This is a genomic window from Botrimarina mediterranea (assembly GCF_007753265.1).
GTDB classification, from domain to species: Bacteria; Planctomycetota; Planctomycetia; order Pirellulales; family Lacipirellulaceae; genus Botrimarina; species Botrimarina mediterranea.
In genome coordinates this window covers 3,384,472-3,442,142 of record NZ_CP036349.1, presented here as the reverse complement: position 1 = coordinate 3,442,142, position 57,671 = coordinate 3,384,472, and the positions used below count along the sequence as shown (strand labels likewise).

Sequence of the window (57,671 nt, the reverse complement as noted above, 5' to 3'; positions counted from 1 at the left end):
CGGACCCGCGATGTTGAAGAGCGCGTCATTGAACTCGGGGCTGGTCCACGTTGCGTCGTAGACGCTGCTCGTGGGGACCCAGGCGCGGCCTTGTGCCCCCCCGCCGACGAGCACCGTCGAAGCGCCCGTCGGTTCCATCGATAGTCCAAACGAAACGTCGTCGGTCTGTTCGGGAAAGCCCGGGAAGATCTCGTCAACGACCGTGACGCCGTCATCGTCGAACAGGCCGATGTACTCACCGTCAGCCGACAATGCGAAGCTGGCGTGTAGTTCCCCGTTCGGGGCGAGGAGGTCTTTGTCCGAAGCGAAGACGACGAGGTAGCCACCCGCCGCGACCGATGCGTCCTCGGGGAACTCCCACTTCGTCGGGTTGTTCTTGCGGTCGCTGAGATAGAAACCAGAGAGATCGACCGTCGCAGCGGAGGGGTTGTAGATCTCGACCCAGTCGGAGGCGTCGCCCTCGAAGTCGTAGAGCGTCTCGTCGTTCGCCGCCATCACCTCAGTGATGCGGAGCATCGACGCGTCCAGCGCGATGCGCGGCTCAAGCCGTTGGCAGAGGAGACGACGCGATTGGAAGGCCTTGGTCTTTCGGCGCATAGCGGTCTTTGGTCCGTCCCTGCAATCGGTCGCTGCTGAATCGATGAGATGGCGTGCGCAGACGGGCGACTGTCATCGCTCGCCGTGAGAGGCTCCACAGAGGCGCCTCATGCACGAGTAGTGCTGTGATCTTAATCAAAAATTAACGCAACGGCCACATCGCGGCGGCAGAAATGCCGCGAGTCAAATACAGAGAGAGGGTGAGGGGCGTTCCCAGAAGCCGACGACGCGCGCCACACCGACACGGAATTCAGGCCGTCATCGGCGACATCGTCGCCTCCCGCATTAGGGTCGGTCGAAGCTGATTTAACGCCTCGTCGAACGCACTCCCGCAGTCGATGCGAGAGCGACTGCCATAATCAGCACGCTGGCCGGTTCAGGGATGCGTGCGCCGATGATCTCGATGTTGTCAAACTCGACCTCGCCATTGCCGCCTTCGGCGAAGTCGTTGAGGATGATCTCGATGTTCGAGGCGCCGTTGAGTAGAGGCGATAACGCGATCAAGCCGCTGTCGGCGATCTGATTCTCGGGGTCGGCCGGGACATAGTCCATGAACGTAAGGCCGAGGTTGTTCTGCGCGGGGTCACGGAACCACGTGCCGGACGGGCCGTCGACGCGGTAGAAGATGTCGAAGGTGCTAGGCAAGTCGTCTGGATTGCCTTCGATGTCGAAACGGATCTGGAAGTCGCTGAAGCCGGCGCCATTGAAAGTGAGGTACATCATCGCGTCATTGCTGAAGTCGTCGCTGAGCGCGCCGGCGCCGTCGTTCTTGTCGACGAGGAACGTCGAGACACCATCAATGTCAAAGTCATCACCTCCGCCGCGGGCGTCGTCGAACTTCAGCGATCGAGTCGGCCCGTAGCTAAGGCCGCTAGTGGCTGAGGTGTAAGCAAAGCCGTTGCCGCCGTTGTTGTCGAGCTCGTCGGCGACGCCGAGATAGGCTTGGAGGTTGGCGTCGCCCGAGGCAGTTGCATCGACGTCGGCGGCGAAGTCTTGCTTGTTGGGATTCGTGTCGAAGTCAAAGTCATCCGCGAAGCCCCAGAAAGCCACAACCTCGGCTGCAGGGGCGACATTGACGTTCGCGCAAGCGAGGATCAGGAGTGGCATGAAGGCTACGCGGGCACGAATCATCGGTGCTGGCCTCGGGGGTTGTGGGGAATCCGCATTGACGAGACGCCGCCAGCGGAAGGCAACGGCAGCGGATCGGTAGCAGTTTAGTTTGATCCAACGGACAGGTGAGGTCCACCGTTTGGATGCCAGGAAGGGCTCTCTTCGGGGCGTCGTTTCCTCCCGAAGTGAGGCCGCCGGCGGACGTAGAATTTTCCCCATTTGGTCTCCGCTTCGGCGTTTCGTAGCCAGGATGAGACCTAGAGAGCCCTAGCGGAACGAGATAAATCCCCCGGGGGGATTATGTGAGAATTTGGTTAAGTTTTAACGGTTGGCGTTCCATCTACCTACGGCGGACTGCCCCATCTTTTCGGGATTGTCTTATCAAAAACGGTCCAGGCGTACAGGCTCCCAGCGGGCCTAGTTCGCCGCTGGAACAAGGCCCGCGGCCGCAATTGGTCGCCGTAGAGAGCACGTAGAGAACAGGCACGGCATGGCGTCTTTTCGGAATCGGCAGTGGGGTTTTCGTACGCTCACCAAGGCCCCGCGGGCGAAGGTCGGGAATCAACGGGCGCGGCGGCGGATGCGTGTCGAGGGGCTCGAAGACCGGCGGATGATGGCCGTCGTCATCAACGAGATCCATTACAACTCGGCCGACAACACGAGCCTGGAGGAGTTCGTTGAGCTCCACAACACGGCGGCGACACCGGTCGACCTGTCGGGCTGGCGCTTCAGTGACGGGGTCGAGTACACGTTCGCCCCTGGGCAGACGATTCCCGCCGGCGGTTACGTCGTGATCGCGGAGGACCCGGCCGGTTTGTACGAGGCGTTCGGCGTCACAGCGATCGGGCAGTTTTCGGGCGGGCTGAACAATGACGGCGAACGCATCGCCCTCTCCGATGCTCAGGGTGACCTCGTCGATGAGGTCGAGTACGGCGCGACGTTCCCCTGGCCGATCGCTGCGGACGGTGGCGGCGGCTCGATGGAACTGATCAACCCGCTGCTGGACAACAACCTCGGCAGCAACTGGCGGCCATCTTACCTCGTGCCGCTCTTCGGTGAGACGAATGAGCAAGAGCCCGCCAGCGCCGGTGCGCTTAACGACCTCGTGCACCGCTGGAGTTTCTCAGGGAACCTCGACGACAGTGTCGGCAACGCCGACGGCGCACTCGTTGACCCGCAAGACCTTGCGTCCTTCGGTAGCGGCGTGCTCGACGTCAGCGCCAACAGCGGGCAAGGGTCCAATCAGTTCCCATTCAACTCGGGCGCCTATGTCGACCTGCCGAATGGCATTGTTTCAGACCTGGGCAATGACGCCACCTTCGAGTGGTGGGGGACGATCACCCGCAATCGGACCTGGGCGGAAATCTTCTCTTTCGGCACGAGCGACGCCGGCGAGGACCGTTCGCCCAGCGCCAGCAACCAAGATTACATCACGCTGATCCCGCAATCGGGGAACGGCACGCTGCGGGTCACCCACCGCTTTGGCGCGTCGGGGTCAGAGAGCTCGGCGGACTGGAGCGAGGCGCCGGAGCTGAACGTCGAGCACCACTTCGCCGTCACGTGGAACAGCGAGACTGAGTTGCAAACGTTGTACGTCAACGGCCAGCCGATCGCGAGCAGTCCGACCCTCATCGACCTGGCGGACATCAACGACAACAACAACTGGCTCGGTCGCTCGCAGTGGAACGACCCGCTCTTCGACGGCTACCACAACGAGTTCCGTATCTACGACCGCGCCCTGTCGACGGCCGAGGTCGCCACCAGCTACACAGCGGGCCCCGACGCGCTGGCGCTCGGCCCGCAGATCAATTCGTTCACCGCCAGCAGCGACGAAATCCTGGCCGGCCAGTCGGTGACGCTGTCATGGGACGTCGACGACGAGACGTCGCTGTCGATCGATCGCGGCGTCGGCACGGTGACCGGCCAGACGCAGATCGTCGTCTCGCCCACGCAGACGACCACCTACACGCTCTCCGCCACGAACGCCGAAGGGACGACGACGCGCACGGTGCGGGTCGTCGTCGAGTACCCGCGGGCGACCCCGGGTTCGCAGAACAACTCCTTCGCTGTCAACGCGGCGCCGGCGATTACTGAGGTGACCGTTGATGGCGGCGCTACGTCGGCCAACTCGGGCGTTGTCACGGCGGCGGTGAGCGATCCCAATGGTGTGGCCTCGGTCATCTTGCAGTACCAAATCGTCGCCCCTGGCGAGTACCTCCCCGCGCGACTGCCGGCTTCCTACGGCGAACTGCTGACCAATCCCGACGCCCGTCCAACCGCCAACCCCGAGTACTTCGACCCGGACAACTGGGTCAGCGTTGCGATGGTCGATAACGGTACCGGATCGGACGCGGTAGCGGACGATGGCATCTATACCGCGGTGATTCCTGCGCAGTCGCACCGCACCCTGGTGCGGTATCGGATGCAGGTGAGCGATTTGCTCGGCGCCTCGGCCGTGGCGCCCTACGCCGACGACGCGTCGTTCAACTTCGCCTACTTTGTTTACGACGGCATCCCCGAGTACACCGATGGCGACGGTCAGGTGCTTGCCGACTACGACGACCTGGCGTCGTTGCCGACCTACCATCTGTTGACGCGCAACCAAGACATCGAAGATGCGGTCGCCTACGACTTCTCCGATCAGGTGCCGCAGGGATCGGACGGGCGATTCGTATACAACTGGACCGGGGCGATCGTCTACAATGGCAAGGTCTACGACAACATCACCTACCGCCTCCGCGGCGCCAACGGGCGTTATTACGGCGAGGGCAAGCGGAGCATGCGTTTTCGCTTCAACGACGGCCATTGGTTCGAGCCGCTCGACCAAGAGGGCGTGCCTTACCCCGAGCAATGGAAGACGCTGACTACCGGCAAGGGCTTCGACAACCATTCGACGCTCACTTATTCGCTAAATGAAGCGATGACGATGATGCTGTCGAACATGATGGGCGTGCCGGCCGTGGACACGCATTGGTTCCAATTCCGCGTGATCGATGACGCCGCCGAGGCGCCGGACCAATGGAACGGCGACTTCTGGGGGATCAACTTCGCCCTCGAGGACTATGACAAACGGTTCCTCGACGCGCACGACCTCGAGGCGGGCAACCTCTACAAGCTCATCAACCAATCGCAAGACGCCCTACGCCAGCAGGATTACCAATCGTCCGACGCGGTGTCGGACGGTTCGGACCATGATTACATCGAGTACGTCCTGTCGCGCGCAAGCACGGACATCGAGTACCGGGTCAACCTCGAGAAGTACTTCATTTTCCACGCGCTCGTCGAAGCGGTCCGTCACTATGACTATTGGCCCGACTCCAATAAGAACATGGTGTACTACTTCGAGCCCGATTACCTGGCGGAGAACGACAACCTCGGCAAGCTTTGGCTGATGCTGTGGGACACCGACGCTACCTGGGGGCCGACGTGGAACGAGGGCAAAGACGTCGTCTACGACGCCCTGTTTGAGAATAACAACGATGCCTATCGCGACAGCCTGCTAAAGCCAGAGTACTACAATACACTCCGCGAATTGCGCGACCTAATCTGGCAGCCCGACCAGATCGTGGGGATGATCACCGAGCTTGCCTCGACCATACTGCCGCTCGAAGCGGCGGACCGGGCGCGGTGGCAGAACGTTAGTGAGAACGAGTCTGGTAGCTACGCGGGTCTCGGCGGCGCTGGAGCGACGTCGATCACAAACCTCGTGCAGGACATGCTCGACTTCGCCTTTACGGGCGGCAACTGGCCCGGCGGCGGCGCGGGACCGGGCGGCGGGGTAGGCCCCGGCGGGCGGGCGGCTTACCTGGACGGTTTGCTCAACGCCTCGGGTGAAGAAGCGCTGATCCCCAACAAGCCGACGATCAGCTACGTCGGTGATCAAGGGATGGCGGCGAACGAACTATCGTTCCAGACAACGGCCTTTACCGATCCCCAAGGGAACAACACTTTCGGCGCCATTGAATGGCGGGTCTCCGAGGTCACGCCTTCGTCTGCCGGCTACGACACGAGCGTCAAGTTCCTCGACGAATGGACCGCGAGTTGGGAGTCGGGCCCGCTGTCGACCTTCGATGCGACGATCGATCCACCGGCATCGGCCGTTAAGCCGGGAGAGCTGCACCGCGCGCGGGTGCGGTTCCAGGACTCGACTGGCCGCTGGAGCCACTGGTCCGATCCGATCGAGTTCACCCCTTCGGTCGCAAACAACCTGGAGCTGACGAAGGACCACCTGCGTATCACCGAGCTGCACTACAACCCCACGGCAGGCATGCCGCAGCTCGGTGAAGACGTGGTTGATGGCGAGGAGTTCGAGTTCATCGAGTTCATCAACACGAGCACGACCGACGAGATCGACCTCAGCAACGTGCAGATCGCCGGCGGCGTGACGTTCGTCTTCCCCAACGGCACGATCTTGGCGCCGGGACAGCGGGTCCTGGTACTCGAAGACCAGGGCAACTTCGAGTCACGCTACGGCGACGGGCTACCGATCGCTGGCGAGTGGTCCGGCGCGTTGAGCAACGGCGGCGAAGAGCTGATCGTGCTGGCGAGCGACCTGACGGTGATCCAGCAGTTCGAGTACAGCGACGATTGGTACAAGCGCACCGATGGCGACGGCTCGTCGCTTGAGGTGATCGACACCGAAGGAGATTACGAAGACGCCCGCAACTGGCGTGCGAGCCGCTCCGTCAACGGTACACCGGCGGCGGCGCCGGTCACGACCATCGACGTCGTGGTGAACGAGGTGCTCGCCAACCCGGTAGCGTCCAACGGCGATGCGATCGAGCTGATCAACACGACGGGCGCCGCGATCGACATCTCGGGCTGGTGGCTGTCGGATCAAGGGACCAACTTGCTGAAGTACCAGATCCCTTCCGGGACGATCCTGGCTGCCGGCGGGCTGATTGTCTTTAACGAATCGCACTTCAACGCGGGCGGCGGTGCGAACGCCAGCGACTTTGCGATCGGCGCCGGCGGAGACGACGTTTACCTCGTGGCGTCGGCGCCCGACGGCAAGCCGATCCGCTTTGCTGACGACGTGTCGTTCGACGCGACGCTAACCGGCGTGTCGCTCGGTCGTGCGCCCGATGGCGAGACGAACTACGGCCTCTTCCCGCTGGCGACGCCTTCGATCGGCAGCCCCAATGGTGCGCCGATGCAGGCCGGGGTCGTCATCAGTGAAGTCCAGTACCACCCCACGGGCTCCGGCGCAGGGATCAGCGAGTCGCAACTTGAGTTCATTGAGCTGCACAACTCGACGGCGGCGGCGCTCAACCTTGCCGGATGGCGGTTGAGCGGCGGCGTCGATTTTGTGTTCCCCTCGGCGACGAGCATCGCTGCGGGCGAGACGGTTGTCGTTGTCAGTTTCAATCCGACCAATGCCACGCTCGCCAACGCCTTCCGCGTCTACTACGGCATCGACTCCGGCGTGCGATTGGTGGGGGCGTTTTCGGGCGGCCTCGACGACCGTGGAGAAGAGATCGAACTGCAGGCGCCGACCGCTCCGCCGTCCGGTGAGACCGAGCCGGGCTACTACCTGGTCGATCGTGTGACGTACACGGCGACGGTCCCATGGCCGACCGGCGCCGATGGCGGTGGGGCGTCTCTGACACGCGGCGAAGCGGTGGCGTTCGGCGACGCCGTCGCTTCATGGACGGCCAAGACGCCAAATCCCGGCAGCGCTTTTGTGCCCTACCACACCGCTGACTTCAACGAAGACGGCTTCGTCAATCAGTCGGACTACGACATCTGGCGCGCTCACTACGGAAAGGCAAGCGGCGTCACGAAGGCCGACGGCGACGCCAACAGCGACGGCTTGGTGAACGCCGCCGACTACACGGTCTGGCGCGACAACCTTGGCCATCAGTCGCCGGCGCCCGTAGTGGTTGCCCGCGACTTCCCCGAGTCAGCAATTGAACCGTCGCGCGAGCTCGTCTGGGAGTCCGCTGCCGAGTCGCCTATCGATTTAGCGGAGATGTCGTCGGCAGAGGCGTCGGCAACCAATCAGGACGTGGCCCCCTCCCCTGCTCCGCAGTTGATCCAGGCGTCAACAGTGGTCGCGTCGTCGGCGCCTGTCCGCCGTGCCGTGCCACGGCAGGCATCGATCGCGCACGACTACGATCGGGCGCTCGAGCTGCTTTATGCCGTGGCGCCGGTCGTTGACGCGCAACAGGCGGAAGGCACGGGATCGGCGTCGATGCTTATTGATACCACGGACGAGGAACTTTCCGGCAAGGAATCGCTTGCGATCAACCTTCGGGTTTGGTGACAGGCGCGCCCGAGCGGCTCAGCTCTGCCAGGGCCATTTCAGGAAGTTCCCTTGGCTGTTGAGCGCCGGACCATCGGGCTTGAGCAAGGAGCCGGTTTCCTGTGGCGTCGCATCCGATGACGGCGTCGGCGCGGCGTCCAAGCCATCGCGGATCGCGTCGGGGTATGGCAGGAGGTCCGTGGCGGGAGCGTCGCCGTCCGATGTTGGCAACGGTTGGCTCTGCGGCGTTGTGCTGTCGGGTTGCGTAAGGGGTTCGTTCGCCGCCGGGAAGTTCTCTGGTGGGGCGATGAGTTCGGTCCCTCCCATGGGGTTCGTTGCGTCCGCCAAGAAGCTATAGCCGCCATAAGCCCCACCGCCGAGCGCCTGGTACGCGTTGACGACCGCCGACAGTTGCTCTTGCTTGGTCTCGATCAGCACCATCCGGGCCTCAATGAGGTCGCGTTGCGCGAGCAGCACCTCCATGTACTCGGCGCGGGCGTTCTGGAAGAGCTTGGTGGCGTTATCGACCGAGGATTCCAGCGCTGCGAGCTGTTGCTTCTTGATCGCGATGCTCTGGCTGTAGTTCTCAACCTTGTTCATCAGGTTGATGACCTCGGTGTAGGCGTCGAGAACGGTGAGCTGGTAGTCGTAGACGGCCTGGATCTGAGCGGCGTTCGCGCTGAGGTAATCGGCCTTGATCGCCTTGCGGTTGATGAGCGGCCCGACGAGTTCTCCGGCCGCGTTGTAGATGAGCGACTCAGGGCTGATGAACAGGTACTTGGTGTTGAAGGCTTGATAGCCAACGCCGGCTGTGAGACTGAGCGAGGGGTAGAACCGTGCCCGTGCGACGCGGACGTCGAGCCCCCGTGCGGCGAGCTCGCGCTCGGCCTGGCGGATGTCGGCGCGGTTCTGTAGCAACTGCGACGGCAAGCCGGTGCTTAAGGCGTGCAGCTGGAGGTCGATGTAACTCGCCGATTGCCGCGGAACCGGCTGCGGATAGCGGCCCAACAGGAAATTGATGCGGTTCTCGGCCTCGGTGATCTGCTGCTGGACGATCAGCTTCTCGCTCTGGTTCTTGCGGACCTCGGCCTCGAACCGCTGGACGGCGAGCTCGGTCTCGCGGGCGGCCTCCTTCTTGGCGATCGAGAAGTCGAGGCTCTGCTGCTGGATCTCGATCGTCTTGTCGAGGGCCATCATGCGATTGTCGAGTGCAAGCAGCTCGTAGTAGTTCTCGGCGACCTCGGCCACGAGCCGCGTGACGACGTAGTTCTGGCCATCGCGCGTCGCGAAGTAGCGGAGCGCCGCGGCGTCTTTGGCGTTCCGCAACTTGCGCCAGATGTCGATTTCCCAAGAGACATTCGCCGCCACGAGGAACTCGGGGAGCGGGTCGGGGAACGCCTTGCCGTTGGCGAGCAGGTTCTCCTCGACGGCGCCTTCGCGCGAGTAGACGCTCGACTTCTCGAGGCCGGCGCGGGCGCCGAGATTGACGAACGGCAGGTACTCGCCCTGCCGCGCCATGATCTCGAAGTTGGCGATGCGGATATCCTGAGCGAGGATCTTGAGCTCTTGGTTGCCGACGAGCGCTTGATCGATCAGGCCGCTGAGCGTTGGGTCGTCGAAGAACTCGCGCCAGCCAAGCTGTGCCGAGCTATCCAGGCTGACCTCGCCGTTGAACGAGTCGGGCAGCGGCTCGCCCTTCTGCGCACAGCACAGCTTAGGGAGTCGGCACGCCGGCAGTGACAGCACGAGGCCGCAGGCCAGAATCACGGCCAGTGGCCGCGTGGAGCGAAATCTTGCCGGTTGGTTCATACGTCGATCCCTGACGTGAAGACCCGGGACGCTCCGACCCCGGGCGCCGACAGCCAAGCGGCCTGTCGGCGCCGAGCCATCGGAAGGTTGCTAGCTCGCCCTCGTCCTTGAGGGCGGCTTGTGTCTCGGTAGCACGCATGCTCCAGGCGGTTGGGGCGATCCCTGTGGCCTGGATGCTGTCGCTTGGCGGGTAGTGGAGGTTGGTAGGAGGCTGAAGTCGTGGCGAGTGAAGGCGGGCGCCGCGGCGGTTCTTCCAGCCTCTCACTGGTTCGTCCGCCCGCGCGATAACCCTTCATGGATTGTGCCGACGGTTCGGCGAAATCGGCTCTTGTGTGTTAAGCAAGGACGGGCACGCGAAATAGAATGACTTATTTGCGCTAGTCCCTTGGCAATGTGTAACGGCGCGCGTCATCGGCTCTAGGGAGTCAGTGGCGTTCGAACTCGAAGCGTTCGCTCAATGGCTGGTGGGTTTCATCCTTCAGCAACTTCTTGCCGTCGGCCATCCTTGCGAAGATGTAATAAAGGCCGGGGATCAAGAGGACGCCAACCACGGTGCCCACCAGCATGCCGCCGACCGCCGTGGCGCCGATGGTGCGGTTGCCGATCGCGCCCGGGCCCGTCGCGCGGATCAGCGGCGCCATACCGGCGATAAACGCGAACGAGGTCATCAGGATCGGACGGAAGCGGAGCTTGCCGCCCTCGATCGCGGCGTCCACGAGACTCACGCCTTCGTCGCGCCTCTGCACGGCGAACTCGACGATCAGGATCGCGTTCTTGCCCAAGAGGCCAACCAGCATCACGAGGCCGATCTGTGCGTAGACGTCGTTCGAGAGGCCCATCGCCTTGAGCAGCAGGAACGAGCCGAACAAGCCGACCGGTAGCGAGATAATCACCGCGAGCGGGAGCAGGAAGCTCTCGTACTGACCGACGAGAACGAGATACACAAACACCACGACGATCAAGAAGATGTAGATCGCCGTGTTGCCGCTCTTCGCTTCGTCGTACGAGAGGCCTTGCCAGTCGATGTCGTAGCCGCGCGGGAGGGTTTCCTTTGCGACCTCCTTAATCGCAGCGATCGCTTGTCCCGTGCTGAACCCCGCGGCCGGGGCGCCCTGGATCGCAGCGGTTGTGTAAAGGTTGTAGCGGCTGATTTCGTTCATGCCCTGCATCTTCACGAGCTTGGCGAAGGCGGAGTATGGCACCATCTCGCCGCGGTCGTTCTTGATGAACAGGTTCTCGAAGTCTTCGGGGTAGCGTCGGAACTCCGGCGCCGCCTGGACGTAGACCTTGTAGAACTGCCCGAAGCGGACAAAGCCCTGCTCCCAGGTGCTGCCCACGACGATGGAGAGGTTGCTCATGGCCTCGCCGATCGAGACACCTTTTTGCATCGCCACGTCGTTATCGATGATGATTTCATACTGCGGGTAGTCGCTGGCGAAGAACGTGAAGAGGCCCTTCAGTTCCTCTCGCTCCTCAAGGGCCGCGAGGAATCGATCGGTCACTTCGCCCATTCGCGAGTAGTCGCCGCTGTTGGTCTTGTCGAGCAAGTTGAGCGAGAAGCCGCCCGCCGCGCCGAAGCCCGGCACCGCCGGGGGCTCGTAGAACTCGAGCTTGACGTTCGAGATCTCTTGTCCGCGTTCCTCAAGCACCTCAATGATCTGCTTCGAGGTGCGTTCGCGCTCTTCCCAGGGCTTGAGGTTGATGAGGCACGTGCCGGCGTTCGAGCCACGGCCCTGGGTCAGGATCTCGTAGCCGGCGATCGACGAGACGGAAGAGATCTCTTCGAGCTCCTCGCAGATCGATTGCAACTCATGCGACTTGGCGTTGGTGTACTCGAGCGTCGAGCCGGGCGGCGTTTGGATGATGCCGTAGATGATCCCCTGGTCTTCCAGAGGGATGAATCCCGAGGGGAGCACCGTGTTCACGAAGACGATGCCGGCGCCGAAGGCGGCGACCACCAGCAATGTCAGCAGCCGCTGCTTGACGATCTTACCGACGAACCAGCCGTAGGCATTGGTGGTGCGCACGACGCCGCCGTCAAAGCCACGCAGGAAGAGCGTTAGGGGGTTGTAGCTGGTCTTCTGTTGGGGGTCGATCGGCCTCAAGATCATTGCGCACAGCACCGGCGTCAGCGTGAGGGCGACGATGCCTGAGAGCACGATCGACATCGCCATCGTTAAGCCGAACTGACGGTAGAAAACACCGACCGGGCCAGGCATGAAGGTCACCGGCACGAAGACCGCCGTCATCGTCATGGTGATGGCGATGATCGCACCGCTGATCTCGTGCATGACCTCTTGGGTCGCGCGGTAAGGCGACAAGTGCTTCGTGTGCATCTTCTCGTGCACGGCTTCGACGACGACGATCGCGTCGTCCACCACGACGCCGATCGCTAGGACCAGCGCGAAGAGTGTGATCAGGTTGATCGACAGGCCGAACAACAGCATGAAGAAGAATGCGCCGATCAGCGACACCGGCACCGCGAGCGTCGGGATCAAGGTGCTGCGGGCGTCGCCGAGGAAGAGGTAGACCACCAGCGAGACGAGTACGAAGGCTTCAAGCAATGTGTGCAGCACCTTCTCGATCGAGGCGTCGAGGAAGCTCGACACGTCGTAGCTGATCTCGAAGTCCATGCCGGGCGGAAAGGTCTCTGCTTTGATTTGCTCGATCTTCTCTTTGACCTCCTCGATGACCTCCGTTGCGTTGCTGCCGGGGGTCTGCTTAAGGACGATCGCCGCGGACGGGTACCCGTCGATGTCGGAGTAGAGGTCGTAGAACGACGATCCGAGCGAGACCTTCGCCACGTCGCGGACCCGCAGGATCTCGCCGTCGGACTTGGCTCGCAGGATGATGTTCTCGTACTGCTCGGGCTTGTCGTAGCGTCCGACCCAGGTGAGGACATACTCGATCGTCTGCGAGGTCGTCCCGGTCGCCTGCCCGAGACGGCCCGGCGAGCCGATCATGCTCTGCTCCGCCAAGGCCTCCATCACGTCGTCGGCGGAAACGCTATAGGCGCGCATGCGTTCGAGGTCGAGCTCGACCCGCATCGCGTAGGCGCGATTGCCAAGGATCGTGGGTTTGGCGACGCCTCGGATGCGCGCAATCTCAGGCAGGATGTTGACGTTGGCGAAGTTGTAGAGAAAGTTCTGATCGACGTTCTTGTCCGTGCTGAAGACGTTCACGTACATCAGCATGCTCGCCATGTTCTGCATGACGATGATGCCTTCGCGATCGACGATCGGCGGCAGGTTGTTCTTCACGGCTTGAACGCGGTTATTGACGTTCATCACCGCGACGTTCGGGTCCGTGCCGGGCTCGAAGACGACCTGGATCGTCGCTTCTCCGGCGCTAGTGGCGTCGGAGATCATGTAGCGCATGTCCTGCACGCCGTTGATCGACTGCTCGAGGATGACAAGCACCGAGTCGATCAGCACCTTAGCGCTGGCGCCGGGGAACGAGACCGAGACCACGACGCTGGGCGGCGCCACGGACGGGAATTGCGAGATCGGCAGCGTGACGATCGCAAGTCCTCCGAGGAAGAGGATGATCAGCGAGATCACGATGGCCAGCGCGGGCCGGTGAAGGATGCGTGCGAACATGGAGGGCGCGCCTACTCTGCCTTGAACTTGAGGTTTTGCAGCACGACCTCGGGAGCACGGTACTCGTACTCGATCGTGTCGCCGTCGCGGACCTGACGGACTCCCTCAAAGACGATCTTGTCGCCGGCGTTCAGCCCTTTCTTGATCAGGAAGATGTCGTCCTGCTCGCTATCGATGACGATTTCGCGTTGGCGAACCACACCTTGTGCGAGGTGACGGGAATCGTGGCTCTTGTGGCTGTGTCGTTCCTCATCGTCGTCATCGTCGTCATCATCATCGTCGTCATCGTCGTCATCGTCGTCATCATCGTCATCGTCGTCGTCGTCGTCGTCGTCGTCGTCGTCGTCGTACGTCGATACATGGGCGTCGGCTTGGCGATCATGATCGGCGCCGACACTGTCTTCGACGACGTAGACATAATTCTTCGCCAGGACCTCAAAGGTGGCTCGCTGCGGAATCACCACGGCGCCAGGCGTCGATCGGCTGACGAGCACCGTGCCCGTTTGGCCGTGCCTCAGTAGTTGTTCGGGGTTGGCGAAGTCGGCGCGGAAGGCGATGTTGCCGGTCTCGTTGTCGAAGTCGGCCTCGATCGCGCCGATGGCGCCGGCTTGCTCGAACCGCTTCCCGTTCGCCAGCACCAACCCGATCTGTAGTTTGTCGGGCTGGGTCTTGAGATTGGCCATATACTCGAGGTAACGCGACTCGGGCACGTTGAAGTAAGCCCACATCACTCTGTTGTCGGAAAGCGTTGTGAGGACATCGCCTTCTTCGACGAGGCTTCCCTGCTGACGCATCAAGCGGTCGATGATGCCGTTGAAGGGCGCCCTGACGTCGGTGAAGTTCAGCTCGGCTTGCGCCAAGCCCATCTGAGCGACCGCCTTCGCCAGCCGCGCTTGGGAGAGGGCTAGCTCGTTCTGCGAGACGACGTTGTCCTCGTAGAGCTTCTTGGTGTTGTTGAACTCGAGCTGCGCCACCTGCGCCTCGGCTACCTCGGACTCGTACCGGGCCTGATAGAGCGTGGGCAGAATCTTGAAGAGCAGGTCGCCCTTCTGCACGGTCTGGCCTTCGCGGACATGGATCGGTTCGATGTAGCCGCTCTCTAGAGCACAGACCTCGATGTGTCGGCAGGAGTGGATCTGGCAGACGTACTGCTGCGTGCTGATGACGTCGCGAAGTGCGGGGCTGGTGACGACCAGGGCGTGCGTCGGGTGGTGATGTCCCTCCGCATGGGCGTGCTCGCCAGCGGGTTTATGGCACCCGTGAGTAGCGAGGAGCGTCAGCGCAGCAGCTAGGGCGCGCATCGCGGTGGGTGACATTGTCCTAGCGTTGTGGGGCTTCACGAGATACCGGCAGCGGTGCGTGCTGCGTGGGGCCGCAAAATCGGAGGTGGGACAGACGCTTGCGCGTGGTTGCGATTGGTCAGTTGAACTCTCGCAACGCGCCGCGTCTTGTGTTTAGGGAGGGATGTTTGACCGACGGGAGGTGTAGGTCACTCTCATGCCGATTGGGGCAAGGAATCCCTGTCACAGCGCAGGATTTCATCGCCCGATAACTCTACGGCAGTTTCGGCAGGATAGGTTGCGGGCAACAGGGCGAGTTGCCTTACAAATTCTTAAGGTAAGGCGCCTTTAGTCCGCACATGTCGTTTTGTCGGGGCAAAAGAGGCCGTGGGCGTCAGAGGGACGCCGAGAAGGTTTCAATCGCGGCTAAGCGAACGCGCTAGCGGCGGGGAGGGAGGGCGTCACCGGAGGGGATCTCACCCCGCAAGAGCCGCCGACCCTGCCCAACCAGCCATAGGTAATGGTCGCTTGGGAGGCCCTCGTAGTCGATGAACGTCGATTCTCCGACCGGCGGCGCATTGGTGCACTTGAAGATCGCGGTCGCCTCGTCGACTTCGTCGAACATCGCGACGTAAGTCATCTTTGCGCCGGCGTTGGCGGCTTCGTTGAACTGCTTCCAGAGGAACTTGCCGCCTCGGCGTGGGATCTGGTTGCTGGGCGATTTGGGGTTCATGTTGTGCCAACTGAAGCCCGGGAAGACAACCGGAAGATAGTCGATCCCGTTGTCGTCGCACCACTCGAGGTCGGGCCGGGTGACTTCGTTGGCGTAGGTTTCGGCCCCTTCGAGATCGCCGAAACGCCCGACGGCCCAGGGGCTGACAATGTCGGCTTGTTGGATCACGTCGTGCAGCCGGGGGTCGTTGACGCAATCGCGCTCCATCTCTCGCCAGTACGACGGCACGCCGATCATCACGGCGAAGCCGCCGTACTCGGGGTCGTTCTGCAGGAAGTCAATGAGCTTTACGCACTCGTCGAGCGTGTAGCGACGGCCATCGTTGAAGCCGATGCCCCACACCGCGACGAGTGGCTTGCCGATGTGGTGTAAGTAAGCCTTGTCCTTGGTGTCGCGCCCGACTCGCATGCGGCCGATGAGCGCCTTCCAGTCTTCGATGACGACGCTCGTCTCGCCTTCGCCTAGACCGGATAGGTCGTACATCACCGCCCAAGCGCGGCCGTGGCGGTTGGCGCTTGCGCGGCAGTTGTTGAGAACCGTGTTGAAGTGGTAAAGGCCGTGGGCGCCACGCACCTCGCCGGCGAAGCGTTGGCAGAAGACGCCGTCGATGCCGTGCTCTTTCATCCATGCGAAGTGACGGTCGATGGTCGTGGCGTTGAGTGAGCTATAGACTTCTGCGGGCGAACCGTCGGCGTTGTGGAAGGCTGTCGGGTAGCGCTCGGCTTCGCTGAGCTCGCTGACGTCCGGCCAGAGGTCGATGGTGCAGGCGCCAGGCCTAAAATCCCCGCCTTTGCCCCAGTGATGCCAGCCGCGATCCGATCCGTCGCCCGGGCACGTGAACCATCCTTGATAGCCGCACGTCACGCTGCCGAGCAGTTGAGGATTTTCGCGACGCGCGCTCCGCCCACGGTAAGCGGAGAGTGTATGGTCTAGGATCTCTTCGCGCGTCGCGGCGCCGCTCATCTTGAAAGCGGGCGTCGTCTGAGCAACTGCTGACGCCGCCACAAGGGCGGCGGCGAACATCGAGGAGGCTACGAGCCGAATCATGTACGTGCCCATGTGATGTACGGCCATTGCGCAGGGTGAGCGTTACCGCAGGGAGTTCTACGGTTCGTAAGGATTGATGACGCCGTGACTGCGATCGGCCTTTAGACCCGAGGGACTTCGTAGCCCTTTCGCTGCTCGCGCGATGCTAGGCCGGCGGCAGTGTCGTCGCCCACGATGCGCTCGCTCTTGGGGTCCCAAGTAATCTTGCGACCCAGCCTCGAAGCGATCGCACACAGATGGCAGGTGTTCATGACCTGTAGGTGCGAGTACAAGTCGGAGACAGGCAGGCCCCCTTCACGCAGGGTGCGGTAGAAGTTCTCCCAGTGTCCCTCGTGGGGCTTGCCCTTGTACAACTCGGTGAGTTCTTCACGTCCGTACATGCCGGCGTCCCAGTCTTCTTCGACGGGAACGCCCGTGATCTTCTCCCGATTGACGAACAGCCGGCCGCGCGAGCCCTCGAAGAGGATGCCATTGCGCTCACGGCTGGTGACGTCGAATTCAATGCCGTTCTCAAAACGACACTTCACGGAGAAGTCGTGCGACGTGTTGTAACTGTCATCAACGGCGGGCATGCCATCGACGAACTCGACGGGGTGTTTCGCGCTCGAGCCATCGATCTCGACGGGGCCCTGCCCTTCGCTCGTTTGGCCGATGGCCCAGCTGGCGATGTCGATATGGTGCGCGCCCCAGTCGGTAAACTTGCCGCCCGAGTACTCGTACCACCAGCGAAACTCGTAGTGGCAACGCCGCGCGCGGTAGTCAACCAGCGGCGCCTGGCCCAGCCACATCTCCCAGTCGAGTTCCTTCGGGACCTCTTCGACGGGGAACGGCCCGCCGGTGGGAGAACCATCGATGCCGATCGTCACCTTCTTGATGGCGCCGAGCAGCCCCTTCTGCACCATGTTGACGGCGCGGAGGAAGCGACGTGAGTCGGCTCGCTGCTGCGTGCCGATGAAGAAGACGCGATCGGGATGCCTCTTCGCCGCTGCGCGTACGAGCTGGTTCTCCTCGAGCGTCAGCGTCAGCGGCTTTTGACAGAATACGTGCTTGCCGGCTTCGAGCGCCTCGATCGCGATCTTCACGTGCCAGTGGTCGGGCGTGACGATGCTCACCACGTCGACGTCGGAGCGGTCGAGAACCTTGCGATAATCGCTGTAGGCCTTCGCCTTGCCGCGGCCGATGTTCTCGGCGACACGGGCGCGTTCGGCGTGGTTCGCGTCTACGTCACACACGGCCACGATGTCGGCGAAGCGGGCGTGCTGACCCGAGTCGTGCATGCCCTGGCTGCCGACGCCGATGCACGCCATCCGCGGGCGGTCGTTCGCCGACGCATTCGCGAAGGCGGGCTGGCTGCTCAGGAAGTAGGGGACGACAGAAGCCGCGGCGGCGGATTGCTTTAAGAACTGCCGGCGTGAGTCGTTCATCGGGGGCTCGGTTCTCTGGCGTTGATGAGTAGCTGAAGGACGAGGCGACGCAGCGACACGCTGCTGGCTGACATGATAGTCACTTTCTTGGGGTGGTGGGCAAGCGTCCGCGTGGGGCTGAAGCGGTGGCTTATCTCACGCCGGGTGGCTAATCGTTGCCTCCGAGTTGCGGATTTTCGTCACGCAACGGCCCGTCCGTCGCGCCGGCGCCTGCCTTCGCCGCCAGATGCCGTTTCTCTGGCCAGGGTCCCATTTCGAGCTCCAGGACGCCGCCTTCCACGATCGCAGCGTGTCTGAAAAACGGGGCGGATAGGCCGTCGCCGTTTAGCTTCACCGATTGGACGTAACGGTTCTCCGGCGAATTGTTGATGGCGCGGAGGGTGAAGGTCTTGCCATTCTCTTGTTGGATCGTGACTTCATCGAACAAGGGCCGGCCGATCGAGTAAGTCGGGTCACCCGGTGAAACTTGATAGAAGCCCATCGCATTGAGCAAGTACCACGCCGACATCTGGCCGCAGTCTTCGTTGCCGGAGAGCCCGTCGGGGTCGTTGTGGTAGAGCGTCGTCAGGATCTGATCCACCAGCCGCTGCGTCTTCCACGGCTGGCCGACATAGTTGTAGAGGTAGGCGATGTGGTGGCTCGGCTCGTTGCCATGGGCGTACTGCCCGATGAGGCCGGAGATATCGACCGAGCTGTTGGCGCCATCGATCGTCGAGTCTTCGGTGAAGAGCTGGTCGAGCTTCTTGATAAACGGCGCCGGACCTCCCATGAGATCAACCAGACCCGGCACGTCATGCGGCGCGAACCATGTCCATTGCCAGGCGTTGCCTTCGGTGTAGTTGTCGCGGCGGTGCTCGGAGAATCTTGGGTTGAAGGGCGTGGACCACGTGCGGTCGGTGTTGAGTCCACGCATGAAGCCGGTCTCGGTGTCGAAGTACTGGCGGTAGCGACGAGCCCGCTCGAAGTACTTCTCGGTGTCGTCCGATTTGCCGAGCGCCGTCGCGAACTGGGCGATGCACCAATCGTTGTAGGCGAACTCGAGCGCCTGGGAGACCGACTCGTTCTCTTGGTCGCTGGGGATGAAGCCGAGCTCGTCATTGAATCTCTTGGCGGCCGGGACGAGCGCCGTGCGTACGGCGTCAGACGCCTGCGGGGCCACGTCACGGTCGTAGTGCGCCGAAGCGACAACAGCCCGGTACGCCTTCTCGACATCGAAGTCGCGGCGCCCTTTCACGTAGGCGTCGACGATCACCGGGACGGCGTGGTAGCCGATCATCGTGCCGGTGTAGTTGCCCGCCAGTTCCCACTTCGGCAGGACGCCGCCTTGGTCGTAGTGCGTCAGCAATGTGCGAATAAACGCGGCGTTGCGATCGGGGTCGGTGATCGTCAGCAGCGGGTGGAACGCCCGGAAGGTATCCCACAGCGAGAAGACCGTGTAGACCGGCTCGTCGGTCGCCGTGTGGATCTCTTGATCGACGCCGCGGTAGCGTCCGTCGGCGTCGGAGAATAGGTAGGGGCTGATCGCCGTGTGGTAGAGGGCCGTGTAGAAGATGACGCGCTGGTCCGGCGCGCCGCCCTTAACGTTGATTTTGTCGAGTTGCTTCTGCCAAGCCAGCTTGGCGTCGCTACGGACCTTCTCGAAATCCCAATCGGCGATCTCGGCCTCGAGGTTCTTCCGCGCGCCGTCATAATCGACCGCCGAGATGCCGACCTTCGCTAACACGACATCATCGCCTGCTTCGAAAGTCAGCACGGCTTGCGCGCCGCCTTCGGCCGAGACGCTGTCGCCCTGCTTCTCCTGCGTGTTCGCGTAGAGCTTCGCGGTGAAGGGCCGATTAAACTTGGCGTGGAAGTAGACGTAGTGGTGCTCGGCCCAGCCTCGCGACTGCTTGAGCCCGACGATCTCGCGGTCGTTGATAACCTTCAGTTCGGTGCGCGGGTTATGGTGCCCGTGGATCGTGTGGGCGAGGTCGATCACCAGCTGCGCGGGCTTGCTTGCGGGGTAGTGGTAGCGATGGAAGCCGGCGCGGGGCGTGGCGGTGAGCTCGGCGTCGATGTCCTCGTCGGCTAGATGAACGCGGTAGTAGCCGGGCTCGGCGCGCTCGTTGTCATGGATGAAGCGGCTGCGGTAGCCGGCGTCGGGGTCATCCTCGGGCCCGGGGACGACTTGGGCATCGCCCGCCGCCGGCATGAAGAGAACATCGCCCAGGTCGCCGATGCCCGTGCCGCTGAGATGCGTGTGGCTGAAGCCGAGGATCGAGCTATCCGAATGGTGATAACCCGCGCACGCGTCCCAGCCGAGCGTCCGCGTATCGGGGCTGAGCTGCACCATGCCGTAGGGCGTCGTGGCGCCGGGGAAGGTGTGCCCGTGGCCCCCCGTACCGATGAACGGATTGACGTAGTGGGTGTTGTCAGCGATAGCCGCCGAAGCCATCAGCGTAAAGACGGCGACGAGCGATACGACTTGTCGAGCGTTTCGGCGTGTGCAGGGTTCATCGTGAAGCATCGAGGTGTCGCTCATCATCGTTGTTCGTCTTCAGTAGCCGATACGGCGGTACTGTTTGGCTTGGCTTTCGAGTGAGAAATCAGCAGAGGTCGAACCGCCCGGAGGAACGTCGAACGTCAGCGGCGAGAGTCGGTAGTTGGTGTAGACGGCGGGGATAACTTCCGGTGCGTCGATAATTTCTACGTCCAGCTTGGTGGGATGGCGATGCGCCCGCTTCGTGCTGATGACAATGCGGTGAGGTCCGACAACGGCGCCGAGACGGGATTCTTCGTCAGTGGACGTAAGGGTGTATCGTCCATCGGCGTCCGTCTTGCCGCCTGAATACGGTCCTGTTTCGCCGTCCTCATTGCGGGACTGTGGCATAAATACAACACGCGCTTTGGCGACGGGCTGGCCGTCCAGCAGCACGCGGCCTTCGACCGGCGCAAACTTGAACTTGCTGTCGCCGCAGCCGGTCGTGACGCCAAGCAGAGTGAGCATCGCGCTAGCGAGAACGCTGTATTGATTGAATCGATACATCAGATGCCATCCTCCCCGGCGATGGTGGCCATCGCTTCGTAGAGTAGGCCATCGAGCGAAGTCGTGATGAACGCCACGGAACCATCGACTCGTAGCCAGTTGCCGCCGTCGCCAGCGTGCATTGAGCCGTAGGTGCGGTCGCACGCCCAGGACTCAGGCGCCGTGACGATGTTCCTTCTACAGTGATCCAGGTTGCCTGAACGCAAGAGTGGGTCGGCAAACGCCTCTCCTTTATTGAAGTTTCGATGGGTCACGGCCCACCATACTGGTTCAGGGTCGCCGTCACCTTCCCAGTGGTACTCACCGATCATTAACGACTTGCTGGCGCCATCGATCACGTTCTTCATCTTCTCGGGCTTGACGTTGTAGGCGCCGACAGCGTGTAGCAGCCCGCGATAGCGGTAGTTTTGCTTAATGACGGCCATCGCTGGATTGCTGGGAGGCCCCTTGGGGCTCGACCAATTGATCCACGCTCCGCCTGGTAGTTGTGTGATGACGCCTGCCATCGCTTTGTAGGAACCAGGCGCGGGCACTTGGTCGAGGTTGTTTGCCGCGAAGTCGGAGGGGCACTTCATCATTGCGAATTCGATGTCACGCACACGCTGGTTGTAGAGGCCGTCGCCGTCGGGATCGCCTTCTTCGAAATTGTGCTCAGTTTGGTCGTACCAGTCGTAGATCTGCTGCTGCTCAAGGAACGGCAATAGTTCGATCGCCCAGTTAGTGCCGTTGCAGTCTTCGTTGGGGCACAGAAAAGGGACTTGAGGCCGGTTGGCAGGGAGAACTCCCCATGTGCCGTAGGCCATCGCACCGGGGGGAAACTCCCCCTTCGTGGATTCATAGTTCAGCGCCCCGAGGCCGATCTGCTTCATCTGGTTGACGCACTGCGTACGCCGCGCCGCTTCACGGGCCGCTTGCACCGCCGGCAGCAGCAGGGCCACCAGGATGCCGATGATGGCGATCACCACCAGCAGCTCGACGAGCGTAAAGCCTCCGAGTCGGTATCCGCCGCTGTCGGAGCGGCTAACATCCTTCGTTGCGTTCGATAACGTCTTCATTCTTGCCTCTCCCCTGGGGGGCAGTGCCGGCCGTCGCGTTGGACGACGACCATGGTTCGCCACGAATCACGTTCAATTACGCTGCGCGTCGATAGTCTCATCGCAGCCGTCACGATCAGGACGCCGATGAGCAAGCCGGCGTCGGGTTCGGGAACCTCGAGCAACGCCAGCAGGTCCGCCGACGCGGCGTCGGGGACGTTGGCGCGGACGTAAAACCAGTCCACGAAATCGACGACGCCGTCGTAGTTGAAATCAGGCATCGAGGTGCGGCTGGCGTACCCGCCGACGCGGACGCCTTCGTGCAGGTATTCGGCGCCCCACGCCTCGACAAAAGCGACGACATCGTCGCTGTCGAGGTCGCCGTCGAAGTCGGCGTCGCCGTCGATGAGGACCGGTCCGCCTTCGGTGGTGTGGGTGCGGAGCAGGTCGAGGTACTTGTAGCCGTAGCCCTCGTAGGTCACGCCGGTGGTCAGGTCTGTGCCCGTCTGTGAGTTGTCGGTGGAGCTCGGTGGAGCGACGACCGTCGGCTCAATCTGGGTGTCTTCGTGCCACTCATTGAACGAGTTGACCATCAGCAAGTTGCCTGTCGACGCGTCAAGGTTAGGCCCGGCGGCGTCGTCGATCAGCGCCGTGAACACGCTCCCGGCCTGCTCGATGGTTTCTCCCGTGAAGTAGCGTCCCGTCGCACGGTTGCCGTCGCGGACGGCCTTGTCGTTGTAGCCGGGGGTGATGGCGGGGATGACCGTGGCGCCCGCCGCGGCGGCAGCGGCGTACTTCGAGTTGGCCTGCTGGATGTCTCCTTGCGACACCGTACCCGAGCTGAACCCCGACATGGCGAAGACGTCGTAGGTTGTCATCGCATCGAACTCGGCGGCCCGACCGCTGTTGAAGCCTGCGTCAAAGACCTCGTCGCCCACCACGTAGGGGTCGTACCCGTGCGTGGTGATCAACGCCTGGCGGGCGTCGTCGAGGGCTTGGCGTGCTTCGGGGTTATTGAAGTAGGCCCGGCTGACGTACATAAAGACCACCGGCCGGCCGTCGATGCGGTGGTAGTTGGGGTCAGAGAAGACGTTCTCGGCTAGGTACTCGAAGTCGGTGACGAGGTTCGAGAAGTCGGGCGTTTCAAAGCCGTTGAACCTGCCGGTCGATTCATAGTGAATCGCGTAGGTCAACTCGCTCGCACGGGGATGCGTGAGGATGTTCTGCTGGAGGACCACGTCCTCGATCGTGCCGGGACCCCACCAGCTGGTCGCCCACAGCGAGATGTTGCCCCGATGGCTTTGATTGATGTGCTCGGCGATCAAGTCGGCGTCCGAGCTCGGCGTGTAGCCCGCGAGCGGCGCGTGGTCCTCAGGGAGCATCCGTGCGCGGAGCGAGTCGTCCCAGTCGTGAGTGTCCCACCAAGGGTAGTAGTAGACGCCGACGGTCGCTTCGACGGCGTCAGCTTCACGGGGGGCGCCTAGCATCAATGTCGCCAGCAGGAGGGCGCCAATCCCCGTGGCACGGCTGAGCCGACTGAGCCGAATCCCACACGCCATGATGGCGGGCAAGACCAACATCGAGACGGCAACGGGCTCCGGAACCGCAACGGCTAGCTGGGCAGGTGCTGCTGTTGATCCGTAGGCGTCGCGCCAAGTCAGGTAGTCATCGTTGCTGATTCGTCCGTTCGAAACCACTTCGTTTGGTAGAGAGACCTCGGCGCAGAGGTTGTCACGCCAGACGGTGTAGTCCGCGGCGTTGACGGACCCGTCGTTGTTGAAGTCGCCGGGCAGCAGGTCGGCGGGCGCTGCGTTGGCGTATCGCACGTGAACGTGCTTGGCTTTCTGGGTGAGGGGGTCGGCGTACTCGGCTTCGATGTCCTCGTTGGCGCCCAACCGGAACACTGAACCAAGCTCCAGGACCTCGCCCGGCTGAACCGTGCCGACGCCGAAGGTCGCCTCGCTCAGGTCCGTCGCCTTCTGGCTGAGTTTGAGCCACGGGCTCACGGCGTCGAAATCGCCGCCGTTGTTCGCGTCGTAGTGGTCGGTGATCGAGAGCCAGTCGCTGGGGTCGAGCGATCCCGTCTCACTTCTGAGCCGCAGCCCTGCTAGGTCGATGCTCGTCGAACCGTAGGTGCGTAGCGTCGCGGCGCCGGTCGCGCGGTCGATGACCAGATCGAGTCGGCCATCGGGGCTGGCGTTCCACTTGCGGTCAAGGGCCGTTATCCCGGAGGCGAACTCTTGTGACGTCAATGCGGCGTCGTAAAGCTTGACTTCGCCGATGTTGCCGACGAATAGCCGGCCGATCGTATCGAAGGCCTTGCCGAGGGTGAGCGGGTCGTTGTTCGAGAAATCGCGCGAGGCCTGACTGCTGAGGTTGAAGGTTTGGCTATAGCCGTTGAGCGAGCTCGCCAGCGTGATCTCGCCATTTGGTTGGGACGGATCGTAGTTGAAGGCAAGAACCGTGGCCGCGCCGCTGTAGTTGTTCTGTCCCTGGTAATTGTTCTGCACTGTCAGGCCGCCCAACGCGCCCTGAAAGACGCCGTTGCCGGCGTTGTAGCGCATCAAGAAGGCGCCATCGCCGACGTCGGTGGTATTGCCGAGCAGATCGTTCCAGTCCGACGCCGCGGCGCCCGCGTCGCCTTTCGCGACGACCAACATGCTGAAGCCCGTCGGGTTCGGGCCCGCCTGGTTGAGCACGGCGTCCGATGCAGAGGGACTGAGCAATTGAAGCCGACCGTAGTTGTTCCAGCCGGCGCCGTTGAAACGCACACTCGGGAGGCCGGTGGGGAAGATGGAGTCGTCGTACGACAGCGACACCGATCCCGACCCTGCGGAGGTGTCGATGGCGTTGTGACCGTTGCCTGACAGGTCGATCCAGGTGAGCTGTCCGCCCAGGTCGACGAGTGAGCCCGGCGCGGAGGCGTCCAGGTGTTGAAACAACGAAGCGACAGCAGGTGAGCAAGCCATCGCCAGCGCCGCGACTAGCAACCGACAGCCCCGGGCGGCGTATCGCCAGCGTTTGCCTCTCGTTGCTTTGCGATGGAAGTTCATACTTCTCGGTATCTACGAGGCCTCGGTTGGCGGCACGGCTTGGCGCTGGAAGACGCCAGCGCCAAGCCTGCGGCGCCTCGCCTTTGGCGGGAGTTCACCCCACTCTCTCCTCACACTAAGGCCCTGTTCGATCGACGCATGCTGGCAACCAACGCCGCGCCGACGGCCATCGCCAGCGCGGCTGGTTCAGGAACGGCCGCGTAATAGACGGCGATCTGGCGGCCGGGATCGTCGCCGGCATTGGGCGTCGCGATAGCGTTCCACCAACTCAGGCCGCCGCCGGGATTCGACGCCGAGTAGGCGGCGCCATTGACAGTGATCTGGCTGAGCAGCGTGGGGTCGTTGAAGCCGAGGCCGTTGCCGTACTGGCCGAACTCGAGCGTATCGATTCCGGCCTCGAAGTTGACGACGTCGTACGCGCCGTCGCTATTGAAGGACGCGTCCCATACCAGGGTGTTGGCGCCCGGCGTTGCGCCGAAGTCGATAACCATGTTCGAGCCCGCGTTCGTCGCGAGGAACTCGACGCCTTGGCTGTAGCCGTTGAGGTCGAGTGTCGAGTTGGCGTGCCGGCCCCAGAGGTCGGTGGCGCCGGTGAGGACGTTGTCCGCGTCGGTGCGGACCGTCGCCTGATCGAACAGGTTGAAGATGCCCAAGTTGACCGTCGAGCCGGCGCCGATAACGAAGGCGCCCCCGCCGCCGTTGTAGCCCTTCTCGCCGGCGAAGTTCCAATTGAGGGTGTTGTTGATCACGATCTCCGCGTCGGCGCCGATCGTGACGAAGCTGTCCGTAAGCGTGAGTGAGTTGTTGTAGCTGGCGACTGCTGTGCCGAAGGATTCGACCTTGGCCGCGGTAACAGGGCCGTTGAAGGCGACGTTGTGCTCGCCATTCGTCTGAATCTTTCCGGTGACATTGAGCGCCGGTGCGATCGTCGAACTGTGGGCGCCTCCGGAGAACAGCGCGATGTCCGCGCTAGCCAAGTTGAGGATCGCCCCGCCGAGGCTGTCGGCGATGTCCGTGGCGCCGTTGAGCGTCAACTTGCCCCAAGTGACCGAACTACCCAGCAAATCGGGAGCGTTCGGCGCGGTCACGACGATCGCTTCGTCGGCAGCGCCGGGGACGCCGGCGCTCCAGTTCGTTGGGTCGCTGACGTCGCCCGACGTGACGCCGAGCCATGTCGTCGTCACGGCCTGGGACGGACTAGCGACAAGTCCTAAAGCCACGACCAAAGAGCATTTGCACCAGAAGCCAATCATGAGACCTTCTACCTCGGACAAGGCAAGCGAAAGCGAGGACAAGACAAGCAGCAGCATCAAGAGGACGGATCACACGGAGGTTCGACGGCGCGAGCGTCCGCACCACGCCACGCCCGTAATAGCGAGGAGCATCGCGCCGGGCTCGGGGATCGCAACGGACGAGCCGCTCGTCCGGCCGTAGTTCTGCGTCCAGAGCTGGTAGTCGGCGGGACCGACTGTGGCGGCGCCCGATCCGTTGCCATTCAGCGCTGCAGAGTTGCCGTCCAGGTTGTCACGGAAGACGGTGTAGTCAGCCGCGTTCACTTCGCCGTCGTCGTTGAAGTCGCCGAAGAGCGGGGCGTTGAAGACCTCGATTGCACGGCTAACGGTGGGATCGACGAGCGTCCAGTAGGCGTCGGTCTTCAGCGGGTCGTAGGCCGCGTAGGGGAGGCCGTTGATCGTGATCTGCGACTTCTTGACCTCGATGTCGGGCGAGCCGCCGCCTTCGGTCGTCGTGTCCTCGGCGGTCCAGAAGAACGATCCCAGCTCGCCGAGTTCGAGCGTATCGACGCCGACCTCGAAGTTCGTGATCTTGTAGTTGCCCGGCATCCAGTGCGACGCGAGCCAGCGAAAGGTATTTGCGCCGGCTTGTTCGCCGAAATCGACGACAAAACTGGTGGGGCCGGCGTCGGGCACCGTGGCGATGAACTCGACCGTCGTGCTGAAGCCGTTGAGATCAAGCGTATTCTCACCAACGCCGCCGCCGTCACGAGAGAAGAGGTCGGTGTTGGCGTCGAGCGCGTTGTCGCCGTCGAGGCGGATGGTGGACTGGTTGTAGAGGTTCACTGTTCCGAGGCCGGGTGTTGTCTCGAAGGGCCCGGTCTTGGTGAGCACGACATCGGGGCCGAAGGCGACGGTGAGGCCGTTGCGGATGCCGAGGTCGCCGTAGAACGCGGGACGGTCGAGATTGAGGCCGCCGTTGAAGACGATCGAACTCCCCTCGTGGTTGCCGGTGAAGAACTCGCTGCCGTCGTAGGCCGTTTGGGTGTAGTTGCCGTTAAACGTGAAGACCGAGTTGTTGTACGAGTGCAGCGTGTAGGAAGTGACGTCCCCTTCGAAGACAACGTTGTGGCCGTTGCGGGCTTCCATCACGCCGTTGGCGATGATGTTCGGGTGGATCACCGAGAGACGTTCGCCGCCCTGAGTCTCGAAGCTCTTGACGCCGATATCGACCCCGGCGCCGGGCGTGTTCAAGGTGATCGTGCCGGCGCCGGTTAGTGTCGTACCAACGTCGGCGTGATTCATGAGCATGTGGGCCCACTCCACGTCCGCGGCGCCGAAGTCCGCCAGCGGATTCGAATCGCCACCGTTGCGGAAGACGACGCTATCACTGACGCCGGGAAGGACGCCGCCGTCCCAGTTGGTCCCGTCCAGGGCATCGTCGCTGTTGGCGCCGATCCATTCGATCTGCGCTTGTGCCGGCGAAAGGCCGATGAGCATCAGGGCGATCAACGCTACCGACGTAGTTGCGCTACGCATCAGAACCCTCCTTCAAGAGTCGAGTGACAATGAGGCCGCAGATAAGGGACGCAGATTAGAAAGCCGCCAAGACCTGGACGGCCTGAACAGCACAGCGTGAACAGAGGAGTGAAGAGCGTGTCGGACGTTCCTTACCGGGCGGTCAGCAACGGGTGACCCCCCTTGAGCAACGCCACTCTTGTCGGCGGAAACGATCCAACAACTACGAACATACCAAAATTGGTCTACATTGCAACAGGTGTGGACCAATATTGGTAAAAAAGACGTATCGCTCTGAGGCGGTTGGTAGGCGGCTAGATCGCCCGAAGGCGAGTTCTGAAAGGCGATCGCGGCGGGCCTCGCGATGATTAGGCTGAAAGGCCGGCGCCGACACGGAACGTCATCGGCGGGCGTCGTCGCCTTGATTGGTGGTGGGTGGGTCCGTACTCTTCGCTTTGCGAATCCGCACCCCGGGCGGCCTCGCGGCTTGGCTGTAACGGTGACGCTGGCATGAAATGGGCCGATCGAAACTCGTACAACTGACCGACTTCCTCGAACGACGGATCGCCAACGGCGAATACGCGCGCACTGGCCTGCCCGCCGAGCGCGACCTTGCCGAAGAGTGCGGCGTGAGCCGCGCGACGTTGCGTAAGGCGCTCGGTGAACTTGAGCGCAAGGGGCTCGTTGAACGGGCGTCAAATCGGCGCCCCAAACCCAAGTCACAGGAGGGCGACAGCGCCGCGGGCCGTGAGATTGCGTTCTTGACGCCGTCGCTCGCGCCCGATTCGTTCTCGCCGGACCTTCAGCAATGGCTGTTTGTATCGGAGCACGTTGCGCGGGCGCACGACGCGCGGATCCGGGTGCAGAATTACTTGCATTGGGACGATCCGGTCATCACCGAGTCGTTGCGGCAGTTCGACGGCGTGTTCCTCGTCACGAACTCCGAGCCGATCCCGCAGTGGATCGCCAACCTGCTCGCCAACGCCAACGGGGTGGTCGCGTTGTCGGAGGACCTGACGGAGCTTGGCATCCCGTCGGTGGTCTTGTTCCCGCCGCGGCATACGAGCAAGTTACTCGATCACTTGGTGGGCCTGGGCCACGAGCGCATCGATTGCCTCAACGTGCAGGGGCACAACGCCATTACGATGGCCCGGATCGACGCCTGGCGGGAATGGATTGGGAAGCAGCCTGAGATAACCGGCACGGTTTACGACGATCCCTGCACGACCGACGGCAATATCTTTGAGTCGGCGATCGCCTCGGCGCGGCAGTGGCTGGCGACCGAAGGGCGTGGCGCCACGTCGGTGCTGTGCATCACGCTGCCCGCTGCGCTGGGAGTCGTCCGGGCGGCGCGGGAGCAATGCGTCGAGATCGGCCGGGACTTGTCGGTCTGCACGATCGACAACGAAGGGATCGGTCGGTTTATCAGCCCCTCGATCACGTCGTTCGAACGCCCACGTGCCGAGAAGTTCATCGCCAAGTGTCTCGAGTGGATCATCGCCGGCGGCGATCGCCAGAGCTGGGACCAAGAGCTGCTGCACGAACCCCGGAAGCTAGTGCTCTTTGAAGGCGAGTCGACTGGGCCGATTGGGGGCGCTGCTGGTTAACCACGGAGGGCGCGGAGAGATGGCGCCGGTTTGAGCTCTTTCATTTTATTTGCCAACGGCAGCAAGAGCCTAGAAGAACCGGACGCTAAGGCGTGCCGGCTGATTTTGTTGGCGAAGATTTATCAGCCGCGGGGCCTTAGCCACCGGTTTGTAGGAGGCGTCTGGAGACGCCGATTACGCGCACCGTGCCGATAGATAATGGTGCGCGTAATCGGCGTCGGAGACGCCTCCTACAGAAGGTCTTCTTGCGGCGTCGTCTGCTCCATCGGCGCGAGCCAGGCGTAATACAGAATCGCGAAGGCAGCTAGCGCAACGGCGAAACAGACGCCTGCGTGGGTCCATTTCTGGACGACGAGCAGCATCGGCGCCAAGAAGATCGCCACTTGGTAGGTCAGCGCGACTGGCAGCGCTAGAAGGTCACGTAGGTTTTCGGCGTTGATCGCTGCTTGTTGTGCCCGTGGCAAAAACTCGCGCTCGCGCCTCCACCATCCGAACGGTCTCGTCCGATTAAAGAAGTCTTGGAGCACGGCGGCGGGTGTCGGCGACGTTAGGCAGGAACCCGTGACCGCCGCGATCAACGAGACGACACTGATCACCAGCAGCATGCACCACTCTTCGTTCAGCACTTCGTAGACGGGTGGGAGCATTGAGGCGGCGGTTCGCTGCGCGAGCGCAGCTGTTAGGCCCGCGATCATGCCGGCCGCGTACCCAAAGCCGTTGAAGCGGCGCCAGTAGAGCGGCAGCATTTGGGGAAAGATCATCCCGCCGCCGAGCCCCATGATGATCCACGACCAGATGTCGTTGATGTTCGTTGCCGAGTAAGCAAAGGTGAGTCCCGCGGTGACGATGGCGAGGATGAACGCCCACGTGACGTTGATCTGCTCGCGCACCGGCGCCGCGGGACGCACGTGCTTCAGATAAAAATCGTTCGTGAAGAGTCCGGCCGCTTGATTGATCCAGGCGCCGAAGCCCGCCATTGCCGCCGCCATCAGCGAAACGATGACGAGGCTACGCAACCCCGGCGGGATAGCGTAGAGCAACACGGCGGGGACGACCCGTTCGGGGTTCACCGTCCCTTGGCGCGTGGTGAGTTGCAGGCGAGTTGGCCAGTCGTCGCCCAATGCCTGCCGGAGATCGTTGGTGAGTTCGGTAGGCGCCGTCGCACGAGAAGCGGCGATGCGAGCCGTGATCTGGTCCCAATCCCCATCGGGATAGGCGGCGTTGACGGCTGCGACCGCTTCACGCACCGCTGCGGGGTCGGGCAATGCGGCGCCCACTGCGACGACGCCCAGAACCGCGATCGCCATCATCGTCGGCCAGCGCACGGCGATCAGCGTGATCCACAGCAGGCTCAGCTTTGCACAATCGACGTCGCTCTTTGCGGCGAAGTACTTGGGGTCGTCGCCGGCGCCCATGCCGAACAGCACGTTACGCAGCAAATACAAGCCGGCGAGCAGCAGCAGCGGCTCATACGCTTCGTAGCCCGCCGGCATGGCGACGCGCACCGCGGGGAGCGTTGCTCCCCAATCCGGGTTGCCGGTCACCTGTGCCGCCACGTCCTGCAGGGCGGCGAAGTCGGGCGTCTGACTCACACACAAGTAGATGATCGCCGCAGCGGCTATGAGCACGATCAAGAACTGCAGCGCGTGGATGATCACCACGCCGTAGAAGCCCGAGAACATCGAGTAAATGGTCGCCGTGCCGATGAGCAGCATCGCGCATTGCGCCGGCGTTAGCGGCAGGAACATTGAAAGGAACAGTCCGGCGCTCTTCGCTAGGTAAGCGATCAGCCCCGTCGTGATGGCGATTCCGGCGACGACGCGCGCCAGCTGTGCGGCCCGCCCTGCCCTGTTGTCGCCGAAGCGAAAGAGCATCCACTCGGCGCTGGTGATACAGCCCGAACGCCGCCGCCATTTGCCGGTCCACAGCATCGTTACCGCAAGCACCAGCACGGCGCCGCCGCGGAACTCGACGAACAACCCCTGCGGCCCCAAGAGGAAGAGGAACGAGACGATGACCATCGAGCCGGCTAGGTCCCAGAAGTCCATCACCCCCGAGACGCCAAGCATCCACCATGGCATCGAGCGGTCGCCCACCAGGTAGTGCCGCAAGCCGGCGCTGGCGCGTCCTTGGAGATACACGCCGAGGATCAAGAGCACGCCCAGGTAGAGCGCGATAACGACGCCGTCTAGCGCGTTGAGGTAGGCGCCCGCCATCCCGATTTGCTCGTACGGTTCCCTAACGATGAGGGAAGGCGTCGCAGCACAGCCGCACGATCCCCGACACGGATCCCCAGACGCGGAACCCAGACGCGAATGATAGTTCGCTGACGCGGCCCGGTCGATCGGTTCTGGGGTCGGAACCGACGCCTTGAAACGCGCGAAATGTGGTTAGGTATTGCAACTGCTTTTAGCCACTTTTTGCCTGAAAATGCAGCGAAGGCCGGTGTTTCCTTGCGAGCCTCCAGGCGCTCGTTTACCGCGATTTCTGGGTTGGTTGAGGGATTTTCGAGTGGGGCCTCAAGACGCGTTCTAGGGCCATCCTCGTGCGTTCTAGAGGGGTCTGAGGGGGGTCGTCTTTCCGACGCGGGCAGAGCCGCCCTCGGCGGGTCGAATTTGGGAATCCGGCCAAGATTTTTTTACGGCGTGATGCGGAAGCCGACGGCGTGCTGGAGGCCCGTAGCGTTAGGGTAGATGATCGTCATTGCGTCTTCGTCTCTCGACCATTCAACCTCGGCGTCGGCGCCGAGCAACTCGACGCGCGCGGGTTCTTCCTCGAGCAGGGCCGCCGCCTTGCCGAGCGACGCGACGCGGACCTCGGCGCCGGGCTCGGGCGTGGTCAGCACCCAGACGTAGAGCGCGCTGTCCTTGCCGACGGTGAAGCGGAGGTCTTCAGTCGTGAACTCGAAGTCGGCTTGCTTCTTGCCGAGCGCGCCGCGCGGCAGCGTGCGGTCGCCTTCACGGAAGACCTTCCACGCCTTCGATCCGTAGATGCCCTCGCCGTTGACGCGCATCCACTCGCCGATCGAGGCGAGCATCTCCGGCGCGCCGGGATCGAGTCCCCCTTCGGGCGTCAGCGGTACGGAGACGGCGAAGTTGCCGTCGCGCGAGGCGAACTCTAATAGCGCGCGAACGACCGACCCGGCGTCGTAGTAGAAGCCGGGTTCGTAGAACCAACCGCCGATCGCCAGCTCACCCATCCAGGCGCGGTCGGCGCGCATCTCGGCGGGGACGCGGCTTTCTGAGGTCGAGGCGAGGCCGGTGCGGGGTTCGCTGAACTTGATGATTGCCAGCGTGTCGATTTTTCCACGTCGTTCGAGCGTGCGGTTGAAGTAGTCGGCGACCACGCGCTGCGCCGCGTCGCAGCGATAGCCCGAGCCGCTCTTCTTGCCGCTGAACGGTTGCGACGAGTTGCCGTCGGTGTAAATGAAGTCGGGGTCGTGCTGCTCGACCGCGTCCTGGATGCGTTGGGCCCACTGCGTGGCGTACTGCTCCGCATAAGGGAGGTGCTTCTCGAAGATGCCTTCGCGGCCGTGGGCGATGAGGTGGACGGGTTCGTACTCGGGGTAGCCTTCGAGCGGCCTGCCGTAGAGCTGCCGCGGATCGAGGCCGTCCCACCACTGGCCTTTGCCATCGGCGGCGGTGAGCAGGCCGTCGTAGGGGACGCCCTTTTTGTCGCCCTTGCTGTCGGCGCCGAACGCGGGCTGCCACCACCACCAAGTGTACTCGTGGTGGAACGAGACGCCGTAACGGATGCCGACCTCGCGCGCCGCCTTCGCCCACGCGCCGAGGAGGTCTTGCTTGGGCCCGACGTTCACCGAGTTCCACGGCTGATGCTTCGAGTCCCAGAGATCAAAGTTGTCGTGGTGCACGCCCATGACGACGGCGTAGCGGAAGCCGGCGTCGTGGAACATCTGCATGTAACGCTGCGCGTCGAATTTCGGCGTGCGCCACTGGTTGAGCACGTCCTTGTAGCCGAACTCCGAGGGGTGCCCGAAGTTCTTGCGATGGTTCGCGGCGGCTGGGTGGTCCTCCAGGTACATGTGCTTGGCGTACCAGTCGTTCGAGCGGCCGGCGGCCTGCGGGCCCCAGTGGATCCAGACGCCGAACTTCGCCTCGCGGAACCACTCGGGCGTGCCGGGATGGTTGGCGGAGATCGACTCCCAGTTGGGATCGAACGGGCCATCGGCGATCGGGAAGTCGAGCCTGGCGACCGAATCGACGCCGGGTTGCGCGGAGACCACGGGTAGCAACGCGGCCGTCGCGATGAGCGCGATCGTCCGTGAGCCAACAGCGGTGGCAGACTTAGCGCGTGCGCGGGCGGAATTGCAAATCATCGATGCAAGCTCGCAATAATGAGGAGGAGGTATTCAAGGTTAGGCTACGCCATCCCCCCAACGCCAAGGCGTCGAATCGGGCCGTCGTTGAAGCGGCAATGGTGTGCCATCCAGCTGCGGTGCGACACCGCGTGTCGCAAAAGAAGGCGGCTTCTCGACGTGCGATTATTCGCCAAGCAATTGCAAACTAAGCGACTTGCTTCAAGACGCGGGGTGAGTGACAACTGGACGCAAGTCGAAGGCGATTGCCGGACTCCCTTTTCGCGTTCTACTCACCAACGACCTCCTTTGAGATGGCGTTCGAGTCTGCTCTGCGTGAGTAGATGAATGAACTAATAGCAGCTTGGATTTCCTGAGGACGCACGAACGCTCGCTCGCTGGCGTGCGGTTCCGTTTCGCAAACCCAACTGAGTTTCGCTGCCTAAGCACAGCGGCGCCGAACTGTTCTTGCTATCGCATCGACGTTTGTTGACGACGCAGGGCTCTTCGATTTGCCCGACTACCTGATCTGGACCGCTCTCACCGCAGCAGCCGTTGCCCTGCGGTGGTCGCTGCTCCGTCACGTTGAACGACCAAGAGACACCATGAAGTGCAGCACGCTAGCAATCCTTGCGTCGGCCTTTTTGTTAGGCGGCGTCTTGATCTCCGATGTCGAGGCGCAGGTCTACCTGACCGCGACCGACGACGCCAACACGTCGAACGACACCAGCCGTGGTCCCTCGACGACCAACGACCGCGGTGACTTCCTTGAGATCCGGAACTTCGCCAACGACGCTTCCGGTTCCACCACCCGTAAGAAGGTCGGCGTCTTCAAGTACGACATCTCGTCGATCGATACGCGGCTCTTTCCGTTCGCCACATTGACAGGAACCTTCGCCAACGGCCGTGACGGCAACGGAACGTTCAACGTCTACGGCCTGAACGACGGCGAACAGAACCTCGACAACGTCCCCGACGGCTCGGTCGGAGAAGCCAACTGGTCGGAGAGTTCGCTGCGGTACGAACACGGCCTTGGTTTCGACCCCACGGTAGCGACGACCGCCGCTGGCGATCTCGGCATCGACCTGACGGAGGTGATGCTGCTCGGCACGATTACTCTGATCGACGGCGAACCGCTGCAATCGAACACAACCGACCTCAATCTTGACGCGTTCTTGGATGCGGACACCAACGGCGTCGTCAGTTTCTTTCTCGCCGATGAACGGGTCAACGAAGAGACCGGTTTGCCGATCGGGACCGAGTGGCGTCTGACGGCCCGTGAGGCGTCGGCGGAGAACAGCCTGCGACTGGCCTTCACCCCAATCCCCGGCGACACCGACCTGAGCGGCGTCGTCGATCTGGCGGACCTCGACCCGATCCGGACGAACTACAGCCTCGGCGGCCTTGCGTATACCGACGGTGACCTCAACGGAGACGGCGACGTCACGTTCGCCGACTTCCGTCTCTGGAAGACGGGTTTCCTCGATGCCGGCGGCTCGCTCGAGGGCGCCAATCTCGGCTTCTTGTCCGTCCCCGAGCCGACCTCCGCTGCCCTGCTGATGATCGCCGCCGCCGCGTTTGCCGGTAGCCGCCAGCGTCGCGTTTGATACGAGCCACTTCGCCTAACTTCAACTAATCGGCGGACCGTTCGCGCTGTCGGACACCGCTTGCGACACCGCCCTGAGGAACTTCTGGATGCACACGTCGCCTACACGCCGTCAGGTTACCACTCCGAAGCTGCTGGTCGCGGCCGCTGGGTTGCTGGCCCTCCCTCTGCTGTGCCTGTCCGCCAACGCGGCGGTGGTCGCCACCGCCGACCCGGCCGACGGGTTCGGTGAGAGCCCGGCGATTTTCACCGTCGATCCGTATGACACGGAGCAGTACTCCGGGAACGCGCAACGCGGTGTCGCCGGAGACCGCAGGTTGCGGCAGACCTTCCAAAACCCGGCGACGTTCAACGTCGGCGACATCACGCTGGCCTTCAACGGCGAGTCCGGTGGCGTCACCGGGATGACGGTCCGCATCTATGAGGTCGACGACGTGCTCGCCGGGGGCGATGACCAGTTCTCGCCGGCGAACCTGTTCCGCGAACTAACCTACGACGGCGTTGTGCCCGATTCGGCGACGCATCTGCGGCTATCGCTGACCGGCGCCACGGTCTTCTCGCTGCTGGCGCGTGGCTCGGAGTCGGATAGCTTGGGCTACGCCATCGAACTGTCGACGCGTTTCTCTTCGCCGTCGGACCCCTCGATCGGGCTGCTGACCTTCACCAATGACTCCGAAGGAAACGATGGCTACGCCAACGGGCGCTACTACACCGAGTCCGGCGCGTCGAATTCGGCGCGTGATGTCGGGTTGTCTTTCCTCGTCAGCACGCAGCCGACTTTCCTCCCTGGCGACACCAACGGCGACAACATCGTCGATATCGAGACCGACCTTCAAGCGATCGCAACGAACTTCCGCCAGACGGTCGTCGATATCGCCAGCGGCGACCTTAACGGCGACACACTCGTTGATTTCGACGACTTCCAGATTTGGAAGGACAACTACACCGGGCCGGTCCCGGCGGGCGCGCTGGCGTTCCTAACGGTCCCCGAACCGACCGCCGCGGCGGTTGCCGCGTTTGGCGTCATCGGTTGCGCGGCCCGCCGGCGTCGTGACAGCAGACGCTAGAAAGCCCTCTGCGACCGAGTTCAACGGATCCGACCGCTACGAGTTGACACCACTCCCAAACGCCAGTCCGGCGTCTCACAGCCGATGATCGAGCGACCTATGACCAGCGTCGAGAGGCGATTGAAAATGACTCAACGTGCTAAAGCTCCTGCCCTGCTCGCCGCCTGCATTGCAGCGGCCCTCGGGGTGACTCACCAAGCCGCGGCGCAGACGAACTATCAGTTCCGCGGCGACGGCATCCAGAACTTGCCGACGACGGCAGAGCCCGCGCCCAACGGCGATTGGAACCTCGACACCAACGGCGCTGGAACCGACGGCGAGTCGTACTGGTGGAGTTCGGGCTTGCAACTTAACTTCATCCCAGACCACGCGATCGGTGATGGCGAAAACGCTTACATCGAGAACGGCGGCTTGGCTTATGTGACGAGTGATGGTGGGATCTATCCGGGCCGGATCGTGATTGGCGAGGCCAGTGGGACATCCGGCGCCGTCGAGGTGCGCAGCGGCGGGGTGATGCGCGCCTTGGTCGGCGGGGCCGTCAACGGCAACATCACGGTGGGTAGCGCCAGCGGAACCGGCACGCTCACCGTGCTGCCGGGCGGGACGATGTCGGCCGAATCGAGCCTCGTCTCCGGCAACAACGCGGCGAACTCGATCGTCGTCGGCGGCGCCGGCGCCGGGACCGCGTCGCTTACGGCCGGCAGCGCCCAGCTGAACGCCGTAACGCACGTCTACTCGAACGCCAATTTCGCCGTCGGTGGCGCCCTGGCCTTCGGCTCGCAGGGCAATTCGAACTACATCGTTCAAGCGACCGGCAACAACGCCAGCGGCAAGATCACCGCCGGCGGCACGGCGAACCTCAATGGCTCACTGACGTTGGACATCGGTTACACGCCCGCCCTGGGCGACTCCTGGACGGTGTTGCAAGCCGACTCGTTCAACGGCAGCTTCTCCAGCATCAACTCGAATCTGTCGCTGGCGTACAACCAGAACCTCGTTGCGACCAAGGTCGCCTCGGGCGGCCAGATGGATTACAAGATCGGCCTGGAAGAGGTTCTCGTGCTCGAAGTCAATCGAGACACGGGCGTCGCTACGCTCACCCACCCGGGCTCGTCAACCGTTCAACTCGACGGTTATTTCATCGGCTCCGAAGGCGGCCTGTTGAACGCCTCGCCGAGCGCCTGGACCAGCCTGAGCGAAGGGGGCCAACTCGGCGCCGACTGGATCGAGACAGATCAGCGGGCTGACAACATCGGCGAATTGAAGATCGGCGCCGACGCCACCTTTGGCGCGGACGTCTCGCTGGGCGCGATCTACAACCCGCTGGCCGGCGAGTTCGGCGCCAATGTCGATGACCTCCAGTTCACCTTCCGTCGCTCCTCGGACGGCGCCCAAATCCCCGGCGTCGTTCAATACACCGGCTCGAAGGCCAATACCTTGGTGCTGCAGGTCGATCCGTCTGGCTCGGGCGACACGTTGCTCCGCAACACGTCGGCGACGACGGTCGAGATCGACGGCTACGAGATCCTCTCGGCCGCGGGGTCGCTCGACACGGCGGGCTGGACCGGCATCGACGGGGCGGGGACCGACTGGGTCGAAGCCATCAACAACAGCGCGAATCAACTTGTCGAGTTCAACACCACCGGGTTCACAACGTTGGCGCCCGGCGCCACGCTCAACCTCGGCGAACTCTTCGATGGCAGCGCCCAAGACCTCGACTTCAACTTCCTGCTGATGGGCGAAGAGGAAGCGACCGCGGGCGTGGTGGTTTACGAAGCCTATGTCCCGCCGGCGGGAGACTTTAACAACGACGGCATCGTCAACGCCGCGGACTACACGGTCTATCGGGACAACTTGGGCGCCGCCGGCCTGCCGAACGACAACGGTCTGGGGACCGTTGGAGAGGCTCACTACGAGCTGTGGCGGGACAATTACGGCGCCACCTCCGGCGCGGCCTCGTCGGTCGCTAGTGCGGTCCCCGAGCCGTCATCGGTTGCGATGGTCGTCGTGATGCTCGGACTGGCTGCTCGACGCCGATGAGAGTCGGAATACTGTCGCCAAGGCCGCTCGCAACGGTTGGCGCAAGCGTGGAATACTACGGAGAAGGCAAGATGCAAGTGGAAGGTAGATCGCAACGCCGCAACGCGTTTACCCTGGTCGAACTGTTGGTGGTGATCGCGATCATCGGCATCCTCGTGGCGCTCCTGCTGCCGGCCGTGCAGGCCGCCCGTGAGGCGGCGCGGCGGTCGCAGTGTCTGAACAACTGCCGGCAGATCGGGCTGGCGATCCACATGTACCACGACTCGACGAAGGAATTGCCGCCCAGCCGGATGTGGGACGGCGGGTTCACTTGGGCCGGCGTCGTGCTGCCGTACATGGAGGAAGCGGCGATCAGCAACGCCGCGGACTTCACTCGCAACTTTAGGGATCAGCCGGACTTGGTTAAGGAAACGGTCGTTCCAACGTTCCTTTGTCCTTCCCGTATCCACGAACAGCCGCTGAACTACTTAAAGTCGGAAGTGATTCCGTATATCCAAACTCCCACCGGCGGCGCCGTCAACGGCGCGGGGAGCACGCGAGGCATTCAAGGCGACTACGCCTGTGTGTCGAGCACCTTCCGCTCTGGCAACGGTGGTTTTGATCACGTCTTCGATGGCGCAATCATTCTGCCGAAGTCGTTGCCAGGGAACCGGTTCAAGTCGCGGACTAAACTGTCAAAGATCATTGATGGCACGTCGAAGACGCTGATGGTCGGCGAAAACTCTTATTGGCTCGCAGCGCGAGTTTCGATCTACGACGGTCTCGACAACCCGGGCGCGATACTTGGACTGGGAGCTCTGAGCCGAGTAAAGAGTGCTCTTCCCGATGGTGGGCGCGGCGTGGATTTCAGTCGTCGGGAGGGAGGCAGCGTTTCGCAAGTTCCGAAGCAATACCCTGGTGAAGGCTGCGAGTCCGGCGCCGGTTGCAACGCTTGGTTCGGCGGTGATCATCCCGGCGTCTTGATCACCACACTCTGCGATGGCAGCACACGCACGATTCAGAAGGACGCCGACCTGGCGATTCTCGAGTGCTTCGTCACCCGTGCCGGCGAAGAGACCTACAGCCTCGAAGACCTGTAAGCGGTCCGGCGATCACTGACGCCGTACCTCTACTTCCGACGGATCAGCGGCCTTCTTTGAACGTACGAGCGGCGGCGAAAGTGACACATCACCGTTGAATCGCCGGCGTCAACTCGACCGGCGCCACTGTGGGTCCCACGCAACGGGGGCCGTAGGGCGTCCACACGATCGGATCGATGCACATCTCGCGACGCGTCATATTCGGGTCCCAGGCATGGTAGACCGCGACATCGGTCTTGCCGTCGGTCGCTTTGACGATTGAGTGATGCCCGGGGCCGCGCACGAGGTCCGTGACGCCGCGCAGCACGCGGGCGTAGCGGCCTTGGTCGCTGTAGTCGCCCATCACTGAGTCGGCGACCACGTAGTCCACGCCGTAGTTGGTGGTGCCGAAGTTCGAGCCGCTATAGAAGCAATAGTACTTGCCGTCACGCTTGACGACCCAAGGCGCCTCGATCGTGTGCCAATCGAACATCTTGTCGCCGAGCATCGGCATCGCGCGGTTGGCCTCGAAGAGGGTCCAGTCGTGCCGCGCGCGGACGACAACCTTGGGATCGCCGGCGAGTTCCGTCATGTCGATAAGCCGGTCAACGACGATGCCCGTCCCGGCGCGGAATCCCGCGTCGGTGTCGGTGAAGTCCTTGGCGTAGAAGAAGTACCACTGGCCGTCGTCGTCTTCATAGGGGTGTCCATCGATGAAGAACGGCGCGCCGGCGCCGTCCTCGAGCGGGAGTCCGTTGTCTTTGTACGGCCCAAGCGGCGAGTCGCTCGTCGCAACGCGAATCTCGAAGTTGAGATCATGGAGCGTGCCGACGGAGTAATAGAGGTAGAAGACACCGTCGTGGTAGGCGACTTCTGGCGCCCAGTATTGCTTGTTGTTGTCGTCAGTGGGCGGCGCCAACGCGCCGCCGTGGTCGGTCCAATTGACCAGGTCGGTTGAGCTGAGCACCCGGAAGACTCGGCCGTCCGCCAGTCGGTCGGCGCCGGTCGTGCCGAAGGCATAGTAGGTCCCTTCGTGGACGAGCACGCCGGGGTCGGGCATGCCGCCCGAGTAGACGGGATTCGTGTAGGTCGCTCTTTCTTCTGCGGACGCCGCTCCAGCAAGAGCCAACAGGGCGAAAACAATTGAACAGGCGCGAGTCATAGGAGAGTTGGTTAGGCAAGCGAGCGAAAAGGATTGCGTTGCAAGGTGATAGCCGGGCCAGTGCCCATCACAGACGCCGGCGACGAAAGTTATTCTACCTGAGGCTCGGAGATGGTTCGACCAGCCCAAAACCCCCAGGATTTCAACAGGAGCGGAGTCGATTGCCTCGACACCGTGTCGATTTCAGCGACGCGGCGGCAACCCGTTCTATCTCTATTGAGATCGAAATTAGGTGGAAAGCAGTAAGTGATCGAGGTCGCTGGCGCCTGTCCGCGGTCCGTAGCGATAGGATCGCTGATTCGTTGAGAGGGAGAGTGTTCTCAAGCGTCGAGATGTGGGGCAATCGATCCGAGCGAAGCGATGTCGAGTTCTGCGGTCCGTCTCCTGCTTGCCGCCAAACTTAGGTCACACCCGGGTCGCTTCATCGCGGCTGGTGTGGCGATCGCGTTCGCTACGGCGCTACTGCTTGCCGCTCTGATTGGGCGGCAGGCCCTCCGCGACCAGACGCCACGCGCGGCGCAAACCCTGCTGGGGCCCGCGGAAGTGCATCTGGCCGCGACCGACGCGGTGCATCCGTTTGTGGAGAGCGGTCTCATCGAATCGCTGCGCGCCGACCCCCGCGTTTCGTTTGTCGCTACCGCTGTGACAGTGCGGGCCGTCGATCTACCGGGACTCGAATCTGGCGAACTCGACACGGAGACTTTCTACAGTCTGGGAGACGGGGGCATGGGCGGTTGGATTCCGGGGCGACGTGACGCCTTTGTGGCTTGGGATGACGACAAGCCGCGCGGCCCCGTCGCCAGCGGGCGCCAGCTGGCGACGGGCGAGTCAGACCTCATCGAGATCGCGGTCCCGTCTGTTATCTGGGGGCAAAGCGTCGGTTCTTGGCGGCTCTTGGAAAGCGACACCGGCGTTCATGCCGCGCGGGTTGTAGGAATCTTGCCGACCGACATGGCGATGGTCGCGTCCCCGCCTGGGATTCGCTTGACGGCGCGGCAGATCAGCGCTTCGGCCGCCCTCAAGTTAGCCGGACGGTCGTTGCCACCTTCCGATGCACGGGTCTACCTGCAACATGCTGAAGACAAGGTCGTTTTCCTAGCCGATTGGCGACCGCGGTTGAGAGACCGCGCCGGTCGGCTCGAATTCTGGGACAGCACGTCGCTTCAAGAAGCCGCCCTGCGCGGCCCCGCGGCGGAATCGGCCCGGCTTGCCGTGCAATCAGCTGTACTTCTCGCCGGCGCCTGTGTCGTGTGTATCGCCTTGAGCGTACAGGGAAACGCTGTCCGCGAACGCGCCGCACAGTCGAGCTTGTTGCGATGCCTGGGGGCGAATCGAAAGATACTCGCGATGCTGGTTCTCGCAGAGGCCATCACCATGGCCGCCATTAGCGTGCTGGGAGCCGTCCTTTTGGTGTGGGCGGCGATGGCTGGATTGGCGGCTTACCTCCCGATGCTGCGGGTCCCTTCAATGCCCGATCTGGCGAGCATCGCCATGGCCGCCGGTGTGACATTGCTAGGAGTGCTGGCCGGAGCTGCTTGGCCGGCGATCGCTGCAACGAGAAGGCTGCCCGGTGATTTTGACGTGGAGCAAGACGATCCCGAGAGGGTTGCACGGTTCGCGAATCGTTCGGCGATCACCGGGGTCTCCATTGCCGCGCTAGCTGCTGCGATGATCTCAGCCACGCCTGCCCAGTCCTTCACGAGGGCTGAGCTCCTCTCATGGTTCGGCGTTCCTTGCCTCGCACTGACGGCACTGCTCGCCACACCGCTAATCATCCGCTGGACGAGCCGACTCTTGGTGCGTCCCGTCGGAGTTCTTACGAGAACCGAGTCGCTGGTGCTTGCCGATCATGTTGCCGCCGACGGCGCCCGCAGCGCCGGGGCAGTGATCGCGATCGCGATCGGACTGGGTGGATTCATTTGGATGCTCTGCTGGGGCGCATCGATGCTGGAGTCGTTCATCATCGACCCCGCCATTCCGCGCTGGCTCGTTTCGATCCACCCGTACGGCCTTGATAGGGACGAGGCCATGGAGTTGTTATCCAAGCCCGAGTTCGAGGAGTATCACCCGCTTACGCTTGTAGACACGCACCTCAATAAGGCTGACATAGCGATCCCGACGCTAGTCATGGGGATCGATGTCGAGCGTTCGCTAGGGAGAGAGCCCGGCAGCTTACCGTTTGAGTTTATCAATGGTGATCGCGAGTCCGCGGAAGCCGGGCTCAAGCGAGGCGACATGTGTCTCGTCAGTGCTTGGTACGCGGCTAGCCACCGCACGAGAGTCGGCGATCGTCTGTCCGTCGCGACTCCTTCAATCGATGGACGTGCGGAACGCACGTATCGAGTCGCCGGGATCTTGGAACTACGCGGTTGGCGGATGGCGACAAAACTGAACAAGGTCCGGCTTCACGGCGATAAGCACACCGCCATGCTTGTCCTTGACGCCAATGCCGTGAGACGGGACTTCCCTGTCGCGGATGTGAATTATCTGCTGGGTGACACGCTGCCAATTGCCGACGGAAGCCCTTCGAGATTCCGCAGTGATCTCTCGAAGGACGAGGCGTACGCGCGATCCCGCGACGATCGTATCGCGATCGAATCGGTGATCGCAGAGGCGATTGATTTAAAGCGACCCGTCGAGCACCGACCCGACGGCGAGACCGTCGTCGTAGTGGAAGAGCGAGTCGTGCAAGTTGACGGCCTCGACCGTACCCGCGCGTCGTTGCGCGGCGATTGGGGCGGCGCCGCGGTGAAGCGGATGGGTCAGGCGCCGCTACTGGTGCTAGGCCTCAGCCTGCTCTCAGTTAGTGGCGCCCTTGTGGGTGCGTTCCAAGCACGGTCGCGCGAACTCGGCGTCTTGCGCTGCTGCGGCTTGACGCGTTGGGGCTTAGCCCGATTAACGATTGCCGAAGCGTTGCTATTGGGCGCTGCGGCGATCCCTGTTTCGGTGCTGCTGGGTGGAGTTGGGGCGGCGATGATGCTCGAGGTGCCAGCGTCGTGGGCTACCGGCTTGATTTTGCCGGCATCCAGCCAACGCAGACCGTTCCTTGGTCTTGGTTGTGGCCAGGCGTCGCCGCCACCGCCATGGTCTGTAGTCTCGCGGCCTTGTGGGCGGCGTATCGGGTCGGTAGGACAACGCCGGCTTCGATCATCAGCGCCGCGCGGCGAGGTTAGGTTAATTCAGGCAGGTCGAAGTGGTCTCTAACGCCCGCAGTTCAGTCCTTGTCGCTTCAGGGATCCGCAAATCGTACGGCAGTGGCGATGCCATCGTGCGCGCCGTGGCGGGTGTTGATATTACTCTCCGTGCGGGCGAGATCGTCGCCGTCATGGGAGCCTCTGGGTCCGGGAAGACGACCTTACTCCATCTACTCGGTGGACTAGTCCGCGCGGACGGCGGCGTCATCCGTTGTGGGGATCGCGACTTCGCCACGCTATCCGACGCCCAGCTGACGGCGCTACGGTGCAGTGAGATAAGTATCGTTCTCCAATCCTACAACCTGTTGCCGACGCTGACGGCTCTCGACAATGTCGCGCTGCCACTACTGCTTAGTGGAAAGAGTCGTGCGCGGGCGCGCGAGCTAGCGAGCGACAAGCTGTCGCAGGTTGGCATGGCTGGGCACGGTGGTCGGCGACCGCCGCAACTCTCCGGGGGAGAGCAACAGCGGGTCGCAAGCGCTCGGGCACTAGTGAATGAGCCGCGTATCTTGTTGGCGGACGAGCCCACCGGAAATCTTGATCGCAAGAACGCCGAATCGGTTTGTCAGTTATTGCAGCAGGTTGGCGCCTCGGCAGGTCGCGCCGCGGCGATCGTTTCGCATGACCCTGTCGTCGCCTATCATGCCGATCGTGTTATTGTGCTGGTCGATGGCCAGCTTGTCGACAGCTTCTCCCGCAACGAGATCCTCGGCGCCGAAGACTTGGCGCCGCGCTACCTGTCTGCGACGACATCTAACACCGCGGGCTGCGACCGTTAGTGCCAGCAACGATTATGCCTGAACCGCCTTTCGTCCGCAGTGGCGTTAGCACCGAGGCATTGCTGACCTATGCCTGTTGTAGACCGAGCTGAAGACTCGTAGGCGCGCAGCGTCAGGCGGCCTAGAAATTGTACTGCACCATGCCGTGTAGGCGTTGGGCGTCGGCGGATTGGCCATCTTCGTTTTGACGTTCACCCCACATCAATTCAGTCGCGATCGCTAGTCGCGGCAGCGGGATCCACCACAGGCTCGCCGCGACGTACTGTGCGCTGGCGTACGTGCCTCCGGCCGCGAAGGCGCTGTTATCGACGTCCACCTTGCCGAGGGTGAAGTTCGATAGCCACTGGGCGTTGTACCAATGCTCGTAGCTGAAGTTCCAGCCAAGCGCCTCGACGAGCTCGATGTCGCCGGTGAGCGGGTTGACTTGGCCGTCGAGACCCTGCCCCGCCAGGTCGTTCAAATAACGTCCCACGCCTGGGCCCCAGGTCGCCTGCATCAACAACCGGCTACGCGTCCACCCCGAGGGGTCGGGGTCGTGGACAGGGTCGGTGCCCATCAAGACGGCCCACGGGTGCATCACCACGCTGCCGCTCACACCGGCGGCCGTCTGACGGGTGACCGCCTCGCCCGCAGGGCGATAGCCGACGCCGCGAACCAAGGCGCCGAGCTGGGCGTGGCCCCGTGTGCGCTGGTAGCGGACATGTGTCGTAAAGTCGGGGACGTCTTGGACCGCCGCGCCGAGCGCCGGATCGAACGTGATGTCAGAGAACGGCCGCTCGATCGCCCCCGCCCAAAAGAGATCGTCGCACACCGGCAGCGTGACGCGGGCCGAGGGCTGGCGTTGATTGGCCCAGCTGTTCGGCCCCTGGAAATCGACGAGGCTCGGCCAGTTCGTGCCGTCCATGAACGCCGAGTTCTGCTGCCCGAAACGGAAGTAGCCCACATCGATGAAGGCGTGTCGCAGTCGGAATGGATTGCCCCCACCGCCGGCCGCTTGCGGCGCGCCGTTGAAGAAGTCCCCCTCGACAAACGTGTGAACCGTCAGGTCCTCGTAGTCGGTGGGGGTCCAAGACTCGAAAGCGATGCGGCTGGCGCGGCCGCTCATATTGAAGTTCTGCCCCGCGCGCTGCGCGACGGGGATCGTGTTGGTGACGAACGAGTCGGTGCTGCCGACCGGGTCGAAGTCCATCAGCGCGCCGAGGCGAACGAACCCCCGCAAGCGGAACGACGTGTTCGTGCCCGGCGCCAAGAACGAGCCGGGATAGATGCCGCGGACAACAAGGTCGTCCCGCTGGTCTTCGGTCACTAGCGTCGGCGGCGCAAGACGGGCGTACTCCGGCACGGCCGGTCCCTCTTGCTGCTCGCGCGGCTGATATCCGGGCGGGCCGTAGTCGGCGATCGGTCGGACGGCGCCCTCGTCGTCACGGTACGGACGCGGCGAGTAATAGTACGCCGGCAGATCATCGGCCAGCGGGTCGTTGTCCAAAGCGCCCGGGACGTTCTGGGCGTTCAGGTAGTCGTACTCGTACTGAAGATTGCCCGTCGAAGTCTCGACCGGGGCCCGAGAGGGACCGGCGTCGGCGCCGAGCGGGTTGGAAAGCGGGGCCACGTCCGGCGACTGCGCATCGGTTGGGCGCGCAGCCATGGTCGTGCTGAAGAGCATCAGCGCCGTGATTGCTGCTCGCACCATCGCCCACCCCCTGATAGGCAGCCCCGCGCCCACTAGGCTAGACCGTCGTCTCAGCCATCGGCGCCGCCGGCAGATCGGCGTGAGAAGATATAGCGGATGGAGGGGCGTTTCAGCGCAAGAGGTTTCGCTCCTGGTATCGCTGCAAGCAACGCCGCTAATGCGTTCAGCGTCAGCACTGCCTACTCAGCGTCGATCTCGGGGGCGAAGTCAACTCTCTACCGCGGTGTGGGAGACACGCGCTGCGCCGCTGCGACGGAGACCAATCGCCAGCATCACCCAGGCCCAGCCGTTGAAGACGAGGTCGATGCCGATGAACAGCCCTATGACCCACAGGCCCGAAGCCGGCCACTGTTTGTAGATAAACAGGCCCAGCATGAAGGTGATTGCGCCGTTCACCAGAACCCATCCCCGACCGGGGAATTGCTCACTAACCGCGAACACCACACGGAAGGCGCCCGAGATCATCAAGAAGATGGCGATGATCAGCGTGAGCTGAATCGCGGCGCTCTCGGGTTGGTCGATGATCATCATACCGACCAGCGCGTAGAGGACGCCGATCAGGAGATGGACCAACATGCCGCTCCACCGACCGACCCAGAACGAGCCGATGATCTCGCCGATGCCGGAGGCCAGCATCAAGAAGCCAAACAGCCAAGTGATCGAGAACGTCACCTCGGTGATGCACGACCAGCCCAGGGCGACCAAGCCCGCGACGATCATCGCGACGCCAAGCCCGAGGAACCAGCCCCAGTAGCTGCGGAGCGCTGCGAGCTCGCTGGCCAGGACGTCTTTGAGTGCGCTGTGTCGGGCTGCGTCCATGATGAGGGCTTGATTGCTGGAAGGGTGGCTGAGGCGTTGTCCGGATCTGTCTAGCTGAGAGTCTGACCGCCGGGATAAGTGAAGTCTAGCTTACGCGTCCCCGGGCTCGCCGATCGCGCCGAGGTCGGGGCTCAGGGCTAGGGGACCGAGACCACTTGCACCGAGACTTCCATCCCCTCAAAGGCGTCGCCGGGGCCGTCCCAGCTGCCCGCCAGGGGCGCGGCTTGTTGCTGCTCGCGGGCCACCGCGACAGGGATGTGCTCGATACCGGCAAGCTTGTTATTGGTGGGGTCGAAACCCCGCCAGCCGGCGCCGGGCAGATAGACCTCGGTCCAGGCGTGGGTCGATCCGTGCTGCCCTTCCTCAAGCCGCACGTAGCCCGAGACGAAACGGGCGCCGAAGCCCCAGTAGCGGGCCGCTTCCATCATCAGAACGGCGTAGTCGCGGCAAGAGCCGCCACCAAGCGCGAGCGTCTCGTGAGGGAGCTGCACGCCCGGCTCATAGCGCTCTCGGTAGTTCAGGGTCTGGTAGATGTGCGTGTTGAGTCGGTTGAGGAGATCGTAGGTGTCAATCAACTGGCCGGGCTGGTAGAGCGAACTGAGCCAATTGTGCAGCGCCGGGCCGTCGAGCGGGTAGCTCGGCAACCGGTAGGGCACCAGCGCGACCTGCTCTTCGGCGGAGTACTGAAATGGGTACAGGCGGGCGATCGGGTCGATCAGGCACTCGATTCGGATGTCGTCCAGCAGTTCAACCTCAATCTGTGTGATCAGACGCAGCAGCGTTGCGGGCTCGGCGAACGTCAGCACCGCCACCGAGTTCCCCTCGATGTCCAGCAGCCAGCGGACATCCGCCTTGGGCTCAATCTCGACCGACGCCGCCAGCACCCGCAGCTCATGCGAGGCCCGCGGCCGCAGCATCGCGCGGTGGGTCCCGAACGAGACGGGTACGCTGTAGCGATACGCGGTCTTGTGGGTGATGCGCAGTCGGGGCATGGCTCGTGGTGGGCGTTGGCTTCGTAGAACACTTTGTGATCGCTCTTCTTCCGCCGGGCACTACTGGGCTTTCTTCGTCGTCGGCGCGTGGATGCCGAAGAAGATCGCGTAGAGCACCGGCGTGACAATCAGCGACAGCACCGCCGCGAACGACAAGCCGAACATGATGCACACCGCCATCGCGCCGAAGAACGGGTCCTTCAGCAGCGGGATCATCCCGAGCACCGTCGTGATCGCCACCATGCAGACGGGCCGCATCTTGGCGGCGCCGCCGTCGAGGATCGCCTCGTAAGGGTCTTTTCCTTTACTGCGCTCGGTGAGGATCTTGCTCAGCACGACGATTTGGTTCTTGATCTGCTCACCCCCCAAAGCGAGCACGCCTAGCAGCGCCATGAAGCCAAAGGGCATGCCGGTCAGCAGTAGGCCGGCGGTGACCCCAATCAAGGCGAGCGGCATCACGAGCCAGATGAGCAGCGTCGCACGGAACGAGTTGAAGATCGCCACCACAATGAACACCATCAGCGCCAGCATCACGGGGATCGACTGTGCGAGCGCGGCGCGGGCGTCGCGGGAGTTTTCGTACTCGCCGCCCCATTCGAGCGTGTAGCCTTCGGGGATCTCGATCGCTTCGATCGAATCGCGCACGCGGGCGAACAACTGGCTCGGCAGCCCCATACGGGGGTCGCCGTGCACCGTAAGTGTTGGGAAACGGTCGCGGCGCATCACGATCGGGTCTTCCCATACCACTTCGGAGCCCGAACTGACCTGACTGAGCGGGATCATCCGCCCGGCGACGGGGCTCCAGACTTGCACGCTGGCCACAGCGCTGGCGTCGTTGCGCTCGGCGAGCGGAGGCCGCGCGATGATCGGCAACAGGCGGGTTTCTTGCGGGAACTGGCCCGTGGCGGAGTCCCCCGGCTCGCGGAAGAAGCCGACCCGGCGTCCCTCGAAGCTGCTCTCAAGCGCTCGGGCCACGTCGATGCGGTTGATACCGTTGCGGCGAGCTTGCAGGTCGAGCAGCGTGGGGCGGATCACCTTGACCGGCTCGCGCCAATCGCTCCGCACGCAGAGAGCGTCCCCCTCTTCGCGGAGTATCCGCTGCGCCTCGTCGCCTAGTTGCTTGAGCACGGCGGAGTCGGGCCCGCGGAAGCGGGCCTGGATGCGACCTCCCTCGCCGGGGCCTAGCAAGAACTTCTTCGCGATCGCGTTGGCGTCCGGGAATCCGTCGTCGAGCTTTCCCTGGATGTCGCCAATCAACGTGTCGATGGAACGCCAGTCGTCCACCTCTACCAAGAGCTGCACGTAGGCGGAGTTCTCGTTCTCGGGCGAGTAGACCAAGAGGAATCGCGGTCCGCCGCCGCCGATGAAGGCTGTGACGTGCTTAACGCCGTCTTCGGCGCGGATGAGGGCCTCAACGTCCGCGGCGAGGTCTTCCGTTTCACGGATATGGGTGGCTGCAGGCAGGAAAACATCGACCAAGAACTGCGGCCGCGTGGCGGGAGGGAAGAAACTATGGGTCACTTTGCCGAATCCAATGACCGACGCGACAAAAGCGGCGATCGAGATCACCACCACTAGCCAACGGTACCGCAGCGCCAGGATTAAAAGGTTCCGGTAGATACGGAACGGCAGGCTGTCGTATGCGCTTGCCTTGTTCGGATTGGCGGCGCCGCCAGATGCGGCGTCGGCGGCGCCTGCCGTGGGGCTATAGATTAAGTAGCTCAACAGGGGCGTGATCGTGATCGACGACACCCAGCTGAGGCTCAGCGCAATCAGGATGACCCAGAACAGCGACTGCGTGTACTCGCCTGTACTGTCCTCTGACAAACCTATAGCGGCAAACGCGATGACGCCGATCGCCGTCGCGCCGAACAGCGGCCATTGGTTTTCCGCCACGACTTCGCGGACGACATCGATCTTGTTCCGGCCCGCCTCAATGCCGACCTTGATCCCCTCGATCACGATGATCGCGTTGTCAGTCAGCATGCACAGCGCGATAATCAGCGCGCCGAGCGAGATCCGTTCCATGAGGATGTCGCCGTCGGCGTGCATGACGAAGAACGTTGACATAATGGTGAGGAACAGCACGACGCCGATGATCAGCCCTGTCTTGCGGCCCATCGCCAGTAGCAGCACGACGAAAACGATGGTGACCGCCTTGAGCAGGTTGAAGATGAACTCGCCGGTGGCTAGGCTGACGGCTTCGGGCTGGAAGTTGACTTCGCCGATCTCGATGCCAAGAGGCTGCAAATGCTCGAGCTGCGCGAGCTTAGCGCGGATCGCCTCACCGAGTGTGACAACGTTGCCGCCCTGGATAGTGGAGATGCCGAGGCCGACCGCCGACTTGCCATCGAACTTCAGCAGGCGCCGCGGTGGGTCTTGATCGCCACGCACGAGGGTCGCAACGTCGCCCAACGTGAGCTGCCGGCCAGTGCTATCCGAGCCGATCACGATCTGCAGCATCGCATCGACCGTCTCGAACTCGCCCTGCGGGTCGATCGGGATGTGCTGGTCGCCGACCCTCACGCGGCCGCCATCAGCGGCGACGTTCCGCTCCTGGAGTTTGGCGTAGAGCTGCTCTTCATTGACGCCCAGCTGCGCTAAACGGTGGCGGCTGATCTCGAGGAACACCACTTCTTGCTGGGCGCCGAAGAGCTCGATGCTCTTCACCCCGGGCACCGACAGCAACTCGCGACGGAGGAACTCCGTGTACCGGCGGACCTCGGGGAACGAGTACCCCTCGCCGGTGATCGCGAAGAAGATTCCGTACACGTCGCCGAAGTTATCGACGACGATCGACGCCCCCCGCGCTGAAGGAGGGAGCTGCGGCTGTACGTCGGCGATCTTACGGCGCAGCTCGTCCCACACTTGCGGGATACGGTCGCGGTCGTAGCGATCCTTGATGACCGCCGAGACGACCGACCGCCCGCGGAGCGACTCGCTCGTCACGCGCTCAAGCTGACCGAGCTGCTGGACGGCGGTTTCGATCGGGTTGGTTACTTCCTGCGCAACTTCCTCGGCGCTGGCCCCGGGGTAGAGCGTGATGATCCGCGCTTCTTTAATGGTGAACTCGGGGTCTTCCAGACGCCCGATGTTCATGTACGCGGCGATGCCGCCGGCGAGCAGGAGCGCCATTGCCGCGAAGACAACTCGGCTGTTGTTGACGGATACGACACCAGGGTTCATTGTGCGGTAACCCCCAACGCGTCGCCCAGATCACGCACTTTCATGCCTTCGCGGAGGAAACTCGTCCCGGCCGAGGCGATGCGTTGACCCGGTTCGAGTCCTTCGAGGACCTCGACCTGCCCACCGGTCACTTCTCCTAGTTTCACCTGTCGCGGAGCGACTTTGCCTTCGTCGTCGAGCACCCACGCCACCTGCCGACCCGAAGCGTCCTTCGATACCGCGGTGACGGGCGCCAGGATGCGATTTCCCAGCACCGCCGCGCGGCGGAACGATGCGGTTACGGTAGCCGTCATGCCGGGCAGCACTCGGACGCCTTCGGGCGCCTGCATGACGACGCGCACCTGGAAGGTTTGCGTCACGGGGTCAGCGGACTGGGCGACTTCCCGGATGGTGACGGGGAACTCGATCCCCGGTGCGCCAGTAAACCGTGCGACCATCGAGACGATCTCCGCGGTGCGGATGTCGGCAGCCATGATGCTCTCGGGAACGTCGAGGATGATCTCGATCTCGTCCACGTCTTGGAACCGCACGACGCGCTGCTTTGCCTGGACGTTCTCGCCTTGTTCGACAAACCGCTGGGCGATCACGCCGTCGAACGGCGCCCGCAACGTGCAGTCGTCGAGTTGTAGCTGCGCCTCGACCACTTGGCCTTCTAAGCCCCGAAGATCGGCGCGTCGGGCGAGCACTTCTTCCTCCCGCGCCATGCCGGCTTTCTCTAGGATCTGTAGCGACGCTTGGTAGGCTTCGTCTGCAACTTGGACGGCGGTCTCCGCCTGGTCGTACTGGGCGCGGCTGATCGCGCGGCCCGGCAGCAAGCGGGCGTATCGCTCGTACTCGGTCTGGGCGTTAGCTAGTCGGGCGCGGGCGCTGCGCAGATCCGCTTCGCGACGCAGTCGCTCTTCGGGGCGTTCGCCGGCAAGCGCCGATTGCAGTTCTGCCCGGGCGCGGTCGAGACGTCCCATCAGGGCTTCGAGTCGCGCCTGGAACTCGTCGGTCCGCAGTTGTGCGATCATGTCTCCAGCGGAAACTTCTTGGCCTTCTTTGACTGGAAGCTCTGTTATCACGCCGGCCACCTGAAATGCCAGCTCAACACGGCGAGACGCCTCGACGCGGCCCGGGAAGACGCGGGTATGCGCATCTTCCCATGCGGAGACGGTGACGGTCTTCACCGGGCGAGGCCGATCGACCCGGACGGGCTCGGGCTGCTCGCAGCCTGCGATCAAACTGACGGCGGCTAGGGTTAACAGTCCGCCCGGCGTGGGGCGGGTCGGGGCGTGCCGCATGGGCCTGCTTCCAATCGTGTGAAGACAACGGGGAGAAGACGACAGCGAATTCGAGTGCGCCGCTGTGCGAGCTTTGTAGGCTGCGGCAAAGCATTGGGATAGCCATCAACCGTTATTTACTGCGTTTGACGCTGCTGGTCGCCTCGCCGGGGATTTCGTGCGGGCGGTAGGCGGGAAGCCATCGACACGGCACAAGGGCCAGTAGAGCGACGCCCGACAGCACCAAGAAGCCCGTCTTGAGCGCACGCATCCGGGCGTCACGATTGATTTGCAACGCTTCGGTGACTTGCAGCTGCGAGACGCCAACTCCGCCGAGCCGTTCTTCGAGCTGGGCGTCGCTCATGAAGTTCAGGTTGCTGAGGTTCACGTGGTCGGCGAGCTCAGCCTTGAGGACGGGGTTGTCCCCCAGGTTGGCGACGATAACCGACGTGAGAAGGCCAACGAGCATCGCCCCCACTAGCGCGGTTCCGACCGCCGCTGCGAGGTTTTGCGTCACGCCGCGGAGCGAGCCGACGTCGCTGGCGAGCTCTTTTGGGGATGCGGTAACCAGCACGTTAAAGAGCAGCGTTACCAGCGCCCCTTGACCGAGGCCCACCATCACCAGACCGGCGATCACCGGCGGGACGCTCCAGTCGTTTCGGATCACAAACGCGAGCCACGCCGTGCCGGCCGCCACGAGGAGGAACGCCCCCGTGGCGATCTGGCGAGGCGTGAACCGCTTGTAGAGCCGTACGATTAAGATCGCGGTAAAGAACACGGTGAGCATGAATGGCATCATCGCCATAGAGGTCGCAAGGCTGGTGTTCCCTTGAACGATCTGGATGTAGAGCGGCACCGAGAAGTTGATGGCGCCCTCGATGCTGACGATACAGAATAGCGCGACGACGGTACCCCACTCCAACGGCGAATCAACCACATCCAGCGCCAACAGCGGCGTCTTACCCCGTTTGGCGCGGCCCTGCGACCAAGCGAAGAACGCGGCCAGCACCACGACCCCCACCACGATCATCGCGGGGGCGGGTGAAACGCCCGCGATGTCAAATGGCGCCGCGGGGCTGGCGATCGTAACGCCCCAGTTTCTAAGATTGTTGAAACCGAACGTGATCAGGATCACGCCGCACGCCGAGAGCAAAACGCCGAAGAGGTCGATGCCGACCTTGGGGTTGGGGTGCGAGCGTTTGAGCTTGAAGCTCAAGAGTAGCAGCATCGCGGCGTGCACGATCAATAACCCGAAGGCGTATCGCCAGCTGAGCCATGTGGCGACCGACCCGACGATGACAAACGCCAGCACGCCGGCGATGGCCCGAGCCGAGCCGAGCCAGCCGACGGCCTCTGCCTGTTGCTTGCCGCGGTAGTGATCCGCAATCAGCACCACGAGCGTCGGCACTAACGCCGCGCCGGCGAGCCCGGCAATCGCCTGCCCGGCGAGCATGACTTCCGCCGTAGGGCTGGCGACGATGGTGATCATCGCCACGAGGAACAGCGCGACCGCCATCTGAAAGAAAATCTTCGAGCCAAACCGTTGGCTCAACTTGGCGCCCAGCATGATGAAGCCGGAGACCCCAAGCGAGTACAGCACCACCGCGGTGCCGACCGTCGTTGGCGGGGTCTGGAAGCTTTCGACCATCCCTCCCATCGACACGGGGATGGCGGCCACGTTGAACGACATCAACATCTGCCCCATCGCGATGACAATCATCGGCAACCACGAGGCGCGGGCGTCTTGATCGATGATGGGGGACTTGGCTTGGCTCATGTTCGCCGGGCGCGATGGGGAGGAGGTGGTTCACGCTTCGGGCTGAGAAACAAACAGGTCCATCCCGAGCCCTTGGGAGAGGTACCTGGTAGCCAACTGCCCCTTCACGCTATTCCCGGCGCCGTCGAGCGGCGGAGCGAAAGTGGCGAGTCCGCCCTTGCCGGGCGAGACCGTGGCGATGCCGCCGCCGATGCCGCTCTTGCCGGGGAGGCCGATTTCGTAGAGCCAATCGCCGGAAGTCTCATAGAGGCCCGCTGTCGCCATCACCGCCAACGCGTAATGGCAAACGTCGGCGTCGACGACGCGTTCCTTGGTGATGGGGTTCACGCCTCCGTCGGCGAGCGTCGCGCTCATGGTCGCCAAGTCTTTGGCGGTGACGTTCAGGGCGCACTGCTTGGTGTACAGGTCAGTCGCTTCGGCCGGGTCCATATAGATTCGCCCAAAGCTTTGCAGCATGCGGGAGATTGACTGATTGCGGAAGTTGGTCTCACTCGCTGACTTGTAGACCTCTTCGCACAGCGGCAGTTCTCTACCGGCGAAGCGCGAGAGGCCCTCATGGATGAATCGCCACTTGTCGTGGAGGGTCTTCCCTGGAGTGAGGCTTGTAGTAGCAATGGCGCCGGCATTGACCATCGGGTTGGTGCGGCCGCCGTCGCCGCGTTCGATCCCTTCGAGTGAGTTGAACGCTCGGCCCGTGGCGTTGACGCCGATCTTCTCACGCACCTCGGCGGGGCTTAGCGCCTCACACACTAGCGCCATGACGAACGGCTTGGAGACGCTCATGATCGTGAACTCGTGCCGTGAGTCGCCGATCTCGTACGTGTTGCCGGAGGTCCCGACGAGACAGATGCCAAACAGATCGGAAGGGACTCTCTGCAGCGCCGGATAGACCTGCGAGTTCTGCCCCTCGGTGTTCGACTTGTAAAGCGAGTACGCCTCGGCAACGAGCGCATTAATCGAATCGGGGGTCGGCAGGTGACCGGTCGAGACGTAGTGGGCGGGCTTGTTCGCGCCTGCTGATGGGGTCTTGGACATGGCGTGTCGGGAATGGTGTTTCAATCGTCCAGCGTGGCGATCGCAATAGCGAGCCGACAGCCATCGAAGTACTGAGGCAGGTCAACGAACTCGTTGACGGTGTGGATCTCGTGTTGGCCGGCGCCGATCGTGACCGCCGGCACGCCGTGTCGCACGAGCCAGTTGGCGTCGAGCCCGCCGTTGGAGTGCAACGTCATCGCAGAAAGGCCAAGCGTCTCGGCCGCCCGCTTCGCGCGATCGACCGCGGGTGAATCCTCCGGCAGTTGAAAAGGCGGATAGGAGGGCTTGGCGGTGAACTTCACCTTGGCGTGGTTGCCGTCCAAATCAGCGACCGCCAATCGGCCCGTCTCGAAGGCCGCTTCGTAGGCCGCCGCGATCTGCACCGCGAAGTTTTCATCGAAGCTCCGCGCCTCGCCGACGAGGTGGACGTAATCGGTCACGACGTTGGTGGCGTCTCCTGCGGACGCGCCGGGCTTCCCCTCAAAAATGCCGGGGTTGCTGGTTCCCTTCCCTTCGGCGCGATTGATCTTGCCAAACCAGCCGTTCTTGTGGGCCTCCGCCAAGGCGATCGAAGCGACCAGCGTCGAAGAGATTCCTTTCTCTGGCGCGACGCCCGCGTGCGACGCCTTGCCGTGAATCTCGGCCTGCCAGTTCACCTGGCCGACGGCGCCGATCACTAGGTTCGCAGGGACCTGAGCATCGACATTGAAGCCCATCGCGGCGCCGCCCAGGTCGTCGGGGTCGAGCTCGCGGGCGCCGTGCAGGCCGCTCTCTTCTCGCACCGTAAACAGCAGCGTGATCGGCGGGTGAGGCAGGTTGTGCTTGAGCAGCGTCTCGACCATCGCGACGAGCACCGCACAGCCCGTCCGATTGTCGCCACCCAGAGCGGCGCCCGCTGCCTCGTTGATGATGCGGTCCCCTTCCCGCTTGGGTTTGGCGCCGGCACACAGCGGTACGGTGTCGAGGTGCGTCGAGAATAAGAGCCGCGGGCCAGGCCGAGTCCCCGGCATCGTTGCAATCAGGTTACCGGTCTCGGTTGGCAGCGGGATGCGTTTGTGGGCATCGTCGTACTTGATCATCGACGGCGGCACTCCGACCTCAACTAGCGAGGCGGATACCTCGGCGGCGATCGCCGCCTCGTGGCCGGTGACGCCATCGACCGCCAGAAAACGCATCAGCAGCGCTTCGGCCGAGGCTTCGTCGAACGGGATCGTGTCGCTGCTCATGTCTGTTGCGTATGAAAGGAAGAGTCATTCCGAGGAGGAAGTGAAAGCGTCTGTTGCGGCCCTCCGGGTCAATGCAATCCCCAGGGGAGGCCTAGCAAGTACCAGACTGCGAACAGCCCCGCCCACAAGACGGACATCGCGACTGCATACGGGAGCATTAGCGCCACAATGGTGCCGACGCCCGCCTTGGTGTCGTACTGGCGTGCGAACCCCACCACCAGTGCGAAGTACGCGTTCAGCGGCGTCAGCGTGTTGGTGGGCGAATCGCCGACGCGATAAGCGGACAGCACCGCCGCCGGATCGACGCCCAGCGTGATGAACAGCGGCACGAACACCGGCGCGAAGATCGCCCACTTGGCGATCGCAGGGGTGAAGACGATGTTCAGCGCCGTCACAACGACGATGAATCCCAACAGCAGCCATAGCGCATCGACGTTAGCGGACTTGAGCCCCTCGGCCATTCGGATCGCCATCAGCGTGGGGATGTTGCTGTAGTTGAAGTAGGCGATGAATTGGCTGATGACAAGGAAGAGCACGATCGTGCCCCCCAGCCCCGAAACCGCCTTGATCATTGCCGAGATCACTTCGGTTGGCGTCTTGATGGTCCCGGCGCCAACACCGAACGCAACGCCCATGACCAGGAAGACCAGCATGATCGGGACGATGAGGCCGTTCATCAGCGGCGAGTTGCCGATCAGGGCGCCAGTCTCGGGGTTACGTAGCGGGGCGGCGTCGGGAAGCGATAGGACGCCAAACAGCAGCAGCACCGCCAAGAACCCCAGGCCGGCGTAGACGAGGCCCCGCGTCTCGGCCGGGGTCCGTACGGCGCCGGCGGGTGGGCCCTCGGATTCACCGGCGTAGGCGCCCAATCGCGGTGCGATCAAGCGGTCCGTCACGAGCGCGATTACGATGACTAAGAACGGGACCGAGGCCAATGAGAACCAAAACCCCGCCATCAGGTCGATCGACCGTGATGGATCGACCATGTGGATGGCGTCGTTCGTGATTTCGGTCATGACCGCGTCGAGCGGCTTGATGAGCATGTTGACGTTGAACGCCCCTGCGACCGCGGCGAAGCCCAGGGCGATGCCCGCCAGCGGGTGCCGGCCCAGGCTGGCGTAAGCCGCGCCGGCGAGTGGGATGAGCACCAC

33 protein-coding genes (2 of these 33 only partly in view) are annotated in these 57,671 nt (G+C 63.1%); 8 read left to right on the top strand and 25 right to left on the bottom strand.

Annotated elements, in window-relative coordinates; genetic code table 11:
* Both Spa11_RS13210 and Spa11_RS13205 read right to left on the bottom strand, forming a co-directional pair.
* On the bottom strand, window positions 1-597 hold the 5' portion of the coding sequence (locus Spa11_RS13210) for a chitobiase/beta-hexosaminidase C-terminal domain-containing protein (protein ID WP_145112975.1). The gene continues 3,015 nt to the left of window position 1, outside the view; 597 of the gene's 3,612 nt are visible here — the first part of the coding sequence; the start codon lies at window positions 595-597; its stop codon lies off the left edge, out of view.
* Window positions 598-903: 306 nt separating this feature from the next.
* On the bottom strand, window positions 904-1,728 hold the full coding sequence (locus tag Spa11_RS13205; RefSeq protein ID WP_145112973.1) for a hypothetical protein: 825 nt from the start codon (window positions 1,726-1,728) through the stop codon (window positions 904-906).
* 469 nt (window positions 1,729-2,197) lie between these two features.
* Here Spa11_RS13205 and Spa11_RS13200 point away from each other — a divergent pair, with 469 nt between their 5' ends.
* The gene (locus Spa11_RS13200; protein ID WP_145112971.1) at window positions 2,198-7,972 is read left to right on the top strand and encodes a lamin tail domain-containing protein; all 5,775 of its coding nucleotides are present in this window, start codon (window positions 2,198-2,200) and stop codon (window positions 7,970-7,972) included.
* An 18-nt stretch (window positions 7,973-7,990) separates the two neighbouring features.
* Here the strand turns inward: Spa11_RS13200 and Spa11_RS13195 are convergent, their stop codons facing one another.
* From Spa11_RS13195 to Spa11_RS13145, 11 genes are all read right to left on the bottom strand, one after another.
* On the bottom strand, window positions 7,991-9,718 hold the full coding sequence (locus tag Spa11_RS13195) for a TolC family protein (RefSeq protein ID WP_231932926.1): 1,728 nt from the start codon (window positions 9,716-9,718) through the stop codon (window positions 7,991-7,993).
* A gap of 467 nt (window positions 9,719-10,185) precedes the next feature.
* Window positions 10,186-13,359: an efflux RND transporter permease subunit gene (locus tag Spa11_RS13190; protein ID WP_145112967.1), complete on the bottom strand. Its 3,174-nt coding sequence runs from the start codon at window positions 13,357-13,359 to the stop codon at window positions 10,186-10,188.
* An 11-nt stretch (window positions 13,360-13,370) separates the two neighbouring features.
* Complete coding sequence (locus Spa11_RS13185; protein ID WP_145112965.1) at window positions 13,371-14,675, bottom strand: efflux RND transporter periplasmic adaptor subunit; 1,305 nt, start codon at window positions 14,673-14,675, stop codon at window positions 13,371-13,373.
* A gap of 403 nt (window positions 14,676-15,078) precedes the next feature.
* Window positions 15,079-16,446 (bottom strand): glycoside hydrolase family 71/99-like protein, encoded by a 1,368-nt coding sequence (locus tag Spa11_RS13180; RefSeq protein WP_145112963.1) that lies wholly within the window; start codon window positions 16,444-16,446, stop codon window positions 15,079-15,081.
* 74 nt (window positions 16,447-16,520) lie between these two features.
* A complete protein-coding gene (locus tag Spa11_RS13175; protein ID WP_145112961.1) occupies window positions 16,521-17,843 on the bottom strand; it encodes a Gfo/Idh/MocA family protein in 1,323 nt (440 codons plus the stop codon).
* Between the two features lie 148 nt (window positions 17,844-17,991).
* The gene (locus tag Spa11_RS13170; protein ID WP_197529377.1) at window positions 17,992-20,367 is read right to left on the bottom strand and encodes a GH92 family glycosyl hydrolase; all 2,376 of its coding nucleotides are present in this window, start codon (window positions 20,365-20,367) and stop codon (window positions 17,992-17,994) included.
* Between the two features lie 12 nt (window positions 20,368-20,379).
* On the bottom strand, window positions 20,380-20,868 hold the full coding sequence (locus Spa11_RS13165) for a DUF4198 domain-containing protein (protein ID WP_145112959.1): 489 nt from the start codon (window positions 20,866-20,868) through the stop codon (window positions 20,380-20,382).
* Entirely contained in the window at window positions 20,868-21,923 is a 1,056-nt protein-coding gene (locus Spa11_RS13160) for a DUF1559 domain-containing protein (protein WP_145112957.1), read from the bottom strand. Before Spa11_RS13160 ends, Spa11_RS13165 begins: the two co-directional genes overlap by 1 nt.
* Entirely contained in the window at window positions 21,920-24,955 is a 3,036-nt protein-coding gene (locus Spa11_RS13155) for a glycoside hydrolase family 99-like domain-containing protein (RefSeq protein WP_145112955.1), read from the bottom strand. Before Spa11_RS13155 ends, Spa11_RS13160 begins: the two co-directional genes overlap by 4 nt.
* Window positions 24,956-25,065: 110 nt before the next feature.
* A complete protein-coding gene (locus Spa11_RS13150) occupies window positions 25,066-26,139 on the bottom strand; it encodes a hypothetical protein (RefSeq protein WP_145112953.1) in 1,074 nt (357 codons plus the stop codon).
* A 138-nt stretch (window positions 26,140-26,277) separates the two neighbouring features.
* Window positions 26,278-27,726, bottom strand: a complete 1,449-nt coding sequence (locus tag Spa11_RS13145) for a hypothetical protein (RefSeq protein ID WP_145112951.1) — start codon at window positions 27,724-27,726, stop codon at window positions 26,278-26,280.
* 494 nt (window positions 27,727-28,220) lie between these two features.
* On the opposite strand from Spa11_RS13145, the gene Spa11_RS13140 reads away from it, so the two are divergent.
* Complete coding sequence (locus tag Spa11_RS13140) at window positions 28,221-29,312, top strand: GntR family transcriptional regulator (RefSeq protein ID WP_145112949.1); 1,092 nt, start codon at window positions 28,221-28,223, stop codon at window positions 29,310-29,312.
* Window positions 29,313-29,542: 230 nt separating this feature from the next.
* On the opposite strand, the gene Spa11_RS13135 is transcribed toward Spa11_RS13140, so the two are convergent.
* Together Spa11_RS13135 and Spa11_RS13130 are read right to left on the bottom strand one after the other, a co-directional pair.
* Window positions 29,543-31,528 (bottom strand): sodium:solute symporter family transporter, encoded by a 1,986-nt coding sequence (locus Spa11_RS13135; protein WP_145112947.1) that lies wholly within the window; start codon window positions 31,526-31,528, stop codon window positions 29,543-29,545.
* Between the two features lie 422 nt (window positions 31,529-31,950).
* Complete coding sequence (locus Spa11_RS13130; RefSeq protein WP_145112946.1) at window positions 31,951-33,648, bottom strand: alpha-L-fucosidase; 1,698 nt, start codon at window positions 33,646-33,648, stop codon at window positions 31,951-31,953.
* A 584-nt stretch (window positions 33,649-34,232) separates the two neighbouring features.
* Between Spa11_RS13130 and Spa11_RS13125 the strand changes: the two genes are divergently transcribed.
* The 4 genes from Spa11_RS13125 to Spa11_RS13110 all read left to right on the top strand — a co-directional run bounded on the left by Spa11_RS13125 (window position 34,233) and on the right by Spa11_RS13110 (window position 39,419).
* Window positions 34,233-35,234 (top strand): PEP-CTERM sorting domain-containing protein, encoded by a 1,002-nt coding sequence (locus Spa11_RS13125; protein WP_145112944.1) that lies wholly within the window; start codon window positions 34,233-34,235, stop codon window positions 35,232-35,234.
* 88 nt (window positions 35,235-35,322) lie between these two features.
* A complete protein-coding gene (locus Spa11_RS13120; RefSeq protein WP_145112942.1) occupies window positions 35,323-36,300 on the top strand; it encodes a hypothetical protein in 978 nt (325 codons plus the stop codon).
* Window positions 36,301-36,426: 126 nt separating this feature from the next.
* Complete coding sequence (locus tag Spa11_RS13115; RefSeq protein WP_145112940.1) at window positions 36,427-38,340, top strand: autotransporter outer membrane beta-barrel domain-containing protein; 1,914 nt, start codon at window positions 36,427-36,429, stop codon at window positions 38,338-38,340.
* Window positions 38,341-38,417: 77 nt separating this feature from the next.
* A complete protein-coding gene (locus tag Spa11_RS13110; RefSeq protein ID WP_197529376.1) occupies window positions 38,418-39,419 on the top strand; it encodes a DUF1559 domain-containing protein in 1,002 nt (333 codons plus the stop codon).
* Between the two features lie 88 nt (window positions 39,420-39,507).
* Here Spa11_RS13110 and Spa11_RS13105 read toward each other — a convergent pair whose 3' ends face one another.
* On the bottom strand, window positions 39,508-40,560 hold the full coding sequence (locus Spa11_RS13105; protein ID WP_145112936.1) for a glycoside hydrolase family 43 protein: 1,053 nt from the start codon (window positions 40,558-40,560) through the stop codon (window positions 39,508-39,510).
* A 360-nt stretch (window positions 40,561-40,920) separates the two neighbouring features.
* On the opposite strand from Spa11_RS13105, the gene Spa11_RS13100 reads away from it, so the two are divergent.
* Together Spa11_RS13100 and Spa11_RS13095 are read left to right on the top strand one after the other, a co-directional pair.
* The gene (locus Spa11_RS13100) at window positions 40,921-43,764 is read left to right on the top strand and encodes an FtsX-like permease family protein (protein WP_145112934.1); all 2,844 of its coding nucleotides are present in this window, start codon (window positions 40,921-40,923) and stop codon (window positions 43,762-43,764) included.
* The gene (locus Spa11_RS13095) at window positions 43,754-44,533 is read left to right on the top strand and encodes an ABC transporter ATP-binding protein (protein WP_145112932.1); all 780 of its coding nucleotides are present in this window, start codon (window positions 43,754-43,756) and stop codon (window positions 44,531-44,533) included. Before Spa11_RS13100 ends, Spa11_RS13095 begins: the two co-directional genes overlap by 11 nt.
* A 121-nt stretch (window positions 44,534-44,654) precedes the next feature.
* On the opposite strand, the gene Spa11_RS13090 is transcribed toward Spa11_RS13095, so the two are convergent.
* From Spa11_RS13090 to Spa11_RS13050, 9 genes are all read right to left on the bottom strand, one after another.
* Entirely contained in the window at window positions 44,655-46,178 is a 1,524-nt protein-coding gene (locus Spa11_RS13090; protein ID WP_197529375.1) for a DcaP family trimeric outer membrane transporter, read from the bottom strand.
* A gap of 252 nt (window positions 46,179-46,430) precedes the next feature.
* Entirely contained in the window at window positions 46,431-47,042 is a 612-nt protein-coding gene (locus tag Spa11_RS13085) for an HdeD family acid-resistance protein (protein ID WP_145112929.1), read from the bottom strand.
* Window positions 47,043-47,179: 137 nt separating this feature from the next.
* Window positions 47,180-48,034: a transglutaminase family protein gene (locus tag Spa11_RS13080; protein WP_145112927.1), complete on the bottom strand. Its 855-nt coding sequence runs from the start codon at window positions 48,032-48,034 to the stop codon at window positions 47,180-47,182.
* A gap of 60 nt (window positions 48,035-48,094) precedes the next feature.
* Window positions 48,095-51,220, bottom strand: a complete 3,126-nt coding sequence (locus Spa11_RS13075) for an efflux RND transporter permease subunit (protein WP_145112925.1) — start codon at window positions 51,218-51,220, stop codon at window positions 48,095-48,097.
* Window positions 51,217-52,503 (bottom strand): efflux RND transporter periplasmic adaptor subunit, encoded by a 1,287-nt coding sequence (locus Spa11_RS13070; protein ID WP_145112923.1) that lies wholly within the window; start codon window positions 52,501-52,503, stop codon window positions 51,217-51,219. The genes Spa11_RS13075 and Spa11_RS13070 overlap by 4 nt, the downstream gene beginning before the upstream one ends.
* A gap of 112 nt (window positions 52,504-52,615) precedes the next feature.
* Complete coding sequence (locus Spa11_RS13065; RefSeq protein WP_197529374.1) at window positions 52,616-54,259, bottom strand: MFS transporter; 1,644 nt, start codon at window positions 54,257-54,259, stop codon at window positions 52,616-52,618.
* A 30-nt stretch (window positions 54,260-54,289) separates the two neighbouring features.
* Complete coding sequence (glsA, locus tag Spa11_RS13060) at window positions 54,290-55,294, bottom strand: glutaminase A (protein WP_145112921.1); 1,005 nt, start codon at window positions 55,292-55,294, stop codon at window positions 54,290-54,292.
* Between the two features lie 20 nt (window positions 55,295-55,314).
* Window positions 55,315-56,520, bottom strand: coding sequence for a M20/M25/M40 family metallo-hydrolase (locus Spa11_RS13055; protein WP_145112919.1), 1,206 nt, complete (start codon window positions 56,518-56,520; stop codon window positions 55,315-55,317).
* A 68-nt stretch (window positions 56,521-56,588) separates the two neighbouring features.
* Window positions 56,589-57,671, bottom strand: the 3' portion of a protein-coding gene (locus Spa11_RS13050) for an AbgT family transporter (RefSeq protein ID WP_145112917.1). The gene runs 462 nt beyond the window's last position; 1,083 of the gene's 1,545 nt are visible here — the last part of the coding sequence; its start codon lies beyond the right edge, outside the window; the stop codon is at window positions 56,589-56,591.

Bases quoted from the DNA above. Each gene is read 5' to 3' on its own strand.
- Spa11_RS13155 (WP_145112955.1), bottom strand. From the start codon at position 24,955: ATGAACTTCCATCGCAAAGCAACGAGAGGCAAACGCTGGCGATACGCC.
- Spa11_RS13065 (WP_197529374.1), bottom strand. From the start codon at position 54,259: ATGAGCCAAGCCAAGTCCCCCATCATCGATCAAGACGCCCGCGCCTCG.
- Spa11_RS13175 (WP_145112961.1), bottom strand. From the start codon at position 17,843: ATGAACGACTCACGCCGGCAGTTCTTAAAGCAATCCGCCGCCGCGGCT.
- Spa11_RS13100 (WP_145112934.1), top strand. From the start codon at position 40,921: ATGTCGAGTTCTGCGGTCCGTCTCCTGCTTGCCGCCAAACTTAGGTCA.
- Spa11_RS13105 (WP_145112936.1), bottom strand. From the start codon at position 40,560: ATGACTCGCGCCTGTTCAATTGTTTTCGCCCTGTTGGCTCTTGCTGGA.
- Spa11_RS13125 (WP_145112944.1), top strand. From the start codon at position 34,233: ATGAAGTGCAGCACGCTAGCAATCCTTGCGTCGGCCTTTTTGTTAGGC.
- glsA (WP_145112921.1), bottom strand. From the start codon at position 55,294: ATGTCCAAGACCCCATCAGCAGGCGCGAACAAGCCCGCCCACTACGTC.
- Spa11_RS13135 (WP_145112947.1), bottom strand. From the start codon at position 31,528: ATGGCGGGCGCCTACCTCAACGCGCTAGACGGCGTCGTTATCGCGCTC.
- Spa11_RS13170 (WP_197529377.1), bottom strand. From the start codon at position 20,367: ATGATGAGCGACACCTCGATGCTTCACGATGAACCCTGCACACGCCGA.
- Spa11_RS13160 (WP_145112957.1), bottom strand. From the start codon at position 21,923: ATGAAGACGTTATCGAACGCAACGAAGGATGTTAGCCGCTCCGACAGC.
- Spa11_RS13090 (WP_197529375.1), bottom strand. From the start codon at position 46,178: ATGGCTGCGCGCCCAACCGATGCGCAGTCGCCGGACGTGGCCCCGCTT.
- Spa11_RS13070 (WP_145112923.1), bottom strand. From the start codon at position 52,503: ATGCGGCACGCCCCGACCCGCCCCACGCCGGGCGGACTGTTAACCCTA.
- Spa11_RS13115 (WP_145112940.1), top strand. From the start codon at position 36,427: ATGACTCAACGTGCTAAAGCTCCTGCCCTGCTCGCCGCCTGCATTGCA.
- Spa11_RS13075 (WP_145112925.1), bottom strand. From the start codon at position 51,220: ATGAACCCTGGTGTCGTATCCGTCAACAACAGCCGAGTTGTCTTCGCG.
- Spa11_RS13085 (WP_145112929.1), bottom strand. From the start codon at position 47,042: ATGGACGCAGCCCGACACAGCGCACTCAAAGACGTCCTGGCCAGCGAG.
- Spa11_RS13190 (WP_145112967.1), bottom strand. From the start codon at position 13,359: ATGTTCGCACGCATCCTTCACCGGCCCGCGCTGGCCATCGTGATCTCG.
- Spa11_RS13120 (WP_145112942.1), top strand. From the start codon at position 35,323: ATGCACACGTCGCCTACACGCCGTCAGGTTACCACTCCGAAGCTGCTG.
- Spa11_RS13130 (WP_145112946.1), bottom strand. From the start codon at position 33,648: ATGATTTGCAATTCCGCCCGCGCACGCGCTAAGTCTGCCACCGCTGTT.
- Spa11_RS13140 (WP_145112949.1), top strand. From the start codon at position 28,221: ATGGGCCGATCGAAACTCGTACAACTGACCGACTTCCTCGAACGACGG.
- Spa11_RS13185 (WP_145112965.1), bottom strand. From the start codon at position 14,675: ATGTCACCCACCGCGATGCGCGCCCTAGCTGCTGCGCTGACGCTCCTC.
- Spa11_RS13080 (WP_145112927.1), bottom strand. From the start codon at position 48,034: ATGCCCCGACTGCGCATCACCCACAAGACCGCGTATCGCTACAGCGTA.
- Spa11_RS13180 (WP_145112963.1), bottom strand. From the start codon at position 16,446: ATGGCCGTACATCACATGGGCACGTACATGATTCGGCTCGTAGCCTCC.
- Spa11_RS13145 (WP_145112951.1), bottom strand. From the start codon at position 27,726: ATGCGTAGCGCAACTACGTCGGTAGCGTTGATCGCCCTGATGCTCATC.
- Spa11_RS13205 (WP_145112973.1), bottom strand. From the start codon at position 1,728: ATGATTCGTGCCCGCGTAGCCTTCATGCCACTCCTGATCCTCGCTTGC.
- Spa11_RS13055 (WP_145112919.1), bottom strand. From the start codon at position 56,520: ATGAGCAGCGACACGATCCCGTTCGACGAAGCCTCGGCCGAAGCGCTG.
- Spa11_RS13165 (WP_145112959.1), bottom strand. From the start codon at position 20,868: ATGTATCGATTCAATCAATACAGCGTTCTCGCTAGCGCGATGCTCACT.
- Spa11_RS13200 (WP_145112971.1), top strand. From the start codon at position 2,198: ATGGCGTCTTTTCGGAATCGGCAGTGGGGTTTTCGTACGCTCACCAAG.